Origin of the sequence: Pedobacter sp. 22163, from assembly GCF_052045595.1 — a bacterium.
Lineage (GTDB): Bacteria > Bacteroidota > Bacteroidia > Sphingobacteriales > Sphingobacteriaceae > Pedobacter.
This window is the reverse complement of sequence record NZ_JBQEPM010000001.1, coordinates 1-57,671: the sequence shown is the minus strand read 5'-3', so window position 1 is coordinate 57,671 and position 57,671 is coordinate 1. Positions and strand designations below refer to the sequence as shown.

The 57,671-nt window shown below is 40.7% G+C and carries 45 protein-coding genes (1 of these 45 running past the window's edge); 23 read left to right on the top strand and 22 right to left on the bottom strand.

What is annotated here, in order from left to right; genetic code table 11:
• The 3 genes in view from ACTJKN_RS00225 to ACTJKN_RS00215 are tightly spaced (at most 10 nt apart) and all read left to right on the top strand, a layout consistent with a single transcriptional unit that may run on beyond the window.
• Positions 1 to 171 carry the 3' portion of a YeeE/YedE family protein gene (locus ACTJKN_RS00225; protein ID WP_440821631.1) on the top strand. Its footprint begins 393 nt before the window's first position, so the window shows 171 of its 564 coding nt (coding positions 394-564); its start codon lies beyond the left edge, outside the window; its stop codon occupies positions 169 to 171.
• Positions 172 to 180: 9 nt separating this feature from the next.
• Positions 181 to 681, top strand: a complete 501-nt coding sequence (locus ACTJKN_RS00220) for a DUF6691 family protein (protein WP_440821629.1) — start codon at positions 181 to 183, stop codon at positions 679 to 681.
• Between the two features lie 10 nt (positions 682 to 691).
• Positions 692 to 1,444 (top strand): DUF2490 domain-containing protein, encoded by a 753-nt coding sequence (locus ACTJKN_RS00215; RefSeq protein WP_440821627.1) that lies wholly within the window; start codon positions 692 to 694, stop codon positions 1,442 to 1,444.
• Between the two features lie 308 nt (positions 1,445 to 1,752).
• Here the strand turns inward: ACTJKN_RS00215 and ACTJKN_RS00210 are convergent, their stop codons facing one another.
• The 6 genes from ACTJKN_RS00210 to ACTJKN_RS00185 form a co-directional block, all read right to left on the bottom strand.
• A complete protein-coding gene (locus ACTJKN_RS00210; protein ID WP_440821625.1) occupies positions 1,753 to 5,517 on the bottom strand; it encodes a glycoside hydrolase family 2 TIM barrel-domain containing protein in 3,765 nt (1,254 codons plus the stop codon).
• Between the two features lie 129 nt (positions 5,518 to 5,646).
• The gene (locus ACTJKN_RS00205) at positions 5,647 to 6,966 is read right to left on the bottom strand and encodes a gluconate:H+ symporter (protein WP_440821623.1); all 1,320 of its coding nucleotides are present in this window, start codon (positions 6,964 to 6,966) and stop codon (positions 5,647 to 5,649) included.
• A 9-nt stretch (positions 6,967 to 6,975) separates the two neighbouring features.
• Entirely contained in the window at positions 6,976 to 8,691 is a 1,716-nt protein-coding gene (locus ACTJKN_RS00200) for an IlvD/Edd family dehydratase (protein ID WP_440821621.1), read from the bottom strand.
• 24 nt (positions 8,692 to 8,715) lie between these two features.
• Positions 8,716 to 10,293, bottom strand: coding sequence for an aldehyde dehydrogenase (NADP(+)) (locus ACTJKN_RS00195; RefSeq protein WP_440821619.1), 1,578 nt, complete (start codon positions 10,291 to 10,293; stop codon positions 8,716 to 8,718).
• Positions 10,290 to 11,126, bottom strand: coding sequence for a fumarylacetoacetate hydrolase family protein (locus ACTJKN_RS00190; protein ID WP_440821617.1), 837 nt, complete (start codon positions 11,124 to 11,126; stop codon positions 10,290 to 10,292). Before ACTJKN_RS00190 ends, ACTJKN_RS00195 begins: the two co-directional genes overlap by 4 nt.
• 1,282 nt (positions 11,127 to 12,408) lie before the next feature.
• Positions 12,409 to 13,296 carry an AraC family transcriptional regulator gene (locus ACTJKN_RS00185; RefSeq protein WP_440821615.1) on the bottom strand — a complete coding sequence of 296 codons (888 nt, stop codon included), beginning with the start codon at positions 13,294 to 13,296 and terminating at the stop codon, positions 12,409 to 12,411.
• Positions 13,297 to 13,859: 563 nt separating this feature from the next.
• On the opposite strand from ACTJKN_RS00185, the gene ACTJKN_RS00180 reads away from it, so the two are divergent.
• From ACTJKN_RS00180 to ACTJKN_RS00170, 3 genes are all read left to right on the top strand, one after another.
• A complete protein-coding gene (locus ACTJKN_RS00180; RefSeq protein ID WP_440821613.1) occupies positions 13,860 to 17,030 on the top strand; it encodes a SusC/RagA family TonB-linked outer membrane protein in 3,171 nt (1,056 codons plus the stop codon).
• A 13-nt stretch (positions 17,031 to 17,043) separates the two neighbouring features.
• Positions 17,044 to 18,594, top strand: coding sequence for a SusD/RagB family nutrient-binding outer membrane lipoprotein (locus ACTJKN_RS00175; RefSeq protein ID WP_440821611.1), 1,551 nt, complete (start codon positions 17,044 to 17,046; stop codon positions 18,592 to 18,594).
• Between the two features lie 341 nt (positions 18,595 to 18,935).
• Complete coding sequence (locus ACTJKN_RS00170; RefSeq protein WP_440821609.1) at positions 18,936 to 19,556, top strand: dihydrofolate reductase family protein; 621 nt, start codon at positions 18,936 to 18,938, stop codon at positions 19,554 to 19,556.
• A 208-nt stretch (positions 19,557 to 19,764) separates the two neighbouring features.
• Here ACTJKN_RS00170 and ACTJKN_RS00165 read toward each other — a convergent pair whose 3' ends face one another.
• Positions 19,765 to 20,820, bottom strand: a complete 1,056-nt coding sequence (locus ACTJKN_RS00165) for a serine hydrolase domain-containing protein (protein ID WP_440821607.1) — start codon at positions 20,818 to 20,820, stop codon at positions 19,765 to 19,767.
• Positions 20,821 to 21,032: 212 nt separating this feature from the next.
• Here ACTJKN_RS00165 and ACTJKN_RS00160 point away from each other — a divergent pair, with 212 nt between their 5' ends.
• The 3 genes from ACTJKN_RS00160 (at position 21,033) to ACTJKN_RS00150 (ending at position 25,628) form a co-directional block, all read left to right on the top strand.
• Positions 21,033 to 21,821 carry a phytanoyl-CoA dioxygenase family protein gene (locus ACTJKN_RS00160; RefSeq protein WP_440821605.1) on the top strand — a complete coding sequence of 263 codons (789 nt, stop codon included), beginning with the start codon at positions 21,033 to 21,035 and terminating at the stop codon, positions 21,819 to 21,821.
• 515 nt (positions 21,822 to 22,336) lie between these two features.
• A complete protein-coding gene (locus ACTJKN_RS00155; protein WP_440821603.1) occupies positions 22,337 to 23,728 on the top strand; it encodes an IS110 family transposase in 1,392 nt (463 codons plus the stop codon).
• A gap of 568 nt (positions 23,729 to 24,296) precedes the next feature.
• Positions 24,297 to 25,628: a Gfo/Idh/MocA family protein gene (locus ACTJKN_RS00150; RefSeq protein WP_440821601.1), complete on the top strand. Its 1,332-nt coding sequence runs from the start codon at positions 24,297 to 24,299 to the stop codon at positions 25,626 to 25,628.
• 179 nt (positions 25,629 to 25,807) lie between these two features.
• On the opposite strand, the gene ACTJKN_RS00145 is transcribed toward ACTJKN_RS00150, so the two are convergent.
• From ACTJKN_RS00145 to ACTJKN_RS00125, 5 genes are all read right to left on the bottom strand, one after another.
• Positions 25,808 to 26,518 carry a leucine-rich repeat domain-containing protein gene (locus ACTJKN_RS00145; RefSeq protein ID WP_440821599.1) on the bottom strand — a complete coding sequence of 237 codons (711 nt, stop codon included), beginning with the start codon at positions 26,516 to 26,518 and terminating at the stop codon, positions 25,808 to 25,810.
• Positions 26,519 to 26,645: 127 nt separating this feature from the next.
• Positions 26,646 to 27,134, bottom strand: a complete 489-nt coding sequence (locus ACTJKN_RS00140; RefSeq protein ID WP_440821597.1) for a hypothetical protein — start codon at positions 27,132 to 27,134, stop codon at positions 26,646 to 26,648.
• Between the two features lie 22 nt (positions 27,135 to 27,156).
• Positions 27,157 to 27,492, bottom strand: coding sequence for a hypothetical protein (locus ACTJKN_RS00135; protein WP_440821595.1), 336 nt, complete (start codon positions 27,490 to 27,492; stop codon positions 27,157 to 27,159).
• 1 nt (position 27,493) lies between these two features.
• Positions 27,494 to 27,961, bottom strand: coding sequence for a hypothetical protein (locus ACTJKN_RS00130; protein WP_440821593.1), 468 nt, complete (start codon positions 27,959 to 27,961; stop codon positions 27,494 to 27,496).
• A gap of 21 nt (positions 27,962 to 27,982) precedes the next feature.
• Positions 27,983 to 28,303 (bottom strand): hypothetical protein, encoded by a 321-nt coding sequence (locus ACTJKN_RS00125; RefSeq protein WP_440821591.1) that lies wholly within the window; start codon positions 28,301 to 28,303, stop codon positions 27,983 to 27,985.
• A gap of 375 nt (positions 28,304 to 28,678) precedes the next feature.
• Here ACTJKN_RS00125 and ACTJKN_RS00120 point away from each other — a divergent pair, with 375 nt between their 5' ends.
• The 7 genes from ACTJKN_RS00120 (at position 28,679) to ACTJKN_RS00090 (ending at position 38,150) form a co-directional block, all read left to right on the top strand.
• Positions 28,679 to 29,590 (top strand): HEPN domain-containing protein, encoded by a 912-nt coding sequence (locus ACTJKN_RS00120; protein ID WP_440821589.1) that lies wholly within the window; start codon positions 28,679 to 28,681, stop codon positions 29,588 to 29,590.
• A 5-nt stretch (positions 29,591 to 29,595) separates the two neighbouring features.
• Positions 29,596 to 30,183, top strand: coding sequence for a hypothetical protein (locus tag ACTJKN_RS00115; RefSeq protein ID WP_440821587.1), 588 nt, complete (start codon positions 29,596 to 29,598; stop codon positions 30,181 to 30,183).
• A 447-nt stretch (positions 30,184 to 30,630) separates the two neighbouring features.
• On the top strand, positions 30,631 to 32,970 hold the full coding sequence (locus tag ACTJKN_RS00110; RefSeq protein WP_440821585.1) for an AAA family ATPase: 2,340 nt from the start codon (positions 30,631 to 30,633) through the stop codon (positions 32,968 to 32,970).
• 2 nt (positions 32,971 to 32,972) lie between these two features.
• Positions 32,973 to 34,910: a UvrD-helicase domain-containing protein gene (locus ACTJKN_RS00105; RefSeq protein ID WP_440821583.1), complete on the top strand. Its 1,938-nt coding sequence runs from the start codon at positions 32,973 to 32,975 to the stop codon at positions 34,908 to 34,910.
• A 172-nt stretch (positions 34,911 to 35,082) separates the two neighbouring features.
• On the top strand, positions 35,083 to 35,529 hold the full coding sequence (locus tag ACTJKN_RS00100; protein ID WP_440821581.1) for a hypothetical protein: 447 nt from the start codon (positions 35,083 to 35,085) through the stop codon (positions 35,527 to 35,529).
• Positions 35,530 to 36,296: 767 nt separating this feature from the next.
• A complete protein-coding gene (locus ACTJKN_RS00095) occupies positions 36,297 to 37,226 on the top strand; it encodes an alpha/beta hydrolase family protein (protein WP_440821579.1) in 930 nt (309 codons plus the stop codon).
• Positions 37,227 to 37,247: 21 nt separating this feature from the next.
• A complete protein-coding gene (locus ACTJKN_RS00090) occupies positions 37,248 to 38,150 on the top strand; it encodes a helix-turn-helix domain-containing protein (RefSeq protein WP_440821577.1) in 903 nt (300 codons plus the stop codon).
• Between the two features lie 1,276 nt (positions 38,151 to 39,426).
• Here the strand turns inward: ACTJKN_RS00090 and ACTJKN_RS00085 are convergent.
• The 5 genes from ACTJKN_RS00085 to ACTJKN_RS00065 are packed head-to-tail and all read right to left on the bottom strand — an operon-like array spanning position 39,427 to position 45,643.
• Positions 39,427 to 40,497: a dipeptidase gene (locus ACTJKN_RS00085; RefSeq protein ID WP_440821575.1), complete on the bottom strand. Its 1,071-nt coding sequence runs from the start codon at positions 40,495 to 40,497 to the stop codon at positions 39,427 to 39,429.
• An 8-nt stretch (positions 40,498 to 40,505) separates the two neighbouring features.
• Positions 40,506 to 41,612: a D-TA family PLP-dependent enzyme gene (locus ACTJKN_RS00080; protein ID WP_440821573.1), complete on the bottom strand. Its 1,107-nt coding sequence runs from the start codon at positions 41,610 to 41,612 to the stop codon at positions 40,506 to 40,508.
• A complete protein-coding gene (locus tag ACTJKN_RS00075; RefSeq protein WP_440821571.1) occupies positions 41,612 to 42,082 on the bottom strand; it encodes a RidA family protein in 471 nt (156 codons plus the stop codon). The genes ACTJKN_RS00080 and ACTJKN_RS00075 overlap by 1 nt, the downstream gene beginning before the upstream one ends.
• An 18-nt stretch (positions 42,083 to 42,100) precedes the next feature.
• On the bottom strand, positions 42,101 to 43,417 hold the full coding sequence (locus tag ACTJKN_RS00070) for a gluconate:H+ symporter (RefSeq protein WP_440821569.1): 1,317 nt from the start codon (positions 43,415 to 43,417) through the stop codon (positions 42,101 to 42,103).
• Complete coding sequence (locus ACTJKN_RS00065) at positions 43,418 to 45,643, bottom strand: glycoside hydrolase family 20 protein (RefSeq protein WP_440821567.1); 2,226 nt, start codon at positions 45,641 to 45,643, stop codon at positions 43,418 to 43,420.
• Between the two features lie 310 nt (positions 45,644 to 45,953).
• Here ACTJKN_RS00065 and ACTJKN_RS00060 point away from each other — a divergent pair, with 310 nt between their 5' ends.
• Positions 45,954 to 46,457, top strand: coding sequence for a DUF6922 domain-containing protein (locus ACTJKN_RS00060; RefSeq protein WP_440821565.1), 504 nt, complete (start codon positions 45,954 to 45,956; stop codon positions 46,455 to 46,457).
• Between the two features lie 131 nt (positions 46,458 to 46,588).
• Here the strand turns inward: ACTJKN_RS00060 and ACTJKN_RS00055 are convergent, their stop codons facing one another.
• The 3 genes from ACTJKN_RS00055 to ACTJKN_RS00045 all read right to left on the bottom strand — a co-directional run bounded on the left by ACTJKN_RS00055 (position 46,589) and on the right by ACTJKN_RS00045 (position 49,168).
• On the bottom strand, positions 46,589 to 47,167 hold the full coding sequence (locus tag ACTJKN_RS00055; protein ID WP_440821563.1) for a hypothetical protein: 579 nt from the start codon (positions 47,165 to 47,167) through the stop codon (positions 46,589 to 46,591).
• A gap of 590 nt (positions 47,168 to 47,757) precedes the next feature.
• A complete protein-coding gene (locus ACTJKN_RS00050; RefSeq protein WP_440821561.1) occupies positions 47,758 to 48,228 on the bottom strand; it encodes a hypothetical protein in 471 nt (156 codons plus the stop codon).
• A 1-nt stretch (position 48,229) separates the two neighbouring features.
• Positions 48,230 to 49,168 (bottom strand): cytochrome P460 family protein, encoded by a 939-nt coding sequence (locus ACTJKN_RS00045; protein ID WP_440821559.1) that lies wholly within the window; start codon positions 49,166 to 49,168, stop codon positions 48,230 to 48,232.
• A gap of 181 nt (positions 49,169 to 49,349) precedes the next feature.
• Here ACTJKN_RS00045 and ACTJKN_RS00040 point away from each other — a divergent pair, with 181 nt between their 5' ends.
• Entirely contained in the window at positions 49,350 to 50,447 is a 1,098-nt protein-coding gene (locus ACTJKN_RS00040; protein ID WP_440821557.1) for a LytTR family transcriptional regulator DNA-binding domain-containing protein, read from the top strand.
• A gap of 62 nt (positions 50,448 to 50,509) precedes the next feature.
• On the opposite strand, the gene ACTJKN_RS00035 is transcribed toward ACTJKN_RS00040, so the two are convergent.
• Positions 50,510 to 50,917 (bottom strand): VOC family protein, encoded by a 408-nt coding sequence (locus ACTJKN_RS00035; RefSeq protein WP_440821555.1) that lies wholly within the window; start codon positions 50,915 to 50,917, stop codon positions 50,510 to 50,512.
• A 238-nt stretch (positions 50,918 to 51,155) separates the two neighbouring features.
• On the opposite strand from ACTJKN_RS00035, the gene ACTJKN_RS00030 reads away from it, so the two are divergent.
• Complete coding sequence (locus tag ACTJKN_RS00030) at positions 51,156 to 51,566, top strand: VOC family protein (RefSeq protein ID WP_440821553.1); 411 nt, start codon at positions 51,156 to 51,158, stop codon at positions 51,564 to 51,566.
• Between the two features lie 52 nt (positions 51,567 to 51,618).
• On the opposite strand, the gene ACTJKN_RS00025 is transcribed toward ACTJKN_RS00030, so the two are convergent.
• A complete protein-coding gene (locus tag ACTJKN_RS00025) occupies positions 51,619 to 51,975 on the bottom strand; it encodes a VOC family protein (RefSeq protein ID WP_440821551.1) in 357 nt (118 codons plus the stop codon).
• Between the two features lie 193 nt (positions 51,976 to 52,168).
• Between ACTJKN_RS00025 and ACTJKN_RS00020 the strand changes: the two genes are divergently transcribed.
• The 4 genes from ACTJKN_RS00020 (at position 52,169) to araA (ending at position 57,452) form a co-directional block, all read left to right on the top strand.
• Positions 52,169 to 53,041, top strand: coding sequence for an alpha/beta hydrolase (locus tag ACTJKN_RS00020; RefSeq protein WP_440821549.1), 873 nt, complete (start codon positions 52,169 to 52,171; stop codon positions 53,039 to 53,041).
• 149 nt (positions 53,042 to 53,190) lie between these two features.
• Positions 53,191 to 54,891, top strand: coding sequence for a ribulokinase (locus tag ACTJKN_RS00015; RefSeq protein WP_440821547.1), 1,701 nt, complete (start codon positions 53,191 to 53,193; stop codon positions 54,889 to 54,891).
• Positions 54,888 to 55,589: an L-ribulose-5-phosphate 4-epimerase gene (locus tag ACTJKN_RS00010; RefSeq protein WP_440821545.1), complete on the top strand. Its 702-nt coding sequence runs from the start codon at positions 54,888 to 54,890 to the stop codon at positions 55,587 to 55,589. The genes ACTJKN_RS00015 and ACTJKN_RS00010 overlap by 4 nt, the downstream gene beginning before the upstream one ends.
• A gap of 372 nt (positions 55,590 to 55,961) precedes the next feature.
• Positions 55,962 to 57,452: an L-arabinose isomerase gene (gene araA / locus ACTJKN_RS00005; protein WP_440821543.1), complete on the top strand. Its 1,491-nt coding sequence runs from the start codon at positions 55,962 to 55,964 to the stop codon at positions 57,450 to 57,452.
• The last annotated feature ends 219 nt before the right edge of the window (positions 57,453 to 57,671 follow it).

Below are 57,671 nucleotides of genomic sequence, written 5' to 3'. Positions count from 1 at the left end.
GGTGGTTTCTTGGTTGGTTTTGGAACACGTTATGCAGGTGGCTGTACAAGCGGACACGCCATTATGGGGCTATCCAGCCTGCAATTGCCTTCATTGATTGCTACGACCTGTTTTATGGTTGGCGGTTTCATTATGGCTAATTTCATTTTACCTCTTATTCTTTCACTCTAAACACCGTAAATGCAACAGGATACAAATACAGAAAAGGATTTAAAATTTGGTGAATCAGATGCAATGTGTGTAAACGAAAGTAGTTTGGAACACAAGTGGCGTAACAATTTAAAATACCTGATTATAGGGATATTATTCGGCATCATATTCGTAAAATCAGAAGTCATCAGTTGGTTTCGTATACAGGAAATGTTTCGCTTACAGTCGTTTCATATGTACGGAATTATTGGTAGTGCCATTCTGGTGGGTATGGTTTCCGTCTGGCTGATTAAGAGGTTCGACATCAGAACCATTTATGGCGAACCAATTATTATTGCACCCAAAACATTCAATAAAGGTCAAATCTATGGCGGTTTAATTTTTGGTTTCGGTTGGGCAATTACAGGGGCCTGCCCAGGTCCGTTGTTTGCTCAAATCGGAACAGGTGCAACTGTTATTAGTGTTACACTTCTAAGTGCTATTGCAGGCACTTGGGTTTATGGATATTTTAGAGGGAAACTCCCTCATTAAACAAGATTGTATGTTACCCTTAAAAACATTGCTGGCAACAGCAATATGGATTTTTGTTGCCCAAACTTTGCTCGCACAACAACATTACAATGCTTGGTTTCGTGGTACTTGGAGTGTTCCTGTCGGTAAGAAAATCAAAATAGATAACGAGTTTCAGCACAGGCGTCAAAATGGAGCTGAAAATGAAAATATGTTTAACAGAAATTTAATGTTTGCATATAGAAATTGGGTGCATTATCAGTACAACGATGAGGTAAAGTTTTCACTTTCTCCATTCGCTTATTTTTCAAATTATAGAATTATACAAGAGCAGGCAGACGAAGCGGCACTACCCAATAGTGAAATCCGTTTTTCGGCAGCCGTAGAATTACAACGCCAACTTTTCAAAAAGTTCCATTTAATGGACAGAACAGCCGTTGAATATCGTTTGTTTCAGGGCAATCATACAGAGATTACACGACTAAGAAACCGCTTCGGGTTTCGTAACGACTTTACGGAAAAAATAAAATTGGGTATTTATGATGAACTGCTATTCAATGTAACAGGCACAACAGCCGAACATTTTTTTGACCACAACAGAATTGCGATTGACCTTGAATACCCCGTTTTACCTAACATGAAATTTGATACAGGCTATATCCACATTGTCCGACTGCCTTCGACAAGTACAACCAAACTGCACGAAAACAACATTTTTCTGAACCTGACTTATCAGCTAAAAAAGCATAGCGTTACTAAAACATATGTGCATTTCGGCGATTGAGGCCTAGTGTTTCCGTTTTATGTGACCTTCTAGCATAAATAATTAGAAAAAGTGCTTTTGCTTTTTCAAAAAAAAAGACGTATTTTTAAGTATAGCAATTGCAGCTAAAACGTATTAAAAAAATAGTGTGTAATTCAATGAGTCTAATTACAAAACAACCTTAAATACTATTTAAACGTTGATTTTTGCACTAGGCGCAAATCCCAGCAGGATCACAAGAAACCTCACAGAAATGTGAGGTTTTTTTGTTTAAAAGAGATTTGAACAGAAGCGCCGGCATGGGTTCGATTTGTAAAAGGCTCAGTGGCTTACTTATTGATTTTAAATGGTTTGATCGAACTTGTGAACTGTATGGTTTGGGGAATGGTTTGATATTTATTAAGTACCCCAATTGCCGTACACCCTACTCCGGTAGTTTGATAGTCGAAATTAAATGTTACACCATCCGATTTGATCAGCTGATAGGTGTATTTTGCCTTCGACAAATTTTCGGTGCTGTAATTGTAGCAATTGAAATTAAACGGTTTGTTTGCCGAAAACTCAATTCCGATCCCTTCAGCATTTGTCAGTCGCACATCATGGTTGTCGGTGCGCAAGCCACAATCCTGAGGTAGCAAATACGGTACAAACATCGCATCAACTGTCGACTGATAATGCCCGATCCGATAGCCGGTTTTGCGGTCTGGATAATTCTCCTGTGGCCCACGCCCAAACCATTGTACATTTTGCATTTGATCGTCGAATACCCATTTTGTTCCGATGCGTGGCAATGAACTGGGCATTTTTCCATTCGGATTGATTGTATGCTGCAAACTAATTTCACCGTCGGGCGAAATTGTATAAATCATCTCATTTTCGAAGCCTGCCCCGCTTGCATTTCCAAAAAGCGCAATTTGGCGTATACTGACAATTGCGTTTCCAGCCTTATTTTCAACCCGAAATGATTCAAGTTCTGACTTCATTTTATCCAGACCGATGGAATACCATGAAGTGGCAACCATCCTTCCGTAACCCTCAGTTCTGGGAAATACATTTACCGAAGGATAGGTCCAGTCGTCCTGTTCGTTCGCCAGAGGGGCACGCCAAACATTGAGTTGCGCTCCCTGTTTCAGCAATTCTTTACCCATGTATTTCATGGAGTACAATTGTCCATCGGCTTTATTAAAGGCATAATCGAAATTTACTCCGGATACAATCAAATGTTGCTCATTATCTGTCACTTTTAAAGGATTGACCGGACGCTGTACCAATTTTCTATCGGCAGGAACAATCCACGGCATTTCCAATTGATTCCAACACTGTTCAAAACCCTTTGGCGCCCATTGTGTCGCTTCTTTCGAATGAAAGCTAACTGTTGCCAAATAGGTTGCGCTGGCTTTTAGCTGAGGCTTTTGGATAGGGAGAACGTAGATTTTTTTTGCTTCCGGTTCAACATCCACCTCCAATTTTCCGGAAGCTATTGATATTCCGTTTTCCTCCAGATTCCAACGTGCTTCAAAGCCATTGGTATTAGTAAAAAAGTTTCGGTTCTGCACTTCAATTTCCATTTTTTCGGCATTGCTCCACTTTACAGAAATGGGTTGAGCAGACTTTTTCATTTGCCACATTTCCGGCTCCGGAACCCGATCGGGCCAAATACTTCCATAGGTACGTGCGCCAATTCCATAGCTGAAAAACTCGCCTTTTTTTTGCTCCTGCTCAAAATCGAGCCACAAAGCTGCACGATTTCTCAAGTTTGGGTTTGCTGCAAATAAATCATCGGTTTCAATCGCTTTGGGGAAAATACCCACCTGATCGATAATGGCATCGCACAAATAACCGGAGGTATGCTGGCCATGTGTTTCGGCATTCTTGCCCACATTAAGCGGAAAAGGGAAATTGGTAATGTTCCCTGTGGCAGGAGTTTCAGCCAGCTTTTTGTTATCGATAAATAGTGATATCGATTTCCCGTTATAAATACCTGCCACATGATGCCATTTTTGTATCCAGTCTTTGGGTAATTCACCACGGACAACTGTTTTTTTCGAAGTGTAGATATAGAAATCGAGCGAGTTGGCACCAATTTGCTGCAAACCAAATTGATTGTTTCCTTTGGTGAGCATTGTTCCGCCCATTTTCATTAAATCGCGCGGAAAAATCCAAAACGAAACCGTTAGTTCATTACCAGAGATTTCAATTTTTTTATCCTGAAAAACTTCCACCCACTGATCGTGACCATTCAGATCAATACCTTTTCCATTGTGTCCGGCGACCAGTTTGGCGCGTCCCATGATGTGAGTTGCGACCTTGTTTGGTGAAGAATCTGTCAATTTGCGAACTGGCTCGCGCAATCCCGGACTCACGAAATCCCAGATTGCTCCGCCCATGATGCGTGGATACTGGTAAATCACATCCCAGTATTCGTCCAGGCCGCCACCGGCATTTCCAGCCACCGAAAGGTATTCGTCCATAAACGATGGTCGCGGATCAACACTTTCAGGAACCATCCCCACCTGATTTTTGAGATCAAAAGGTGATGGGTAACGTGGGCCGATAATCTCTTCGCAAGAATGCGAAAAAGCATTTCCACCATACATCCAATATCGGGTAGTATCGTATTTCCGACCTTCATCAATCACAGCACAAATATTTTTCCCTTCGCCACTTTCGTTCCCCGCGCTCCAAAACAGAATGGAGGGATGATTTCGGTCGTGCAAAACCATTTTGCGCACCCGCTCGCGGTACATGGGTTCCCATTCGGTTTTGTCGCTCAAATATTCAGTGGCATGTGCTTCATCTCCAGTTTCATCGATAATGTAAAATCCATATTCGTCTGCCAATTCTAAATATCGTGTTACAGGTGGATAGTGTGATATGCGTATACAATTTATATTGAATTGCTTCAGTATTTCAAAGTCTTTCCTGATGGTCGCTTCGTCCATCGTATGCCCCAAATCGGGGTGTTGCATGTGCGTATTGATGCCGTTAAGTTTGATGGCTTTTCCATTCAGATAGAAAACCTGATGACGGATTTCAGTCTCTTTAAAGCCAATGCGACCAGCAATTATCTCTTCGGTTTTACCTTCCCTGTTGATTAATTCCAGCGTTAACCGGTAAAGATTGGGCGTTTCAGCAGTCCACTTTTTAGGGTTTATTACATCTGATGAAATATTAATAATTTGCTTATTGCCAGCAGTTATCTGAACTACATCAGAAGTAAAATTCTTAACCAACACATTGTCTGAATTAAACAGCGAGGCCCGAACCTTGTAGTGCTGTTTATCAGTTTTCGCCTGGTTATTTACCGTAATCTGCAAATTCAGTTTTGCGTTCTCATAGTTTTTGTCCAGATCGGTAGTGGCATGCCAGTCGAAGATATGTACATCCGATTTTGCATACAGCCAAACATCATCGAAAATACCAGCCAGGCGCCAATAGTCCTGGCTTTCGAGATACACACCATCTGAATATTTAATTACGTTTACAGCAATGGTATTTTTTCCAGGTTTCAAAAACCTGGTAACATCATATTCAGCAGGCTCTTGCGCACCTTCGTTGTAGCCAACTTCCTGTCCGTTGATCCAGACAAACGATGCCGAAGCGGTTTTCTCCATACGTAATAAAATGCGTTTGCTTTTCCAATTTGCTGGCAGGGTAAATGTTTTTCGATACGAGCCAGTCGGGTTGTATTCACGAGGGACAAAAAGCGGATTGGAGCGGAAGGGATGTGCAACGTTTCGGAAAAAAGGATCACCAAAACCCTGCATTTCCCAGTTGGACGGAACTGTAATTTCAGACCATTTCTGATCATTATAATTTGATATAAAAAAGTTCTTGGGTGTACCTTCCGGAGTATTGGCAAAATGGAATTTCCACCTTCCATTCAACGAAAGCACATTTTCTGACTTCCATTTCTGAAGATTTAATGATTCACTGACCGATTTTAAGGGGATACAAACTGTGTGACCTTCTGTCTGGTTGATTTCAAATACCTTTATATTTTCGATGAAAGGATAAACGTTTGCAAAATCAGATTGCTGTGCTGACACTGTAAAACTTGCCAGCGTGATAAATAAACCAACTATTTTTTTCATGCCCGGTTACGTTATTATCTTGATGGAAGACTAAAATTTGTTTTCGAATATAAACTATATAACATGCATTAAAGTACGATTTTACTAAAAGTCAATATTTAATCTTTGTGTGCTCAGTCTGTATATTATTTATTTAAACAGTACCTGGTTCATGATCAGTATTCCAATAAGTCCGATAACTGAAACCAGCGTTTCCATCAGCGACCAGGATAAAAATGTTTGTTTTATAGATAATCCTAAATACTCTTTGAATAGCCAGAAAGAGGAGTCATTTACGTGAGAACAAAACAGGCTCCCTGATCCAACTGCAAGCACCATTAAATTTGGATCGGCACCATGAGGCCCAACAAGTGGATAAACAATCCCAGCAGCGGTGAGGCCAGCTATGGTAGCCGAACCCAGGCAAAGCCTTAACACAGCCGTTATTAGCCAGGCCAATAATAAAGGTGGTAGGGTTAATCCTTTCAAAATTGCGGCAAGGCTGTTGCTCACCCCTGTTTCTACAAATACTTGTTTCAAAATACCTGCGCTACCGATTATTAAAAGGATCATCGCTATATCTTTTGTTGCATCAACAAAAATCACCATAATGTCAATCAGCTTTTTACCTGACCTGATCCCAAGTGTAAATGTTGCAATACAAATGGTTAATATCATGGCAATAGTTGGATCACCGATAAATCTGGCGAGATTTACGACAGCTATATTATCACTACATATCCTGGTTATCAGCGTGGTAATCAGAATTATAAGTACAGGCAACAAGGCAGAAACGACACTATTTGTTATCCCTGGCAATTCATTATCAGGCAGTTCATTGGCCTGCAAGGTAATTGTTGGGCCAGATTGCATATTTATTAATACTTTTGCGAAAATAGGCCCTGCAATAATGATAGCAGGTATGGCCACAATTAAACCATAAATAAAGGTCTTAACCAAATCTGCATTAAACTGAGTAACCAAAGCCATGGGCGATGGATGCGGTGGCAAAAAACCATGCATTACAGACAGCGATGCAAGCATAGGCAAGCCTACATACACCAGAGGCAACCTATAATTGTACGCTACCGAAAAAATAATTGGAATCAGCAATACAAACCCAACATTATAAAATAATGGAATGCCCACTATAAAGCCTGTTAAAGACATGGCCCAGGTAATGTATTTAGCGCCGAATGTCTTTTTTAATACTGTGGCTATTTTTTGAGCTGCACCACTGGAAGCGACGAGTTTTCCAAGCATGGCGCCCAAAACGATGATAATTGCCAGAGAGCCCAATGTATCTCCTAATCCTTTATTAATAGTTTGCGGAATACTAGCGACGGGCATACCTAACAATAAAGCTGCCCCTACAGATACGATTATAAATGCAAGAAAGGTATTAACCTTCGCCCAGGCAATTAATAATACAAGTATAACTATACAGCCAAAAAGAATCAGTACATCCATGTTTCTACTTTAATGAGAGTCTCTGGTTACTGTAGAACCTGAACCGCCTACTAAAAAGTCCAGATCAGCACCTTTATCTGCCTGCTGAACGTGGGTGATATATAAGTTTACATAACCACGTGTTGCAGCAGGAATTGACGGTACCCAATTGCTTCGCCTCAGGGCTAACACTTCATCACTCACTTCAAGGTGGATACGTTTATTGGCTACATCCAGCTCAATGATGTCTCCGTTTTCTACCAGCGCTAAATTTCCACCAATAGCAGACTCTGGCGATACGTGCAGTATAACTGTACCATATGCCGTACCACTCATCCTGCCATCCGATATCCTTACCATATCTGTTACGCCCTTGTCAAGTAGCTTTTTGGGTAATGTCATGTTACCCACCTCAGGCATACCCGGATAGCCGACCGGACCAACCGTTTTCAAGACCATTACACAAGTTTCATCGATATCCAGATCAGGGTCATCTACTCTCGCATGGTAATCCTCAATATTTTCAAACACTACTGCCCTACCCCTATGCTGCATCAAACCGGGTGTAGCTGCAGATGGCTTTATAACCGCTCCATTAATTGCAAGATTACCTTTTAGTACCGTAATGCCGGCCTCCTGAATGATGGGCTGCTCAAATTCATAAATAACTTCCTTATTATAATTTATTCCTGTAACAGCAATGTTCTCGGCATGCGTTTTCCCGCTTACCGTTAGGGTATCCATTTTTAAAACAGATTGCATTTGTTTTAAAACAGCAGGTACACCACCGGCATAGTAAAAATCCTCCATCAAAAATTTCCCTGAAGGCATAAGATTTACAAGAAGCGGCATTTTACTGCCAATATCATCAAAATCGTCTAAGTTTAGCGCTACCCCCATACGCCCTGCAATGGCGGTAAGGTGAATAATAAAGTTTGAGGAACCTCCTACTGCGGCATTTACCTTAATTGCATTTTCAAAAGCATCGCGAGTTAGTATTTTAGAAATTTTCAGGTCTTCTTTAACCATTTCAACTATTCTCCTTCCCGATAGCTGAGCAAGCCTTTTCCGCCGGGAATCTACGGCAGGTATAGCCGCACCACCGGAAAGGCTCATGCCCAACGCTTCTACCATGCAAGCCATAGTAGAAGCCGTTCCCATTGTCATACAGTGGCCCGGACTACGGGACATGCAACTTTCTACTTCTGCATATTCATCATAAGTAATTTCACCTTTCTTTAATTCCTCCGTCAGCTTCCATACACTTGTTCCTGAGCCGATGTCGTGTCCGTGATATTTTCCGTTTAACATGGGGCCGCCAGGAACCACAATGGTTGGCAGATCTACACTTGCCGCCCCCATTAGCGTAGAAGGCGTCGTTTTATCGCAGCCCGTAAGGAGTACTACACCATCAATAGGGTTGCCTCTTATTGATTCCTCTGCATCCATACTGGCGAGATTACGGAACAACATGGCGGTGGGTTTCATGAGCGTTTCTCCCAACGACATGATGGGGAATTCCAGTGGAAAGCCGCCAGCCTCCAATACCCCGCGACGAACACTTTCGGCAATATCACGCAAGTGGGCATTGCAGGGTGTAAGTTCAGACCATGTATTACAAATGCCTATCACCGGCCTGCCGTCAAACATGTCTTCGGGCATGCCCTGGTTTTTCATCCAGCTGCGATAGATAAGGCCCATTTTATCTTTTTTTCCAAACCAGGTCGAACTTCTATATGATTTCATATCTAGAATATGCTATGTTAATTATTAATCCTTATTTAGATTGCCGTTTACCAGTCGCCAGATTTTTAACGGGTTTGCATTTTTTAATTCATTTGGCAGTAGTTGATCAGGCATATTCTGGTAACATACCGGCCGCGTAAACCTGTCAATTGCAGCTGTGCCTACAGATGTGCTTTTTTGGTCTGTTGTAGCTGGGAATGGCCCTCCATGAAACATGGCGCTACAAACTTCAACACCCGTAGGGAACCCATTAATAAGTAACCTGCCCACTTTTTGCTCTAAAATATCGAGTAAATCTTTATACTCAACCAAGTCACTATCGGTTCCGTGTACTGTCGCGGTTAAATGCCCGCTAAGATTCTTTGCGATTTCAATGATATCCTTTTTAGTGTTTGCTTCTACAACCACGCTGGTTGGCCCAAAAAGTTCTTCAGCCAAGTCAGGATGGATTTTTAATAAATCACTTGTTATTTTGAATAAAACCGGGGATGCAATATTTAAATCTGCCGTGTAATTGCCTTTTGCAAGTGTTTTGACTCCAGACATTTCGCTGCGTTTTTCAACGCCGGCCGTGTATGATTTATGGATATCGCCGGTAAGCATTACGCCTCCCAAAGTTTGTCCAAATTCTTCTTCAAGCTTCCGGATAAAACCAGGTGCGGCATCAGTACTTTCATAAATAAGCATGCCCGGATTGGTGCAGAACTGGCCTACACTTAGTGTTACTGAGCTGGAAAACGCATTAGCTAAGGACTGTGATCTTTCTAATAAAGCCTGTGGAAGAATAAACACCGGGTTAGTGCTACCCATTTCAGCATAAACCGGAATAGGTGTTTCCCGGCGCACAGCCATATCGTATATGGCCTTACCTGCACCAAATGAACCTGTAAATGCCACAGCCTTTATGTCTGGGTGCTTAACTAACTGAGCGCCTAAAACAGGACCATCTCCAAAAAGAAGCGAAAAAACACCGTCAGGCATTTCAGTTGAAATAGCGGCATTATTGATGGCCTTACCTATTAACGAACTGGTTACAAGGTGTGCAGGATGTGCCTTTACTATTGTACAGCAACCCGCTGCCAGTGCAGATGCGGTGTCGCCCCCAGCTACAGAAAATGCAAGGGGAAAATTACTCGCTCCAAAAACGACTACAGGTCCCAGTGGTATCTGCATGGAGCGGATATCCGGTTTAGGGAGCGGTATGCGGTCTGGGTTCGCTGTCTCAATCCGGGCATCCAGCCAGGATCCTTCTTTTAGTAAATCGGCAAATAACCTTAACTGGCCCACAGTCCGCCCTCTTTCACCTTCTATACGGCCTTGTGGTAGTCCGGATTCGGCGCAGCAAATCGTTATCAACTCCTCTCCAAGGCCAATAATCTCATCGGCAATGGCTTCTAAAAATGCGGCTTTTTTTACACCGGATATTTTGCGGTAAACCTGAAATGCAGCTGTTGCCTTTTCAACTGCCCTGTCAACTTCGGCTACTGTAGCTACAGAAAAGCTCGCTATTTTTTCGCCGGTTAACCTGCTTATTGAACTAATCGTTTCACTTGCTTCGGCAGAGGTTTCGAAACCTATAATTTGTTCGCCAATATTTATCATGCTACGATATTGATAAGTGAACCAATTTCTGAAATGGTTATTTTTACAATATCTCCGCTGTGTAAAGTAAAATCATCAGTCGGGATTATTCCTGTACCTGTCATTAAATAGGTTCCATGAGGGAAATCCAATTCGCGAAACAAGTAGGCCACCAGATCCTTGTGCTTACGTTTCATTTGATTAATGGATATCTTCTCCTTAAAAAGGACGTCAGAATCTCTGGTTATTTCGATGCTGATATTGGTATCAGGATCTATCGGGCCGTCTGTTACTAAAAGGCAAGGACCTAAAGCGGTAGCCCCATCGTATGATTTTGCCTGCGGGAGATAAAGCGGATTTTCGCCCTCAATGTCCCTCGAAGATACATCATTACCTATTGTATAACCTTCTATAGTGCCTGCTGAGCAAATAAATAAGGTCAATTCCGGTTCAGGTACGTTCCATTTAGAATCTGCCCTGATCCGTATGTTTCCTCCGGAACCCACTGTACGGTAAGGTGGTGACTTAAAAAAAAGTTCTGGCCGGTCTGCGTCATATACCCTGGCATAAAAATCTCCACCTTTTGCTTCTTTTGATTCCTCTATTCTGGCTTCCCTGCTACGAAAATAAGTTACGCCAGATGCCCATACTTCCTGGCTGCCTATTGGCGTTAAAACAGCTGAATCGATAAGCGCTTGTAGATCTTCGTTGGGTTGGAGCTGTTGCAATTCACTACTTATCAATTTAAAGAGGTTGCTCCTGTTGACAAACCTATCCCAGCTTTTCTCTTCTGTTAAAAAATATTGGTTATTGTGGTGTATAATAATCCCGCTAGAGGTGTTATAAATTCTCATAATTATTTGGTTTAGGTTTTTGGATCGAAAATTAAGTTTGAACTTTATTTAAGTATCCAGGCGGTAAAATCTAAAGCCAAATAAGTCCTTTTAAAGCACATTTATAGCATAATGTTAATATAATACAATAAAATGCTTCAATACTGAAATTACGGGTTTACGTTGCCTAATTTGATCTGGATTTGATCATTATTAACTAAGATATCTTTTGGTAGCAGGCTAATAACAGATTTAAAAAATCGCCGTCATTTCGACTGGAACACAGTGGAATGGAGAAATCTTTGAACTATGTTAAAAGATCTCTCCTCCAAAGAAAATTCCTTTGGAACACTACGGTCGAGATGACGCCCCTTGTATATCTGTCTTCAACCTCATACCGAGGACAAGAAAAGACAATTATACATCACTCATATTGATTTTAACAATTAATTAACCCTATCAATGACAGAATCCAAATAGAAAAATCGTCATTGCGAGGAACGAAGCAATCTTAATGCGCACGCTAGTAGCGATCGTTGTAAGATTGCTTCGTCGGCTGAAAAAGCCTTCTCGCAATGACGATTCCTCACAGTCTACAGCTCGTTAAAAATTCTTCTGTCCATTCATGTTAATTTTAACAATTAATTAACCTCTACCATTGACAGACTCCAATAGAATAGTCGTCATCTCGACTGTAGCGCAGCGAAATGGAGAGATCTTTGAACTATGTTAAAAGATCTCTCCACTACGGTCGAGATGACGATACCACCCAACATGTAAACAAAAATCCTCCATTTCAGTTATCAATAAAATGTTTTGTAAATTATTAATAATAAGCGTCTTGTGTTATACTCAACAAAAGCATAAGGCTTAATAATTTACGAACCTGTCATCAACACTCCGATCTATTTGAAAAATTCTAACTTCTACCATTAATGTTATTTTACAAATAATTATTAATCAGCATTTTAACCACTTTCGTATTTCCACCCAGCTAGGCCATAGCATGGTATCTCCGTTCTACTTAAATCCGGCCTAACAAATTTTTCGGATTCCGCTGACCCAGCCACACCACTGACCTTTAAAGAAAAATTTTCAGCCGGTGTTTTTTGTTCCTTTTTGACACCAAAAAGGAAGAGCCCATCGGCGGCGGTGAGCCGAGGCATGAATGAGCCGCTGGGCAAAAAAAGGAGATGCGTCATTCATATTGTTTTATACAATAAATAACCCTCAGGATGACGGCTATAAACGAAAAATATCTGTAGTAGATTTTAAACGAATATTAATAATCGAACTGAAGTTACTAAGCAAATTTTTTCTCTTCAGTTTTAAGATAATTGTATCTGTAGTCCATTGGATTCTTTTTCGTAAGCGTTTTAAATTGATGATAGAAGTGAGAAATATTGTTGTAGCCACAGGCATAGCCTACCTCAGTCATATTAAATTCTTCTTCTAATAACAATCTGCATGCATTTCCAATTCTCACTTCCATTAAAAACTGGATATATGTTTTCTTTGTTTTGGATTTAAAGTACCTGCAAAAAGAGTGCTTTCCCATGTTAATTAATGCAGCCACATCTTCCAGCCCTACTTTTTTGTGGTAATTATTAAACGTGTATTCGAATATGGTGTTAATGCGGCTTTGATCGATGCTATTCACTTCCGGGTTAAAGCCGTTGGATGATATAATTTCATATTCTTTCGAAGCAGCTATTATTTCTAAAGCAGACAATAAATTGATCAATTTACGGGCAGGCGATTCGTTGAGCATTTCCTCCGCTATTTTGCCAACCTTTCGTCTGGTTGCTCCTTTTAAACGCAAACCAAGCTTACTTGTGTTCAGCAGTTTAACAATCGGACTAATTTCAGGAAGATTTAAAAATGCATCACCCCAGATGTTGTTCTGAAAAAGAATCACAATGGTTTCTCCAACTTTTTCGGTATCGCTTTCCAGATATTTTTGTTCACACCGGAAAGTATGGGGCAGGTTTGATCCAAATAAAAATACATCACCATTTTTAAAAGGACCAACATGATCGCCTATCAGACAGGTACCGTAGGTTCTTTTAACTACCAATAATTCGCACTCGGGATGATAGTGCCATGCACTTAATATCGCATGCCCTATATCCTTATGGATATTAAAGGAATGCTCCGGGTTCGGAGTAGCCTTTTTTAAAGTAGCCTTCATGTTTATAATTGGTTAACTATAGCATGAAATTATAAATTATGTACGATATAATGCATATCTATTACTTTATTAATGCTAATTATATTAACAACGCCAGGTTTTATGATTTGCGGATCAGATTGGTTTTATGTCGAGTAAATTCTGTAAACAATTGATAGACAGACATATTTTATATGTTTTATCATACAACGGCTCATACCACAAAGAAATAGCTATGTTAATATGTTACAATTTTTTGCTGTAATACTGAAATTGCTTTTCATTAAAGTTGTCTTTATTTGCTTGTGTAACATAACTGTTTCGAAACCAAATATAAAAGGAAAGTGATGCTGCTATTCTTCGCAGCTGCTTTCTTCAAATAAACTATTTAGCCTAAGCGTATTTGCCTTAGCTAAATAGAACAGTGATTGATTAACCAGCAAACCAATATAATCATTATGAGATAGATTTACTTCACATTCAACCACCATACTTAAGCGCTAAACGCCACGTATCTTCCGAACTGACAGCACCGCCCCTTCTGCGGTTTATTACAAAAAAACAATTCTAACCAAACAACAATTATGAAAAAAAAATTACTTCCACCAGTATTTATTTGTACTGTGTTAACGGTATTCATGCTTTTCGAGTCTGCAAGCGCATCAGCTGGTGGACTAACAACCGTAATTTTTAGCAAATCTTTAACAACCAAAAAGTTAAAATTAGCGCCGATAGGAATTACAGGTAAAGTTACCGATGAACAGGGTGTTGGTTTACCCGGCGTTAGCGTTGCTGAAAAGGGAACGCGGAATGCGACTATAACCAATTCATCCGGCAGTTATACGATAAATGTTGCCAATACCAATGCGGTGTTGGTGTTCACATCTATTGGCTATAAGCCCGTAGAGATAACCGTAAATACAAAAACCGTTGTTAATGTTACTATGCTTACGGTTACCAATGCTTTGAATGAGGTTATCGTAACTGCCCTCGGTATAAAAAGGGAGGCCAAAAGCCTCGGGTACTCGGCTCAAAAGGCCGACGTAGAGGCATTACAAACCAACCGCACAACCAACCTTGCCAATGCGCTTGAGGGCCAAATCTCCGGATTGGACGTTTCTCCACCTGCCGCAGGGCCAGGCGGGAGTACAAAGATCCGTTTGCGTGGACAATCTTCTTTCACCGCAGACAATTCGCCGTTGATCGTAATCAATGGCTTGCCAATGTCGCAGGGCGCAAGCAGTAGTAATGGTTATACACAAAATGTCGACCAGGGAGATAACCTGCAAGGGATCAATCAGGACGACATCGAATCGATGACTGTGCTAAAAGGATCTACCGCTGCAGCCTTATATGGTTCGCGTGCCGTTAACGGAGCAATTATTATTACGACAAAGTCGGGATCCAAAAATAGTGGATTAGGTATTGAGTTCAACTCTAATTTTACTGTAAACCAAGCGTTGGATTATACAGATTTTCAATATGAGTACGGGCAAGGTGAAAATAATATCCGTCCCTCATCACAAGGAACTGCGCAGAGTTCTGGTGCCTGGAGTTTTGGTGTGCCATTTGATAATGTACCCACGTTTCAATTCGACGGTGTTCAACGTCCTTATGCGCCTGTTAGAGACCGGATAAGTACGTTCTTTAGACTTGCACCATCTTGGAGCAATACCGTTGCACTTTCTGGCGGTAATGATAAAGGAAGTTTTCGGGTGTCGCTTTCCAATCAAGACGCTCAGGGCATCATACCAAACAACGATTATCATAAAAAGATTTTTAACGTTGGCATTAATTATAAACTTACCGATAAATTATCTGCACAATTTTACGTTAACTATGATCATCAATTTAATAACAATCCGCCACTTATAGGCGTACAGGGAAATGCAATTCCTACATCAATTTACAGGTTGGCTAACTCCATTTCTTTTGATGTACTTGAGGCAGCCGCAACAGATGCCAACGGAAATGAAACACCTACTTCGAGGTTTGCTACCGTTACCAACCCCTACTGGATATTGGCGCACCAGTTTCAAAGACAAACAAAAGATCATTTGTTAGGTACTGCCGTGGTACGTTATCAGTTTTTCGATTGGCTATATTTTCAGGGAAGGGCAAATATGGACCTTTTGCAATCTACCTATGAATCGAACACACCGACGGGTACATTGGCAGTATCTGCAGCACCAGCAGGACTGTATAACGGTAGCTTTGGGATAAATACAGCAAATACACGCCAAAATAATTTTGACTTCCTGCTGGGCGGTGGGCATAAGTGGAAAGATTTTTCATTTAATGCAACGGTAGGTGGTAATAACTTTCCCTTAATTACTTCTACATTCAGTGAAGCGGTAACCAACTTTTACATCAGAGGTTTATATACGATTGGAAACGGTGTTACGGCAAATTCGAGTTACAACCAGACTAAACAAACCGTAAATTCATTGTATGGTACTGCAGAATTGTCCTACAAAAATTTATTGTACCTCAATCTTACCGGCCGTACAGACTGGTATTCGGTACTGGCCAGAGATATCGATCATTATTTCTATCCTTCAATTAGCGGAAGTTTCGTTTTTTCGGAATTACTTCCAAAAACAAAATGGTTAAATTTTGGAAAGATCAGAGTTGCTATTGCAGAAACGGGAAGCGCCCAGGGGGTTGCCCCCTACAATGCATTAACATTTGCGCTTGCTCAAAATTCATTCAACGGGCTTCCCTTAGGAAGTATAAACGGGACAGCTTCACCAAACACCCAGATTAAGCCTTTTGGCGTAAATGAAAAAGAAATCGGTATCGAGTTACGCATGTTCAACAACAGAGTAAACCTGGACGTTGCTGCTTACGATAAAAAAACGACTAATCAAGCCGTTCCAATAAGCCTCTCTGCAGCAAGCGGATACAGCACCACACTGGTTAACTTAGGTGGTTTAAACAATAAAGGGTTAGAATTTAACCTGGAATTGATACCTATCCAAAACAAGAACTTTACCTGGAAAACAACTTTTAATTCTGCTTTCAACTCTTCAAAAGTATTGTCGTTGGCTAATAACCAATCGCAACTTGTAGTGGGCAGTCCTGAGTTTTTTGGGTCTATTGTTCACGTGGTCGGTTTACCCCTTAACCAAATTGTAGGTTCAACTTACAAGCGCGATGCTTCCGGAAATATCGTATTATCGGGAGGCAAACCCGTAGCCAGTGATAAACCGGTAAATTTTGGTAGTGGCCTTCCTAAAGCAACGGGGGGTTGGCTAAATACGTTCAATTACAAAGGCTTCACTTTTATTGCCCATATTGATTATAAAGCAGGTGGTAAAGTGCTTTCGAGCACAAGTTTAAACTTATTAAGAGAAGGTTTATCAAAAGAGTCTTTACCTGGCCGTGTGGGGGGCGTAATTTTTCCAGGCGTAAACGCTACTGACGGATTGCCAAACACCACCGCTGTAAATGCAGAAGATTTTTACGCAAATTATCGTTCAACGAATATCCTGGATCCATTTATTTACAGCTCGAGCTTTGTTAAATTAAGAAGCCTTTCTCTGGGATACGACCTGTCTAAATTTATCAATAAAAAATATGTGAAAGGCTTAGTGTTATCTGCGGTATGTCGTAATGTATTGATCATCAAAAAATATACACCCAACATTGATCCCGAAGCAATAGCCTCAAGTGGAGATAACCTAACCGGTTATGAGCAGGCATCACTGCCAACAACACGTACTTACGGATTTAACTTAAATGTAAAATTCTAACTCTATATACAATATGAAAAGTTTAATCAGAATTATAGCCATCGCAATCTGGATTCCAGTAATTTCCAGTTGCAATAAAGGGTTTGATAAATTGAATATTAATCCAAATAATCCAACAGAACTCGATGCGGCATTCTTGTTTACGAGTGCACAATTTGGCACACATGGAGCGACGATGGAAACTGAGCCAACAATTGTACAGCAATTTGTAAATCCGTTTTCGGGAATCACCTCGGCATTTAATTTTAATCAGCTGAATCAGACCTATACTTCGTCAAAATGGAATGCTGAGTATACGGGAACAAATACTGGCGCAACAAGCTCTTCAGGCCCTGTTCAACTACTGGTCCAGATCTTAAGCCAGCTCAAAGGCAATGCAGCAAGAACAAATTTATATAACGAAGCCAGAATCTGGAAAGCCTACCAATTTATGATGCTGGTAGACAGTTACGGAAACGTACCCTATAGTGAGGCCGGACAAGCCTATTTATCAAATGTGCTTACCCCTAAATACGATAATCAGGCAGCGATTTACACCGACCTGATTAAAGAAGTTACTGAGGCAACGGCAGCCTTAGATCCGGCAAAGGATATCGTAAAGGCTGATGTGTTTTACGGTGGCAATATCGCCCAATGGAAAAGATTGGGTTATTCCTTATTACTTCGATTGGGCATGAGGTATAGTAAACTAGATCCGGGAAAAGCGCAGGCTATTGTGCAGGCTGCAGTAGCGGGTGGTGTAATGACATCAAATGCCGACAACTGTTATCTGAAATACAATACCACTTACGTTAATCCTGTGAGCCAAACGATTACTGCGATAGCGAATACTTATTATTTAGCGGCTCCCTTTGTAAATCAACTCAAAAACAGTGGCGATCCGCGATTGAAGTTTATATCCGGTAAATACGCAAACCCTTTAGCGGCACCTACAAGCGTACCAGATACCATATCTGCAAACCAGTTCGGACTTCCTGTAGGCTATAGCAGTGCTACTTTATCAACTGCTCCTGGATTTAGAGGTGCTAACGGCTCGGGTTTTAATTATTCGCAGGTTAATTATAGTATTTTCGGTAGTTTAACCGCTCCGCAATTTTTTATCACTCACGCCCAAACGCAATTGCTGCTGGCAGAGGCCGCTTTTAGAGGCTGGATACCGGGTGGCAGTACACCTGATGTTTATTACGCTAATGGTATCCGCGCAGCAATGGACCAATGGACAACCTATAACGCGGCAGCCATTATTCCTTTAGCTACGCAAAATGCATTTATTAATCATCCTGTTAATGCTTATACAACGGCAAATGCGCTAAACCTGATTAATACGCAATATTGGGTGGCTTCCTGGGGCAATGGTACCGAGGCATTTGCTAACTTCAGGAGGAGCGGTTTTCCAGCCTTATCGCCCAATACCATCGCAGGACAAAATATAACCGGTGGTTTTGTTCGCCGCTTTGTTTATCCAACGCTTGAGCTTTCTGCAAATGCAACGAATTACCAGGCAGCGGTTGCAGACAATGGTGGGCCGGATAATATGGATACACGCATTTTCTGGGATAAATAGAAAATCCTCAATGGTTGTCGGTTATATCATAAAAAATGCCGGCGACTAAGCCGAGCCCACTCAAAGCGGGGCCTTTTTTAATAAGCTAATTTTCGAAACCGGTACTGTAAAACATTTTTACAGTACCGGTTTTTTTTAGCGGGTTATCACGATAATTTATTAGAGGCGAGAACTAATTCATAGGGGAATGTCATTCTTACCCCAGGATTTGTCTCAAACACCCCTCAATGTTAGTCACACTTTGAATAGCTTTGTAGTTGAAATCAGATGGGAAAGCTTAAATTGCAAATAAACACCTAATACATCGATAGCGTTTACCTAATGTATAACTATAAGAAAAAATGAGTAAAATATTTTTTGACAGCGGAATATCGCTTGATGGTATCTTCGCAGGTGACAACAGAGGTCCTCAAAATCCTATGGGAGGAGTTTCAGGACAAATTCATTCGTGGATGTTTAATCAAAAGGCTTTTTGGGAATACCTGGGGTTTGAAGGCGGAAAAGAAGACGGTCCTGAAGGGAAATACATCAGAGAAACAATCGCAAGAACGGGTGCATTCATTATGGGTAAACGAATGTTTGAGGAAGGCGAAGCCAGTTGGCCAAATGACCTATACAAAGCAGACGTTTACGTATTGACAAATGAAATCCGGGAACCTTGGATTCAAGAAGGTACGACAACCTTTTACTTTATAAATGATGGAATAGGAAGTGCTTTGGACAAGGCACGACAATCTGCAAAAGAAAAGGACATCAGAATACAGGGTGGTGCAAACACTATTCAACAGTTTCTAAACGCAGGACTAGTTGATGAATTTTTTATTCACATTGCTCCTGTTTTTTTAGGAAGCGGTATCAGACTATTTGATGGCATTGACAAAGATCGATATGACCTACAAATTGCTGAAGTTATACATTCAGATTTGACAACACATTTAAGGTATAAGTTGATAAAAAAATAGAACAAACCTTAAACAAGTATGCAAGCAGAACAATTTAATTCAATGCCGAAAAGTTTTAGCCGGTTAGCTTATTCACCACAACTGAGCTTTATCTTTTCGGTTCTACCTGCCTCATCCTATAGAAAATAAGCAGCACACAGCCGCTAAAAAAATAAAAGCAGAAGATACTGCTCCGCTATGAGCTGCCCGGAAAACGGGCAGCAAATACTCAATTCTTTTTAATCCTAAAATAGTAGTCCGCCAGCGCACGCGTGAGCTTCGCAGGAATTGCTTCATCTGTATTGGTCAGCACGATGATGGACAAGCCATTTTTTATGAAGCGGTCGTACTGTGACCGGAACCCTGTGTTTGCCCCTCCATGCATCACCAGCGGGTGGCCTTTATAGTCGTCTACAAACCATCCGAAGCCATAAAAAAGTTTGCTTTCAGCCTTATTTGCGACTTTGATGAATGGTTTCCACAATAAATCCCATTGCGCGCTTTTAAGGATGATCTTTTTCTCCCGCAATACCTGGTCCCAGCGGATCATATCGCTGCTTGTGGAAAGAAACCCACCGCTTGGTCTTACCGCGTACATGGCTTCGGCATTCAGCAGGGTATCTCCTCTATGCATGTAACCGCTTGCCCGGTTCGGAATGATTGGGTAGAAGTCGGTCATGCCGCTGTGCTTCATGCCTGCAGGAGCAAAAATGTTATCGCGTATGTAATCCTGCCAGGGTTGCTTGCCAACTTGTGTGATGATCTCTGCCAGCATATAATAAGCCAGATTGCAATACTCGTATTTTTCACCGGGCGCAAAATTGAGCGGCAAGGAATAAGCAGATTTAATAATCGCCAGGTCTGGCTGTATAATGTTGTTGTTATAGGCAGGGCCTTCCCGTTGCAGGCCGGAGCTGTGCGACATCAAATGTTTGATTTTTATCGGCCGCCATGTTTCGGGCGCATCAGGAAAGAATTTATGGACGGCATCTTCAATACTGAGTTTCCCCTCCTGCGCCATTTTAAGGATAGCGACGGGAAAGAATTGTTTGCTCACAGAACCCAACCGGATGACCGTTTCCGAGTTCATGGGCACCTTATGCTCTACATTGGCAAGGCCGTAGCCCTTGTTTACCAGGGTATGACCATCTTTTACCACCGCAAGCGTAAGGCCGGTGATGCGCTGTTCCTTGATGATCTGCTGTACAATTATATCCGTACTATCCGTTTGCGCATAGGCCGTTGCATGGATGAGCAAAAGCAGGAAGAGCAATTTATTCTTCATGATATCCTTTTTATTTTTAGCGGTTTGCTTATTGGAAATATAGGGTTTTAGTTGAACATTTTGTCAACGACAATTTCGAATCATTAAAAATAAATATATTTGTTGTATGAGAATGACCGTAATGTTATAATATAAATTTTCAAGTCTTTTAAGACAGGATGTCCCGAATGGGGCATTAACTCTTTTATTGTCTGAACTTTTATATAAATATTATGCATAATACCTTAAGTCAACAACAAATACAATCATTTATTACTGACGGCTTTGTTCGTATCAACAATGCTTTTTCTGCTGACCTGGCTAACGAAGCAAGAAATATTCTTTGGAAAGATATTCCGGCTGATCCAAGCGACAGCACCACCTGGACCAGGCCGGTAGTCTGGCTGGGCATGTATGCTCAAGAGCCCTTTGTTAAGGCTGCTAATACCAGTATTCTTCATAGCGCATTTGATCAATTAGTGGGTAAAGGGAAATGGGTACCCTGTATGAGCATGGGCGCGTTTCCTGTTCGTTTCCCATCCGAGACCGATAATGGTGATACTGGCTGGCACGTAGATGCTGGTTTTCCGGGCAGTGATCCAAATGATTTTTTTGCCTATCGTATTAATGTACATTCCAAAGGCCGAGGTCTTTTGATGTTGTTTCTGTTTTCGGATGTCAGGGAGCAGGATGCGCCGACAAGGATTCTTAAAGGTTCTCATCTTGATGTTGCCAGATTGCTGGAACCGGAAGGTGAACAGGGGCTTTCGTTTATGGAACTGGCCATGAAGTTACCTGAATTACCAGAAAGAGCGGAAACGTTGGCCACTGGAGAGGCCGGCACTGTATACCTTTGTCATCCATTTCTGGTTCATGCTGCACAGAGACATCGTGGCAAGGTGCCTAAGTTTATGGCACAACCGCCGCTGTTGCTCAGGAGCGGGTTTCATGTTACTGGTAAAGGATCATTTAGCCCGGTAGAGCAAGCGATAAGAAATGCAATAGGCTTGTCTGGCATTTAATTGATTAGATCTCTGGGGGCTATATTGCTTATCCAGAGATCTCTCACCAATATCTCCCCGTCATTTCTTGTCCCCTCTTTTAACTATAAAATATTGAAAAAAAGGTACACCAAGCGCCGGCCTGGGATCGATTTGTAAAAGGCTTAGGGCCGAGTTCGTGTTGTATCACAAACATAGATTTGTCATCCTGAGGGGTAATTTATTGTATAAAAATCAATATTAGTGACGTACAATTGTCTTCTCTTATCCTACGGCGCGGTCTTGCCTCGGCTCGCCGCCGCCGAAGGGCTCTTTCTTTTTGGTGTCAAATATTATTTAAGCTATGCTTCAGTTTGCGAGAATAATAACTTTGGGAAAAACATCCTGCACAAGGTCGTCTTTCTTATTGACCCCCAAGTCATTGTCAAATCTGACCAAGCCAGCAGTTGAAGTTGTCGATTGAACATCGCAGTTCGTATAGTAAACTAATCTTCAAGCCTGCCGGTTTTGCAGGATGTTTATTAAAAATGAATTTTATGGGCAAAGGTCAAAAAAACACAGAAAAAAAGCAAAAGATTAAAGATTTCGTTCAGCTACCTTTAGTTAATGCAAATGCGGCAGGTATCGATATCGGTGATACACTACATGTGGTAGCCGTACCTGAGGAATGCTGCAAAGGCTCCAATGTAAGAGACTTCGGTACATTTACCGATGATCTTCTGGCTATTGTAGAATGGCTTACCGAGTGCGGGGTTACAACTGTTGCAATGGAAAGTACCGGGATTTACTGGAAAAATCTTGGTGTATTATTGATTGAAAAAGGTTTTGAGGTATATTTGGTTAATGCCCGCCACACACGCAACATCAGTGGTAAAAAGAATGACCAGAGCGATGCGCAATGGATACAAAAGCTGCATAGCTGTGGCCTGTTGAAGAACTGTTTTCTGCCCGACGACCAGACAGACGTACTTCGTACCCTGGTCCGTCAAAGACGAAAGCTGATCCGCGATAGCAGTACATCTGTGCTTAGGATGCAAAAGGCACTGGAACTCATGAACCTGAAGATACATACGGTTATCAGTGACCTCATGGGTAAAACAGGGAAAGCTATGGTAGAGGCCATTCTTTCAGGGGAACGTTATGCAGAAAACTTCCTGACCTTGGTTGATTGCAGGATCAAGGCAGACCGTAACACTATTATAAGTTCACTTAAGGGTAACTGGCGTGAGGAACAACTGTTCCTTTTGGAACAGTATTATACACAGTACAAGTTTTTTCAGGAGCAGTTGGTACAGTGCGACCAAAAGATTGAATACCAGTTGCAGCGGATGCATGCAAAAACCAATGAGGGCATAGCTGAACCTGAAAAAGAGATCAGGCTAACTCCAACCGGTAGATTATCCAAACAGAAGAAGACAAAGAACCAGCCTTTCTTTGATACCCGGGCTTACCTGAAGGGGATCCATGGCATTGATGTGCTGGATATCTACGGAGTAAGTGAGGTAGGCGCCCTGGAAATACTTTCGGAAACCGGAACAGATCTGTATAAATGGCCTTCGGCAGCACATTTCGCCTCGTGGCTCAACCTTTGCCCCAACAACAAGATATCCGGAGGGAAACTTATCTCTAGTAAACTGCAAAGAAAAAAGCCCAATGCAGCATCCCAGGCTTTCCGGATGGCTGCCGGCGGAATCCAGAACAGCAACCATCTGATGGGGCATTTTTTCAGAAAGATGAAAAGTAAGGGCGGTTATAAATATGCTATTGTAGCCACAGCTCGAAAACTGGCATGTATCTATTATAAAATGGTTACCGAGAAACAATCATTCAATCCTTTAAACAATGAAGAGCACCTTAATAAACAGAAAAAAGCGCGAATTGCAGCACTCGAAAAAACACTTAATGCACTCAAGCTACAAGTAGCTTAATCTTTTTTGTTATATAGTAAAAGAAACAAAAAACACCGGCTGAAAATTTTTCTTTTGAAGCCAGTAGGTTGGCTTGGACAGTGCAGCCCGAAAAATTTGTTAGGCCGGATTTAAGTAGAACGAAGATATGGTGCTATGGCCTAGTTGGATGGAATGCATAAACAACAAACCCTGATTATCGCTACTAGCTTGCGCATTAAGATTATTTATTTGTGCCGCTGTTTTTAAAGGCATTCATGAGCTCAATTATTCGGTTATCTTCGTTCCTCTCAATGACGACCTTTCTTAAGAGATCTGTCAGTGATAGCCTTTTGAAGGACCTATTTCAGTATGCTTTAAGGTGTTTCGATCTTTAAAGTGACGGAAAATTTCGGCTTTCCGAATATTGAGGTAATCAAGTTTGCCAGACTATCTATTCTTGCCTATTCCGCTATGGAATAACAGGATCGGATCAATCCGCCGTGAAGGACACAGTTATGGGTAACATTCTTATTAATTTTATCCATATCCTGTATGCTCTACTAATTATTTTGTAATTTACTTTCAGTATAAATCTAACCTAAATTAAATGTTAAACCGTAGAAATTTCCTCAACTACGCTGCAACAGCAGTAGGAACCACTGCCCTGCTTTCTGCCCTAGACAATCCGGCCTATGCCCTTTTCAGTAAGGCTATTGGCGCAAACGACCAAATCAATATTGGTGTAATCGGAATCAAAGGCATGGGATGGTCCGACCTCAAAGCGGCCCTAAAGGTACCGGGTGTAAACCTGATCGCCCTGTGCGACAGTGATGCCAATGTGCTTGATGAAAGGATGGCCGAATTAAAGTCGATGAATGTTGACGCCGCAAAAGTAACAAGATATAAAGATTATCGTGCGCTGCTCGATAATAAAGATGTCGACGCCGTAATTATCGGCACACCCGATCACTGGCATGCCCTGATGATGATTCATGCAGTACAGGCAGGTAAAGATGTATATGTAGAAAAGCCGGTCGGCAACTCTATTGTCGAATGCAGTACCATGGTAAAAGCGCAGGAAAAATACAATAAGGTGGTGCAGGCAGGCCAATGGCAGCGCAGTCAGCAACATTTTAAAGATGCTGTTGATTTTGTAAAGAGCGGCCAGCTTGGAAATATCAGAACGGTAAAAGTATGGTGTTACCAGGGCTGGATGAAACCTGCTCCCATAGTACCCGATACCTTACCCCCTGCAGGCGTTGATTATGCCATGTGGCTTGGGCCGGCGAATAAAAGAGCATTCAATGCCAGCAGATATCACTTCAATTTCCGCTGGTTCTGGGATTATGCCGGTGGCTTAATGACCGACTGGGGCGTGCATTTACTGGATTATGGCTTGCTGGGTATGAATTCACCAGTACCAAAAACCATATCTGCATTGGGTGGCCGCTTCGCCTATCCCGATCTGTACGAAGAAACGCCTGATACGCTGACTACCTTATATGAGTTTGACACGTTCAACATGGTATGGGATTCTGCCATGGGCATCGATAACGGCTCTTACAACCGCAACCATGGCATTGCCTATATCGGCAACAACGGCACGCTGATCCTCAACAGGCAAGGCTGGGAAGTTATTGAAGAAAAGGTAAGCGGCAATAAAGTGAGCAAGCCCTTTGTTAAATCCTCAGATAATGGGCTGGACAATCATATGGTCAATTTCTTTAGTGTGGTGAGATCCAGAAAAAAAGAAGAACTGAATTGTTCTATACAAGATGCTGCGCATGTAGCTACCGTTGCCCAAATGGGAAATCTTGCCTTCAGAAGCGGACAAAAATTATCATGGGACAATGCCAAACATCAGTTTACAGACCAGAAGGTCAATGATAAATACCTGTTGGCCCAATATCACAACGGTTATAGCTTACCCAAAGTTTAACGCTACAGTTTAAACAGATGAGGAGGTATACATTTCCCGGGATCACACCAAAGACTATCAAAATGTGTAAAACCCTGCAATCGCGCGATTAGCAGGGTTTTTGCTTTTAGGGAATTGCCAGGAGTTACATCTAGATTTCTTCCTGAATAATCTGATAAAGTTAAGGCGGGTTAAGTAATTTACTGACTTTGAATAATTGTCGGAACTTTCTTATAATTCTTCATTTGGCTTTCGGTACCAACAATGTTTACACCTTCGTCAACATAAATTATATTCATTTTAAGGTTTTGGTTTTTTGTAATATCAATTACTTTAAAACCATTTCCATTCACTGTTATTTGAATTAATTCGGGGTTATTCGATAATTCAAGAGTCTTCAATTTATTGTTGTCTAATACCAAGTACTTAAGTCTATAAAATTGACTTAGGTCGATTTTATTAAGTTGGTTGTCCATCATATTCAATGACTCTAAATTTGGACAATTTTTTATATTCACGTGAGTTAGTTGATTTAAGCCACAACTAATTTGTTTTAGAGCTGGCATATTTGAAATTTCAAATACTTTTAAAGCATTTTTAGCACAATAGATGTCTGTCAAAAACTTTAAAGTATCAAGTTTCAATCTACTAATTTTATTATTTGTTATTAATAGTCGTTCTAAGTTCTTGAAATATTTTACGTCATTAACATTTACAAGATTTTGTCCCATTAGGTCAAGCGTTTTTATTTGATCAGCTTCATTTGCCTCAATCCTTCCGTTACTGTTTAAGTCAATTTCTGGATATTTAGTTAATACTATTCTTTCGAAATTTGGATTCTCAAATTTAATCTGGTCCTTATGTCCTAAAATGTTAAACGTAAAAAGTATTATCAAAATTTCTATTCTCATTTTTTTCTGTTTACGGTTATGGTCGGAATAATTAACTTCATTAATTCACAAATAAAAGGCATGTTACTTTGTTTCGCATTAGTGTGAAAATAAGGATATTTAATTCGGCGAAACATAATATAATCCATTATAAACTTAACAACCGATTTACTCGCTGCCATTTTGGATCGTAATTAATTTCGTAAGTGAAAGATACCAATCTGTTTTCTGCCGAACTAACCTTTCTTAAAAATTGCTCGATAGGTTCATTCTCTTCCGAATAACATTGGATTTCCATTCCTTTATCTGATACGAGCCTGGAAACAAAGTGGCAAATGCATATCTTCTTCAATTCATCTGAAAAGAAATCCTCAATTGTGCCCATATCCAAGTCGGGATTATTCTCGGCAACTTTATCAGTGAGATCAATGCTTATCCCGATATGATAAGGGCAAAATTCTTTGAACTCGTACTTTCTATATGATTTATCAACCCAGCCAGTGCCTAGCTTGCCATTTTGCATGGTTAGCTTTAAGAGGGTAAAAGAATGTTTCGGATATATCTGATCCGAATATTTTACCATCTCCCAGTCGACCACAGGAGGTTTGTTTCCAAAAAAATTGTTTAAAAAACTCAACGTATTAGGTTTTTATTGTTAGTTACGGGGTCTTTTGCTTTTCCTCCTTAATCCTCTTGTAAAGCAATTTAACCATGCAATCAAGTTCGCTCTGCTCACACCAATATTCACTAATATGTCCATAGGTCTGGTATGTTGAGACGTTAAAGCCTTCCTCAATGTCGTTGTAATAAACTACTGCATTACCAAAGATCGCCACCACCCAAAATCCTCCGCCCTCCTTTCCATATTCTTTTTCCTGCCATTTCTGGGGCACAATTTTAATCAGGTTCCAAAGGTTCAATAGCTCACCCTCGAGTTTTGATTCTCCCCTTGCGATCCATTCTTCTAATTCGGTTAATGAAATTGGTGTCCACATGCTAAAAGTCGTAAACTCTCACTTCAATATTTTTTTCAGCCAAAGCTGATTTGATCAATGGCTCGATTTTATCCCATGTGCCACCAGCCAGACCACATCCAATCCTAGGCATATGCACCGTTGCATCATTTTCAGCTGCAAATTGGGCAACTTTTTCCAGACCCTTTGATATTGCCTCATACCGAATTGGTGCATTTCCCATTTCGTCTTTGTTTATTTTATGCTGGCCAATCAGGTTCGCAATCCATAGATCATTTTCAACTTTCACGAACTGGACCTCGCCAAGGGAGAAACCAGTCTTTGATTTGAACCACTCCCGATATCTCCGCTCTGGTTCTTTCCAGCGTTTTGAGATTGCCATCACAAAACCTTTTCCCCACGCGCCGATATCATTGCAGACGTGTACAATTATCTTGTTACCACTAGATGTGGGATTAGTAGCGTCGCCGGTTAGATAGTTAATATCCATTTCAGTCTTAAAGAAAAGTTTCTATTTCGTGTGCTTGGCCTTATTCATCCCAATCTTGCTGATTATCTTCTTCTCTGTTTCTGCCTGTATCACATTGATGATCAGATTTGGGTCAATATTTAGTATGTAGGCTAAACGTAGTATTTCAGAAACTGTAAACTTTTCAGGATCTGCCAGTTTTACGGAATACCTTTCTGAATTGATACCTAAAAGTTTGATGATCTTAGTTGGATATAATTCCGAAATATCATACATCTTTTTGATCTTGTTGGTTTCAAACATTGCGCCTATTGACGAAAGGTCTTTTTCGGGATTATTATTGTTGTTCTTCCAATTAGCCATATTACTACGTTTATAACTAAAGTCGTCAATAGATTACTATTCATTTATAAAAAAGAACTATTAGTAATTTTAAAAATACTAATAGTTTGTTTTTGTCTGGACTTTTCACTAGGTTTGGGTATGAAAGAATAAAGAATTATTTTTAGCGATTACTTCACAAAATATTGAAGCATTCGCACTTCGAGTCTCGTCTTAGAAACCTGAGAAATTTCAAACGGATACGAGAGGTAAGTGTAGTGCTCACGTCATAGGCGTGGGCCTGCTTTTCCGTATCCAAGGCTTCTCAGGGCCACTAAGACGGGAAGTGGGTTCCACGCCTTATTTTGTGCCTTCCACTTCCAAGACTCATTTGACAGAAAATTAAATGAGATCAATATGGAACCAAAATTATCAACAGAAGCCGAACACGCTGTCCATTTCAGGGCGTTTACCCAACGGCTCGCCCAGAAGTTCGAACCGCTACAGATCTTCAACTTTTCGCAGAACAGCTACACTCATAATTCCCAAGGCTGCTTTAATAACAATCAAGGCTATTTTAAATGCGACCATTGCCTATTGGTAATTACCGAAACTGCAACCCGAATAGATTATGAAATGCAGGATTTCGCCAACAGCTATTATCAGCATGGAACGATTACCGTGATCTCCCATGGCAGGCTATCGGTTATCGACGCCGTACAGCAAAACAGCCGCTTTTTTATCAGCGTGCTTACCTATGGAAAACTGCTCTACAGTAAGGATGGACTGTTAGACAGTGATCCAATACCTGCGTTTATCCCCACAAAGGGTGCAATCAAGGCGCTTAAACATTATGAACGTCGCATACCGCTGGCTGACGGATTTCTGATGTGCGCATCCGAATGTCTGGAAAAGGAGCAGTTCGGGATTTGTGCCTTTATGCTCCATCAGGCCGTCGAACAGACTTGTATCTGTCTGGTGAGGGTTCATATCGCCTACCGTTCGGAGTTCCATAACCTTTACCGCCTGCTCCGTCTGTGTCAATGCTTTTCTGAAAAGCCTTTTCAACTTTTCCTGTCCACTCCCGAAGATGAGCGCTTATTTGATGTAATGGCAAAGAGTTATTCTGGTTCACGTTATAAAGATGATTTTACGGTTTCCCGGCAGGATGCGGAGCGTCTTTATCAACGGGTCGCATCTTTTCTTTTGTTGGCAAAGGAGATGTGCAACGAAAAAATAGAACTGCTTGCCAAATCGGCATCAGATTATGCAGTCTTAAAAAACGCAGATCACGTACAGATCGAAAAAATATTACAGACCAATATTTGAAACAGATGAAAAAGCAAACAAAAAAAACATCTGATAACAGGATTGTTTATCTTGACAATGATGAAATAACAGATCCGATAAAAGCGGTACACGATTTTTTCAGTCACTCCTGGTTGCCCAATCATTTGAAGATGCTGAAACGCTGGCGAAACGATGCAGCGCTTGAATCTGAAGAATCAAAAAAGTGTAGCCCAGACTACCTTGTCTATCATTACGAACTGTCCATAAAGCTGATAGAGGCCGCCTGGCTCTTAAAGAACCAGAAGCTCGGCAGACTTGACTTCGATGACAAACAGGAAAATGATATCGCAAAATGGTACATCAAAACAGAAAGGAAGAAGCTACGGGACTATCCTGGAAATCTGACCATTCGGGAGATCGTAAAACCTTCATCTGTATTAAAGAAAATGTTCAGGATCTATAAACTGGACGGGTACAAAAAAATCCTGCACACATGGCTTCACAATGCACTGAGCAGCACCTTCATGGAAGAAAGCCTTTCCAAATCTGAAGTAATCACCGTTTACGAACAATTGGTCAAACTGTTCGAGGCTATGTGGCTGATCAGTGAGCGTTTAAAAGATGGGAATTAGAACTTTATTTTCCGTCCCGACTGAACGAACGGCCTAACGGAAAAACAGGCAAACCGCCAAACCTTTTCCCCCGTCGACACCAGAACAAAAACAGCGGGGTTGTGTGAGCTGGTCGCAAATGAGCGAGGGAAAATCATTCATGGCCGAAAATCTTTTGCCATACCTAAGCTAGTATTTCCATCTATCATTTACAAGCTATGGGCAGCAGCGAGCGTATCTGTTCGGTCATCAGACATACAATTTACAACCGTTCATCGGGTGCTGCCAGCTCTGTCTCATATCGTTTGCAACCAACTTTCTTATATACACTTGCTTTTTTATGGTTTACCGTATTCTATTTGAAAATCTTTTTAGTCTATTTGAGAAAATAAATGTCCTAACTTTTATCGTTCAGCCCATCAGCATTTGATATATTAGATTATTACTTCACAATTAACACAGCTCATTATGTACATTGAATTTGTTGAAATCCAAAATTTCAGAAAATTAAAAGCCATAAGAATTGATTTTTCACCCGAAACATCAGTTTTCGTTGGTTCTAATAATAGCGGTAAAACTTCCGCAATGAATGCATTAGGGCACTTTTTAATCGATTCAAACAGATTTCATACGAATGATGTCACCCTTTCGAACTGGAAAGGTATAAACAAAATTGGTCGCGAATGGGAAAAACTGCCGCAAAACGAACAGCCTGTCGTTGATGATTGGATCCCATTTTTACCAACAATGGATGTTTGGCTCAACGTTGATGTAAGCGAAATTCATCATGTAAGAAACATTATTCCTTCTCTTGATTGGGAAGGAGGCAAATTAGGTGTTAGGTTAAGATTTGAGCCTAAAAAAGTTGATGAATTTTTCAGGGAGTACATACAAGCAAGAAAAAGCTCAAACGAAACTGTAGCGGCTGCGAAATCAAAAAAAGCTGAAACAAATTATACACTTTCCTTGTGGCCGGGTCACATGGGGGAATTTCTTAGTAGAAGGTTTAAGTCCCTTTTTACAATTAGAACATACCTTTTAGATCCTGATAAAATTGCCCAGCCAAAAAACGGAAATGCGATGCCTCAAATAATTGACCCTGAGCAAGATTTTATTGAGGGCAATCCGCTTAATGGTCTTATTAGAATAGATGAGATAAACGCTCAAAGAGGCTTTTCAAATACAAACTCAGGTGATGATTCCGATACTGGTGGAAAACGAAGACTATCTGATCAGCTGCGTGGATATTTTTCCAAACATATAGACCCATCAGAAGTACCCGAGCCATCTGACGTAGATGCGTTGCAGGCGATACATGAAGCCCAATCGATATTTGATGAAAAACTCAAGTCAAGCTTTGAAGTGGCTTTTACTGAAATCGCAGGGCTTGGCTATCCTGGATTAAATGATTTAGAATTGATTTTATCAACTAAAATCCACCCTATGGACGGTCTTAATCATGATTCAGCACTTCAATATAGAGTAAGTACGGATAGTTCTGACAGTCATACCCCCTTCCTTCCAGAACACTATAATGGATTAGGATATCAGAATTTGATATCTATGGTTTTTAGGCTAATGAGTTTTAGAGACCAATGGATGAGGGTAGGAAAAGCCAACAAAAAATTATCCGAAAATGATGAAGATCCGGGTCACATACCGCCGTTACACATTGTTTTAGTTGAAGAACCAGAGGCTCATCTACATGTCCAAGTTCAGCAAGTCTTTATCCGAAAAGCTTATGAGATTCTACGGAGACACAACGATTTAGAAGACAAAAAAGATTTAACCACTCAACTGATTGTAACAACTCATTCGAGCCATATTGCTCATGAATGCGAGTTTTCTTGGCTGAGGTATTTTCGCCGTCGTCCCGCATTAATTAAAGGAGATGTACCGACAACTACAGTAGTAAATTTGTCTGAAGTATTTGGACAGGGAACCGAAACGCAGAAATTTGTTGCAAGGTATCTTAAAACCACACATTGTGACCTTTTCTTTGCTGATGCTGCTATTCTTGTAGAAGGACCAGCAGAAAGAATTTTAGTTCCACACTTTATTAGACATCACTTTAAAGAATTGCATCAAAGTTATGTTTCAATATTAGAAATAAGTGGTAGCCACGCTCATACTTTGAGACCTTTAGTTGAACATTTAGGACTTATAACCTTGGTAATAACTGATATTGATGCAGCTGATCTAAATGCACAGAAAAAATTAGTTTCTACTGTCCCTAAAAGAGCTAGCAACCAAGTGTCTGGGAATTTTACCGTTCGCAAATGGTGTCCTTCTAAAAAGGCAATAGATGATCTTCTTGACTTGAGCTTTGATGAAAAGGTTATAGAACTTGATAAATTTAGTTCAGTTAGAGTTTGTTATCAAACTCCAATTAGATTTAATGCCGAAGGCGGTACAGAAGTCGAATTAGTACCTAATACATTTGAAGATGCTTTTTTTTACGAAAACCATCAGAATTTTTCTCAATTACAAGGAAAAACCGGTTTCCTGAAAAAGCTGAAAGCAATTAAAACTGATAATATTCCTTATGCAGATTATGGCGAAAATCTTTTTGAATTATTGAAGACGGCAGATAAAGCCCAGTTTGCTTTAGACATACTCTATCAGGATGTCAATAAGCTTAAAATTCCAAAATATATAAGTGAGGGACTAAATTGGATACAAAGTTCATTAAAAACAAAACTTTTGGATAGCCTTATTGAAGAAGTGGCAGTTATTGAAGCTGCAGAAACAGAGTTGATAACTACCCCAGAAGTTGATGTAGAAGAATTAAAGTCCAAAGAAGAATAGATATGCCTGAGTTATTAGAAAATATCAACGATGACCATATTGATGACCATGTTGATGATGAGATTTCGAACTGCTTAAATTTAAAGCAACCTAGAAGCTTTTTTCTTTTTGCTGGTGCTGGTTCAGGGAAAACCAGATCTTTAGTTAAAGCCTTAGACAAATTTTGCAAAGAGCAAGGAAATGAACTTAGAATTAAGGGTAAAAAAGTTGCTGTAATTACTTATACAAATGCTGCTTGCGAAGAAATTATTAGGCGCCTCAATTTCAATCCCTTACTAGATGTAAGTACCATACATAGTTTTGTTTGGAACTTAATTCAAGGGTATAATCTAGATATCAAGGTTTGGATGAAAAAGCAACTTGAACTAGAGATTGCTGAACTTGAGATTGCACAGGCAAAGGGCAGAGCAGGCAAGGCTTCTACTGATAGAGCAAGAAGCATTATTTCCAAAACCAAGAAATTAGAAATCTTACCAACTATTAAACAGTTTGTTTACAACCCCAATGGAGATAATAAAGGAAAAGCGTCTTTAAATCATGCAGATGTAATAAAGATTGCTGCGGAATTTATTACAACCAAGCCGTTAATGCGTTCGTTACTTATTTCTAAATATCCAATACTGCTTATTGATGAAAGCCAGGACACGAATAAATTATTGATGGAAGCATTTTTGAGTGTTCAGCGGATAAACAGCGAAAACTTCGCAATCGGTTTATTAGGGGATACTATGCAAAGAATTTACGCTGATGGCAAGGTTGATTTGGGGAAAGATTTACCCGCAGATTGGGCCATGCCTGTGAAAGTCATGAACCACAGATGCCCGAAAAGAGTAATAACTCTTATTAACAAAATTAGTTTCGCTGCTGGAGGCCAACAGCAAAAATCTCGAAGTGATAAAAGCGATGGGTTTGTCAGGCTATTTGTAGTTAATAATAACGTCGTAGATAAACTCATAACAGAGAGAGCCGTTTCACAAAAGATGTCAGAAGTAACCGGTGACCCTTTATGGATTGAGGATAACGCCGTAAATAAAACATTAATCTTAGAGCATCATATGGCTGCTAAAAGAATGGGGTTCGAACTTATGTTCGATCCGCTTTACAAATTGGGTGATGTCATAAGAACCAATCTTTTAGATGGTACACTGCCGACTCTGAAATTATTTTGGGATCAAGTACTACCTGTTGTTAAGGCCCATTCTAAAAATAATAAGTTCGCTATAGCTACACTAATTAGGAAATACTCACCTCTTTTGAATAAAGAAAGCTTTAGTGCGATTAAAGAGGATCAAACAGTAATATTGAAGACCGCAAATGAAGCAGTAATTAATTTGCTAAAATTATGGAATAATAATAATGATCCAACATTTTTAGAGGTACTTCTTGAGATTGAAAAGACTAGTTTATTTGAAATTCCAGACACCTTAAAAATAATTGCATCCAGAAATAAAGAAGAACAGTTAGAGGCAGAAGAAGAAGATAAAGCGATTCAAGCAATAGCTATTGAAGATGAGGAAGAGAGACCTTCGAATGACGAAGATTTAATAAATGCCTTTGATAGTTTCCTTAGAACACCATTTTCACAAATTGAAAAATACAGATCATACATACTAGGAGAGGCAGATTTTGATACCCACCAAGGTGTCAAGGGACTAGAGTTCCCAAGGGTCAAAGTTATAATTGATGATACGGATGCCAGAGGGTTTATGTTTAGCTATGATAAACTATTTGGTATCAAAGCTAAAACTGATGCCGATATTAAGAATGAAGAAGAAAAAAAAGATACTTCTAATGATCGAACTAGAAGATTACTCTATGTGACTTGTAGTAGAGCAGAGGAAAGTTTAGCGATCGTTACTTACTCATCAAATCCACAACTTTTGGCGAAAAATCTATTAGATGAAGGTTGGTTTGAAGAAAAAGAAATTGTATTTCTATAACTGTTAATAACAGGTAAAGCGCTGAATATTGAATCGGACTTGAAGACACTAGGAAGCCAATAAACTTCCTCAACTGGCAGCAAAACCTAGGTATTTTGCAATAATCAATTGAGTAGAGATATAAGGTGATTGCCAAGTATAAATATTCGATTGTTACCTTAATTTTTAAGATATGAACAAAAATAGACCGTTGTGGTCCAAATTGATAATTTATTGGTGTAAAAAGCTTGGAAGGTATGGATTGACAATACCATTTATTGTTGAAGCGGAGCGCAGATTTGGTGGCAGAATTGATTTTGACATCAACTGCCTTATGGATGAAATTACTAATAGTGATCAAGCATATACAATTAGTGACTGCGTAGATCTAGAGGAATTGGTGCTTGGCCTCTCCAAGAAAGAATATCCGCCGATAGAAATGCTCAAAAAATTTAGGTCGCTAGCAGTCAATGTTCCAGCACTCGACGAAGTCGACTCACTTAATGAGCTTAAAGAAATTTTAGTCGACAAGTATCACAATAGGGTTCTCCATAAAGAAGTATCAAAAAACTATACAACAAAATTATGGTCTGATTTCGATAGTGAAGATATAGCTGATATCACTGAAGCGTTAAACTAACCGTTAAACAATGCATTAAATTGCAATTCATCATTTTTAGATCTAAAGCAAAATTCGGTTAAATGCACATTACAGTTGAGATGCAGGAGTCGGATTCAAAATACAGACTTCCAACATTTGCCTTCTATATAATTGCGGAAATAAATGTTAAATATGGCAAAAACGACGAAGGACAAATTTGCTTTGAAATCAGAGATAGTGTGATATAGGTGAGTCGCTTTTCAAAACCTTTCAGATAGTCTTTAAAGGTTGAAAGTTGAACGAAATCCACATCTCATTGAGATCTCAAAATCCTCCAACTTTCCTTAAAGGTTTTTTAGTTTAAAAGCATTCCGCTATGCTAAATTCCGAACAGCCGTTTATTGCCCCTTTAGCCGGGCTGCTCCGACACAGCTATACACCAACAATACTTTAAGATAACTTTCTCTTTACCTCTTATTTAGCTAGTGTTAACCTGCCAATCTAAAGCGAGGCAAATCTTTGACCTACCTGATCTACAACAGGGCTACAACTCAACCAAGTAAATGTGAAGCAGTGTGCAAGCAAATACCACGCAAGCCTGGCCGGAAGGTGGCCTAAACACGATACAATTCTTCAAAAAGAATGTGTCACATTTTTTTAAGCCTTGTCACGCGCTTTACTATCCGCTAACATCCTTAATCAAGCAATAGATACCTTTTCTTGAGTTTGGCTATGCAATGCCCCGTTTTGACTACGCCGGGGAGCTCAAGACTGATGAACTTTGCCTATATCAAAATAAAAATAAAATGAAACAGTCAAAAACACCTATTATCAGCTTTAGTCCGGTTGTGTTACCAGTTGCGGGCCGTCACGTAGACCTCGAAATGAAAGTTTCTGCTCCCGCGAGCGGAAACAACCTGCCGGTTATTCTTCTTTCGCATGGACATGGCCCCTCTAACTTTCTTTCTTCGTACAAAGGATACGGACCCATGGCAGATTTTTTTGCCGCAGAAGGCTTTGTTGTCATTCAACCTACCCATCAAAATTCTAAAGCACTCGGCCTTTCCCCATCCCTTCCGGAAGCACCCTTGTTTTGGAGCTCGCGGCCAGCGGATATGAAATTTATCATAGATCATCTGGACGAAATTATTGCCACAGTACCTGGTTTAACCGGACGAGTTGATAAAGCAAAAGTTGCTGCCATCGGCCATTCGATGGGCGGCCAGACTTTAGCCATGCTGGCTGGCATGGAAGTAACCGACCCGGCTACAGGTAAAATAGTAAATGCCGCAGAGCCAAGATTAAAGGCCCGGGTGCTAATTGGTGCTTCTGGTGGACCCGAAGGATTTAACGGAGCCGCCAGACAGCACTATCCTGTATTGGCGGCCGGCAATTTCAGTACCATGACTTTGCCAGCACTTATTGTAAATGGAGACCAGGACAAAAACCTCATGTTCTCTGATGTTGACGATTGGCGTGCGGATGCTTATTATCAAAGTCCCGGCCCAAAGGACCTGCTGACCGTGTTTGGCGCTGAACACATCTTTGGTGGCATATCAGGATACGATGCCCGCGAAACAAGTGATGAAAATCCAGAGCGTGTTGCTTTTGTATGTGAAAGTATTCTTGCGTACATTCGGAGTACATTCGACCCAACCGATCCAAGTTGGGAACAAGCAAAGAAAAGCCTCAACGGCGTACAGGGTGCGTTAGGCAGCATTGAAAGCAAATCGTAAACAGGCAATATGAAGGAAGAAATGTCTAACCACAGATTCAATTCTTTATCGAGGTTGCATAAGGCGCTGGACATGCCGGCGCCTATGCACCCATTGGTAAGTTTAATAAATAATGCCGATGGGACCATTCCCCTGGAAAAACTTCCCAGTCCGCACATCTTAAGTTTTTACAAGATCTCTTACAAGATGAACTTTCAGGGAAAGTTCAGATATGGACAGCATTACTACGATTTTGACGAAGGAGGAATGTTTTTTGTTTCACCGAATCAAATCACAGGAGGCCATGCACCGCTAAGCGATCAATCTGGTTATACTTTACTTTTCCACCCCGATTTTTTACAGGGTTACGAAATCGCTAAAAAAATTAAAACGTATGGATTTTTTTCCTATTCGATCAATGAAGCGTTGCACCTATCGGAGAAGGAAAAAACCACGATTATTGCTGTGTTCGAAAGTATCGAAGAAGAGTTAAAAAGCAGAATTGATAATTTCAGCCAGGATGTTGTGATTTCCCAGATCGAATTGCTGCTGAATTATGCAAATCGGTTCTACAGCCGGCAATTTATCACCCGCAAGGCGGTAAGCAACGATTTGCTTCAAAGGGTAGAAGACACTTTACTCGCCTATTTCCAGCCACCACAGGCACAAAAGCAGGGGCTTCCAACTGTCCAGTTTCTTTCTGAGCAATTAAACGTCAGTGCCAGTTATTTAAGTGATATGCTGCGATCACTTACCGGGCAAAATGCACAACAGCACATTCATAATCACCTGATCGAAAAAGCAAAGGAACAGTTATCAACAAGTCAGGCTTCGATCAGCGAGATTGCCTATGAATTGGGATTTGAACATCCCCCATCCTTTAGTAAACTATTTAAGCTCAAAACCAGTATGTCGCCCTTGGATTTCAGACGTTCTTTCAATTAAGCATATTCAGGTAAAGTGCAGCCTTATCCTTAAGGCTGATAAGGACCCATCGTATTTATTCAATTAAATCCCATACTCGATTGGGATGGAAAGGTTTATTGATGATGAGTATTAGTGACAGATGGATAAAGTATGTGAATGGTTTTGAAGTATCATCATTTCGACCGCAGTGTTCCAAAGGAACTACTTCGGATGATAAACTTTTAAATTTGATTTCAATAATTTGGTACAAAGATCTCTCCATTTCGCTACGCTACAGTCGAGATGACGACCATTTTATTGGAACCTGTCAATGGTAGCCTGTCGAAGGACATGTTTAAATACGCTTTAAGGTATTTCGACAGGCTCTCCCCAGGAGTCCTTTGGACAACATGAAGCATCTGGGCTAAATCGGCTTATAATACATCGTCTTTTTTCATTTAGAAGAGTTTCACTATGCTAAAATTCCGAGCAGCCGTTTATTACCCCTTTTACCCGGGCCCTCCGACACAGCTATACACCAACAATACCTTAGGCTAACTTTCTCCTTACCTATTATTGAGCTATTGTTACCCCATTGATCTAAAGTGACGCAAATCTTTGACCTACCTAACCTATACCACGGCTACAACTCAACCGAAGCAAGTGTGAAGCAGTATGCAAGTAAGTACCACGCAAGCCTGGCCGGAAGGTGGCCTAAACGTGGGGTAAATGGGCGTGAAGGCGGACTTTAGATATTTTTTTTGAGGATTTTTAATCAGATGGATTGATTGGGGCTATCATCCATCTTTGATTATCCTAATATACTAAAATTATGATTGTCTGGAATGTAATGATCAAAGTTAATAGGCAAACAGGAACTCGTTTTTTACAAATGCGAAATTAAGGTCCCTTCGATTACGCTATCAATGACATTATTTTACAAATTATTATTAATCAGTATTTCAACTACTTTAGCATTTTCATCCAGCTAGGCCCTAGCACGGTATCCCCGTTCTACTTAAATCCGGCCTAACAAATTTTTCGGGCTGCACTGCCCAAGCCTACCTGCTGGCTTCGAAAGAAAAATTTTCAGCCGGCAGTTTTTGTTTCTTTTTGATGCCAAAAAGAAAGAAGCCTGTCCGGCTAGGACAAATAAAACACCCCGTCCTGCGGACACCCCTCTAAAAGAGGGGAATTATATACCGCCTGAAATTTAAACGTCATTTATATTGATTTTTATACAATAAATTAACCCTCAGGGTGACATCTTTTGCAATTTATCCCTTATTTTACTTATTTTTTTATGCGCTTGAATTTATGCCCAGGCTTTTCTTAAAAAACGTAACCAGTTGCCATGCATCAGGTTCTCTACATCGGTATCGGTATAGCCCCTTTTCTTAAATAAAGCAGGTATTTTTTGTAAGTCTGCAATAGTTTCCAGGTCGTAAGGGCATTGTTCTTTTCCAAAAGCGCCATCCAGATCAGAACCGATTCCGACATGATTGGTATTTCCGGCCAGCTGGCAAATATGGTCGATATGGTCGATCATCACCTCCAGGTTACAGTTCATTGCTTCTGGTTTGGAGATCCCCCTCTCCCAGCCCGGAACCATCATCCAGGCATCCAGCGCGCCACCAATTACGGCATCTCTTTTGATCAGTTCTTTTATCTGCTCATCACTGTACTGGCGGTTATGGTTCACCAGGCTACGGCAGTTATTATGCGATGCCCAGACAGGACCACCGAAGCGGCTCAATGCATCCCAAAAACTGTCATCGCAAAGGTGTGTGGCATCGAGAATCACATTTAGCCGCTCCATTTCTTTCAATAATTCGCGACCAATCGCCGTCATTTTACCTGTTGCATTGGTACCCTGCGCATAACGTCCGGGTCCGTAATGCGCCGGACCAACGGCCCTCAGGCCATTTTGCCAGGCTTTTTCTAAATGGCCAACCGTTACAAGAGAATCAGCCCCTTCCAAACTCAAAATATAACCCACAGGCTTTTTATCGTTAACACCTCCGTCATTCCATAATTCGAGGTGTTGCTCAAGGCTTTCCAGATTGTTCACCTGGAACATTTCGCCCGCATCTTCCATCGCTTTATACCAGGCCAGCTGACCCTGTGTTTGCGCCCAGGCTTGTTCAGGCGAATGCCAGCCCGGTAAGTGATTATCAGGCGCGACATAACGGGCAATCTGCGTGGCCACAACCAAACCGATATTACCCTTACGCAGTTCGGGGAGTGAAACTGTTCCATTACTGCGATCGGGCTTATCCGTTAATCCGGCTTCCCTTTTATTGATATCGGCGATATTTTTGGTCAGATCGCGATTCCACTCCAGGGCATTCATACTTAAATCTAAATGGGCATCTATGATAAACATGGCTATGATTAAATGGTTATTTTTCTTTTCCTGGAGATGATATCCCAGTATTTTAGTGATTGGTCAGCGCCCAAACAAAGTGCTTTTTCATGCAGGGCAACTGTCGGGCAAATGTGATAAGGCAAGCCATAAAGCATGTCGCCCACCTTATAGTTCTCGGGATCTTCGGCTTTTAAAACCAAATGTTCTTCGCTCTGACTTTGAACGTCGAGCTGCGGCGCATTCAGGAAGAATACCCGGTTTTTCAACTCTTTTTCGGCAGCAACGGCTTTATGCCCTAAATCTGTGCAGATTAAATCTTCTGTAGGTTTAGATACGATGCGGCTGATCACAAGTGCTGCGGTATTAAATTGCTGTTCGGCAAAAGCATCCTGATAACCTTTGTCCCATAGGATAAAAGTGCCGGGGCTACAATCAAAATCTGTATGTTTGGCATATACCGGAAAAGTTGGAGTTCCACCGGCGATAACCGTTAAATGCTCAATTCCTAAAGTTTCTTTTAAATGATGAAGCTGCGCAATAATAGGTTCTGCCTTTTGGGAGCGAACATCAATAGATGAATCATGAATGTGGCCATCATAAGCATGTAAGCCTTTTACATTGATATTAGGAAGGTTAAGTAATGCTGTTACCAAACCAAAAGCAAGTTCAGGCAGAATTCCTGTTCTGTTCATGCCAACGTTTAAATCGATATATACGTCAACCAATTTATTTTCCGAAACCGCCATATCAGAGATTGATCTGGCGGTTTCCATATTATCAAGCAAACAGCTGAAACTGGTGCCTGAATATTGATCTATGAGTTTAAAGAAACGGTTAATGTTTTCGCCAACGGGCTGGTAGGCCAATAAAACATCCTTTGCTTTAGCTAAGCCAAGCATTTCAGCTTCGGCGATGGTGGCGCATTTGAATTTTTGAATACCGGCATCGATTAACATATGGGTAATTTCCAAACATTTATGCGTTTTAACATGAGGCCGAAGTCTGCCAACATCATTAATCATGCCTTTCAGTATGTTAATGTTTTCACGGATTCTTGTTTCGTAAAAAACAAGCGCAGGTGTTTCCAGCGCCTCCTCATTCGGGATTATGTACCAGTCTTGCCGCTGCATCATTAGAAAAGTTCGAACAATGCTTCAATTTCTACCGGAATATTATCGGGCAAAGAGCCAAAACCAACAGCGCTTCTTACACCAATACCATTTTCCTCACCCCAAACTTTCGCAAAAAGCTCACTGCAACCGTTAATAATATAGGGATGCTTTTCAAACTCCGGTGTACAATTCACCATGCCTAAAACCTTAATTACCCGTTTAACTTTATTTAAACTACCGATATTTGTTTTTATGGTTGATAGCATGGTTAAGCCCACCTGCAAAGCAGCAGTCTTACCTTCTTCCTGAGATAAATCAGATCCGATCCGTCCGATGATTAATGATTTATCATCCTGAACCGGGCCATGGCCGCTTAGGTAAAGGTATTTTCCATCAACTAAACAAGGTTTGTAAACGCCAAGTGGTGCGGGTGCGGGCGGTAAATTAAGATTCAGTTGTTCGAAGCGTTCGTCGGGAGTTAAATTTTCCATATGATGTATTATTATTTTTTAAGCGATGATTATTTTAAGCAAAAGTACACCCAAAAGGCCTGCAATGCCAACAATAGATTCCATTAATGCCCAGGATCTAAAGGTATCTTTCAAAGTTAAGCCGAAATATTCTTTAAACATCCAGAATCCGGCATCGTTAACATGAGAAAACATTAAACTCCCGGCACCAACCGCTAAAACCATCAGGTTGGGATTGGTATGCGTATGCTGCATTAAAGGGACAATAATGCCGGCTGTGGTTAAACCGGCAACTGTTGCCGAACCCACACAAAACCGGATGATTGCGGCAATCATCCAGGCAAGAAACAATGGCTCTGCTTTAACGTGCTGCAAATAAGCGGCAATTTGATTGCTTACACCACTCTCTGTTAAAACCTGCTTTAAAGCACCTGAACCCGCAATGATCAAAAGAATTAAGGCGATATCTTTAATGGCATCAGCATAAATATGCATGATCTCTGTGATTTTTTTTCTCTGTGTGATGCCCAGTAACCATGTGGCAACAATCAATACAATAAGCATCACAACAGAAGGATTTCCGGCAAATAAAATATAAGGCAGGATAACAGCATCGGGCCTTAAAAGCATGGGAACGAAGGAAGCAACTGCTAGTAACAATACAGGAAGTAAAGCCGTAAAAAAGCTTTTAAACCCACCCGGGAGTTGTTCTTCAGTCAACTCTTTTGGACTGAAAGATGCCAACGGGTTTGCCGGGATTGCTTTGAGCGTACGGGCGAAAATGGGCCCACCTAGTATGATTGCAGGAATGGCTACAGCTAAACCATAAAATAATGTCAAACCCATATCGGCCTGAAATTGAATTACTAATGCCGCTGGAGAAGGGTGTGGTGGCAAGAATCCATGTGTTACAGATAAGGCGGCCAACATGGGTAAACCGATGTATAACGCAGGCAATTTATAACGGTAAACTACGGAGAATATTAAGGGAACCATCAGCACGAAGCCTATACCGTAATACAAGGGAATGCCAATTAAAAAGCCGGTTAAAACCATCGCCCATTGAATATATTTTTCGCCGAAAATAGTCATGCTCACCTGGGCGATCTTTTGCGCTGCGCCACTTTCGGCCACCAGTTTACCAAGCATTGCCCCTGCCGTGATGATAATGGCCAAGGAGCCTAAAACGTCGCCCATGCCTTTTTCGATACTCGATGGGATTTTTGAAGGTGGCAAGCCTAAAGCCAGTCCTGCAAGAAAAGATACCGCTAAAAAGGCTAAAAAAGCATTGATCTTAAATACAGAAATCAGTACAATTAATAAGGCAATGCAAATAAAAACAATGAGTATAGTCATTTAATTTACAATAATTTCATCAACCATTAACCAGGCTTTTGTGCCTGCACCATAAAAACCCTCAGGGATAGTACCAATATTGGCGGCCTTAATCCGGATGTATCTTCCGCTTACCGGATTAATTTGATGCAACACTTTGTTAATTCCTTCTAACGGAAATTTTGTTTGTTTCGCCACTTCTTTGAAATTAATATTATCCGCCGAAATCTCGATCATAATTTCTTTTGGCGGATGCATTTTTTGCCATTGATAGTTAAGCACATTTAAACCGATTTCACTAATCGTGGTTTCGCTGCCCAAATCTACAACCGCTTCAAGATCGCCTCCACTCAGGCCTAACCACTCGCCATTATTGTATAGTTGAGCACCTAAAATTCCATTCACTAATACTTGTTTATCAATGTTATAGTTTCCACTTCCTGAATTTTTTAATGATATGTTTTTATGGTAAGCTTTGCTCATAACCAGTCGCTGTTCATACAGCTTTCCTACCGTATTTGCGCCTTTAAAAAGCCGGGCTTTAAGCGTTGCCGATTTTGTAACTTGTATCGGCATGGTATACAGCTTACTGCTCCTGGTTGGTTCATTTCCATCTAAAGTATAACGGATTTCAGCAGCTGGCATATCGGTTTCTAAGCTAAAACCGGACGAGTCTGGACTACCTGTAATCTCAAAAAATGAAGTACTATAATTAATGCCTTTTAAAAAAGGCAGGTTTCGATTTAACCGGGCTAAAAAGTCAGGATAGTTTTTGTAGGCTTTTGCAGACCAGCCTATTTCTGCCAAAGCGATAACGCGGGGAAAAATCATATATTCTGCTTTTTTAACATCAGGCATGTATTCAGTCCAAACATTTGCCTGTACGCCCTTTATATAAGTTTGTTCGGTGGTGTCTAATTCCGCAGGCATGGGCTCATACGCATAAATTTTACGAAGTGGCAGATTGCCTCCGGCAGCTATTGGCTCGCTTTTATTTAAGGACTGATAATAATCCAGGTAAACGAATTTTTCAGGCGTCATGATCACATTGTGCTTCAGTTTTGCTGCTGCAATCCCACCTTCTAAACCTCTCCAGCTCATCACAGTTGCATCGGGTGCCAAACCACCTTCCAAAATCTCATCCCAGCCAATTATCTTTTTCCCTTTTGCGTTCAGGTATTTTTCCATTCTGGAGATAAAATACGACTGAAGCTCATGTTCGTCTTTAAGCCCTTCCTGTGCAATCCGTTTCTGGCATTTCGGACAATTGTGCCACCTTGTTTTCGGGCATTCATCACCACCGATATGAATAAATTTTGATGGAAACAAAGGGATTACTTCATCCATTACATCTTGTAAAAAAGAAAAGGTGTCTTCGTTACCAGCGCAAAAAACATCTTCAAAAACGCCCCAGAATGTGGCCGTTTCATAAGGCCCGCCGGTACAGCCAAGATTTGGATATGCGGCAAGAACGGCTTTTGCATGTCCTGGCATCTCAATTTCGGGAATGGTGGTGATCTGCCTTTCAGCAGCGTATTTAACCACATCCATTATCTCTTCCTGCGTGTAATATCCACCATAAGACTTTCCATCAAAAATATGAGGACTTTTTCGCTTATGCCCGATTAATGTTTCCTTGCGGTAAGCAGACTGCGTTTGCAGTTTTGGGTATTTTTTGATTTCGATTCTCCACCCCTGGTCATCCGTTAAATGCCAGTGAAAGGTATTAATCTTATAAAAAGCCAATAGATCCAGCCACTTTTTAATGGTCGCCACGCTAAACATGTTCCTGGCAACATCTAAATGCATGCCCCTGTAAGCAAACCGTGGCTCGTCTTTTATCTGATATGCTGGAACAGTGAGCAATTTCCCATCTTTTTTAATCAGCTGAATTAAGGATTGTAAACCATAAAACAAACCCTGCTGATCCGATGCTTTAACATCTATTCTTTTAGTCGAAACCGTTAGAATATATCCTTCCGGTTTAATTTTTAAGGTGCTATCGATTAGAAAATTGATTCCGTTAGCCTCAATTTTATTGCTTTGTAAGATTGAAAATCCAGCAGATTCTTTCACGTATTTATTTAGAAAGGCGTAAATAACTTTCTGTTTATCAGCGATAAATATTTTAGAATGTGCTGCAATTACGAAAGCGCCCTTTCCCCTCACTTCAGAAAGTGGTTTCGGAATAATGCCTGTTCCCACCACCTGACTAAACCCATTAATTACCATAAATTGTAAAGCCATCAGGCAAAACAACTTCGCTGATTTAATCAAGGTAAATAAGGAGGAGTAATTTATCATCAGTGCAATCGAAATAAAACTAAGGTAAGTTTAAAATTTTATTTTTGGCATTGATAAAACACTTTACTGTTCTGCAACGGCTTTATATTGATAAGCACATTAACAATTTTACCACGCCGAGGTTTACAACCACAGGATTTTGACCAGCGGTGATTTAAATGAGGGTTCACCGTAGCTGGAAATCGTGCAACCGCAATCAACTGACAAATATTTAAAAATATTAGGCATTAATTCCAGTTTTAATTAGATTTGTATGATGTTAAAGGAACTGAACAAAAGAGTAATCGTTGTGCACTGGAAAAGATTTGCCAGTACGGATGTCGATGTGTTTTCGAGTCTAAAAGGATTTTGTGACAGCTACCCAACCTATAACTATCATACATTGAACAACTATCTTTCCAAAAAGAAGATTCCGTTCGAAAATGATGAAATTAAAATTGAAAGACAGCCACTCATACAGAAAGTAAGAAGACCAGACTTACCAAAAGTACTGTTCTGGGACTTTGATTTTGATAAACTGGATTGGAACAGGAGTTATAAAACCATTATAGAAAGAGTGCTTGATAAAGGGAGTCAAAGGGATTGGGAAGAGATGATCAGATTTTATGGCAGGGAAAACGTAATCCGAGCCCTTAAAGAAGATATTACTTATCTTTCTGATATGACCATGGAGGCTGTTTGCGAATATTTTCAGTTTGGCAAAGAAAAACTTAGATGTTACACAAAGAAACAGTTACACCAGGGACACTGGATCTGATCCTGCAGCTGATGAAAGACCATCAGCTCAATTCCTTTTACCTTGTAGGTGGTACCGCATTATCACTAAGGATTGGTCACAGGGGATCTAGAAATCGACCTACTTAGTTCTTTTACATGGTTATAGACCATCTATTTTTTCAATATGGTCTTAACAAATTGTCTGGCGTCCTGTTCTTCGGGACTAAAAAAACTAATCCCGCTTGTATGGGCATCATCTGAAATCATAAAGGTATAACCGATGCGCCGCCTGTTTCCAGACTTCCTCGTATGTTTGCATTCTATAAACCTAAAACTTCCAATGCTGTCCAACTTCGAACCGACAAAATAAGTGGAGTCATTTACGTCAGCTCGTGAGCTTGATTTTTTTCGTTCATCATCAATTTGAATGTACATCGAAATAGTATCGATCTTTACATACGGAACCATTTCTGTGATGAGAATAAACTTATATGGATTTATGGTATCAATTAGCATTTTAACATTTTTCTTTCTCTGGATTAGACCTAATAATTCATCTTTAAACCCTTGATCTTCTTTATGATTTAATATTCTATCCACTCTTTCTTTATTCACTGGACTGTATGTACCAGGAAGTTTGATGATTGCTCCTAGCGTCTCCAAATTATATTCCTGAAAATTATCTTTTTCTAAACAACTCTGAAAAAACAAGAACAGTACTGAAATGAGTAGGTATTGGTAATGTCTCATCTTAAAAATTTCAGTTACCCAAAAAACGAAGTCCCGCAAAAAGCCCGTATATGAGCAACACGATAGTCAGCGGAACCCATACATTTCTAGCCTTAAAGTTCAGATTTTCAAAATGATGTTTCCAGAAAAAAATTGAGAGTACGAGACCACCCATTATGTTCGGGAGAAGAAATGTGAGAACAAAATTGTCAGTATATCTATGTGCTAATTTAAAAAGAACAATATTCCAGACTACACAGAACCCTATCACAGGTGCTATCTGCTTTCGATTATCTATTTCCGAAAGATTTTGGGAATAAATGATGCCGCCAAAGATAGTTGAAAGTAAAATTGAAAAAATTAAGATTGTTGCCTGATTATAAAGTTTCGGTCTTTGTTCGTAGGTGTCTTCAGTCATAATGAGAGCATTAATAGTTGAGATTGAATGTCTGTGCAACTTACAAAATTCTCCGACTTTCCAAAAATATTATCTTAGGCAGTTTCTAATAGCTTGAATTGATACCCATCATAATCGTCATTAAAAATTGATCAAACTCCTACCGAGACGATTTAAATGTACAATGAAACGTAAAACACCGAATTACTAATGATTAAGGCGATTTGGCAATTGGTATGGAAAGAATGATGGCCAGCCTTTCCTCCTTTTTCAGGTCTAAAGCAGAGTCCCAGGCTGGTCCTTTAAAAAAAGTATAGCTTTTTTGTCCGTTCTGACCGAATGAAATACGCTCTATGGCCGTTACCCGATCTGGAATACGGGCACCAAACCAATCCGGATCAGCCTTTCCTTTCCAGGTGACCAGGTAAAGTACCGATCCGGGAGCATAATCTGCGCCATCCCTTAAACGTTTTGCGGCAATGCCGTTGCCGTAAAGTGTCGACATTGTTTTTGCTTCCGGCTGCAGGCTAACAGCCATTGGCGTCATTTCCAAGGGATTTTCAGGAAGTCTGGAAATACTTCCTATCGATGCTGCGTTATTGATCCGATCAGTTGCGTTTGGCTTACAGCCCAACATCAACAATATAATAAGGGGAAATACCCCTGCGGTGAATGATAATCTCATCTTATTTCTTGTTTAAACCTTTAATATCAAGCGGCCTGGTAAATACATAATCGTTATTACGTTCCGGCCTATGGCAGCTAATGCATTCGGAATCAAATTTCACCGTTTTACCATAGGGCAAAAGGTTTTCCCCTTTCCAGCGTGCCCAGCCCCAGCCTTTTGTGCCGGCATAACGCTTAACATCTTTGATCATAAACTCCACCTGAACAAATTGGCCTGCATAAACACTCCCGTCTTTGCCTTGCTGCTGTTTCCACGCGGTTTTGGCAAAAATGGTTCCATCCGGCCAGGGGTTCGTTTTTCCTTCGTGTATGGCTTCAACCGCTATCGGATTGCCAAAAATGATGCGGATGGTACCATTATCGAAACGTTCAGTCGTACTTATTGCTTTCCAGTTGCGGTAATTGGGCAGGTAAGCGATTCCGTTTGGCGATTTCTTCACTTCCATAATAGATGGCTTCTCTGCTCCCTTCGAATTGCTTTCTATACTGGCGGGTTTACTTACAGCATTATTTAACAAGTAATTTCTAAGCAGATCTAGATCTTTCTGATCCAACTTTGCCGCAGGGTGCAAAGCGGTATAACTGCTTAAAGGCATTTCTTTTGAAAGCATATCGTTTAAAGCGAAATACAACATGGCATTACGTTGTAGGGTAGCGAGCGAGTCCCACTGCGAAAAATCAAGCGCTTTCCTGCCATCACGGATGTGCGAGGCCACCAAAAAATTCACCGGGGTAAGCCGGTCGAACCAGCGCCAACTGGTTTGGGAAGAGTGGCAATCGAAACAGGACGTTTCCAGTATCTTTGCCACTTCTTTAGGTACACCTGCCAGCCCTTTAACCGGCTGTGTTTTTACTGAACTTAGTTCTTCGGGCCTGATCAGTTGGGCCAGCAACACCAGGCTGAGGATGCCGAGTATGATTTTGAATTTGAGTTTCATGGATTATTTTTTTAATCTGCTCAAAATTAGGCTTCAAAGCACCCAATATGCTATTACAATCCTGTGAAACGGATAAATTTAGCATTGAAGGCGAATAAACCGCTTTGAATAGTCCGATCTTTTTAAGACCTTGACCCCTAAAATCCAGCTAAATTAGTCTGGCGATTTTTAACCAACACCTATGTTAAAAGGAAGATTGCACCTGCTACTTTTTGTTACTGTAAGTATTACGGTAATGCTGATCAGTTACTTTTCTTTCCGTTACCTTTATAACAGTGCTGCCGAAAAGTTATGGGCCAGCAAAATGGAATCGGGTGCAAGGGAGAGCAGGGAAATCGGCCGCTTGCTCGAACAACAGCTGCAAAGCGGACTTGCGCCGCAAAAGGTGATCCGCAACCTGCAGCAAAGCATAGAGAATACCGATACCCAGGGCGAGTTTATCTGTATGTATGATAAAAACGGTATCGAACTTTGTCACCCCAATCCGGCACTCATCGGCCAGAAAATAGCGCAGGGCAATTCTATACTTCAGTCGCGAAATGGATCAATACCTTTTAATGAAGCCATTGCGCAACAGAAAAGCCTGGGCGGTACACGAAGTTTCCCGGAAGCGAAAAACAGGCGTTCAGAGATCGTAAATATTTATCCGGTTAAGGGCAGCGACTGGATCGTGGCGGCACATGCCAATATCGAAGTACTACAGGCTGAACTATCGGGTCTTTACACACAGTTTGTGATTTGTTTTTTTACCACTGCTCTCATTATCATCGGGAGCTGTTTAATGCTCATCAGGCAGATTTATGGCCGCTATGAAAAATCGGTTTCCTTAGAGATCAGTACCTTAAATGAAAGAGTGAACACTTTGGGCAGCTTAAACGAACAATTGGCCAAACTGCAGCAAGAAAATGCTGCAGTTCCATTAAATCCAGATAAGGAAACTGCCCGGAAACGGATGATCACGTATCTAAAAGACGAACTGATCCACCTTGACATCACTGAAATAGCCTTTTTCTTTTTCGATGGTGCTGCTGTCAACATCATCACGCACAATGGCAAAAGGTACGCTACCACATTAAGCCTTGATGAGCTGATGAAACAGCTTGATGGAGCGCTCTTTTACCGTGCAAACAGGCAGTTTATCATCAGTCTTAAGGCGATCAGAACCATTTATATCTATGGCAAAAACCAATTGAAAATTGTGGTCTCGCCAGCGCCCGATGAGGTGATATTGATCAGTAAAAACAAGGTGTCGGAATTTAAAAAATGGCTTGACAGGTAATTTCCCGGTAAAAAAAAAACAAGCTATACATTTAAGTTACTTATAATGATGGAGTTATAAGTTTAATTGCCCTTAAACTTTTGTATAGCTTCAGGCGTTACCGGAGTAAAAAGATTCACCAGGTTTCCATCAGGGTCTCTTAATAATAAAGACTGATTGCCCCAGGGCATGGTGGTAGGTTCTTGTACGATTGCGCTTTTTAAGGAATCCGCTAATTGTTCGAAACGCTGCTGCACATCATCAACCCTGAATTCGATAATCATGCTACGGTTCTGTGCAGGTTGGGCAACACTGTCGCCACCAAAAAATTGTAAAGTGCGTATGCTCCCAATGGCAAGGGTTGCGCTTGGGGTTTTTATCTCGGCAAAATCAGGCGTATAACTGATGGCTTTTAAACCTGTTAACTGTTCGTAAAAATTGATGAGTGTTTCTACCTGGGCCGTAATAATGCGGGTGGATATTAAATTCATTGCTAATTATTTTAATTGTGCAACGAAGGTATCAGGTGCTCATGACAACAGTTTGTCAGTGCTGGTATTTTTTTTATTTTTCCTGTACCTTAATGAATTTAACTTAATTAGGAATGCGTTAGGTTATTGATCACACATTCATATATCATACTTTCTGTTCCGATTTATACAATTTATTCCATAAAGCATCGGTTAGCTTTGAGAAATTCCTTAATTTTAAATTATAAGCTAAATTCTTATGGAACAAAACCAATTGATCAGAATGGATAATATGGGCATTGTTGTGGCTTCGCTTGACAATGCAATTTCTTTTTTCACCGAAATCGGACTGAAACTTGAAGGCCGTGCGACAATCGAGGGAGAATGGGCAGGTAAGGTTACCCCTGACGGCCATAGCCGGCTTGAAATTTCACAGTTTCTTAGTCCGGTTACCATTTCAGACCACCGCGAAGCACCGGTTAATTCCCTCGGCTACCTGCGTGTCATGTTTACGGTTTCGGATATCGACGAGTTGTTGCCAAGGCTGGAAAAACACGGCGCCACACTTGTTGGTGAAGTTGTTGAATATGAAAACGTTTACAAACTCTGCTACATCAGGGGATCAGAAGGTCTTCTAATCGGGCTTGCGCAGGAGCTTCACAAAAAATGACGAAATTGATAACCCATGGCCTCTTTAAAAGGAAAACGCATCGGGTCGATCCTTACAGCGACCATACGGCAAGCTCATATCCATCCGGATCAAGGAACTGGAACCTACGCCCGCCCGGGAAAGCGAAGATTTCTTTTGAAATCACACCACCTGCATTAATCACATTTGTTCTTGTCCCTTCTAAATCCTGCGAATAAAGTACAACCAGAATGCTCCCTTTCAATGGCGCTCCGATGGTAAAACCTCCATCTACAAAATCACCTTCAAAAGCGGTATATTCAGGCCCGTAATCTGTAAATACCCATCCAAAGGCCGCTGTATAAAATGTTTTGACCTTTTCAAGGTCGCGGGAAAGAAATTCAAGGTACTGTACCTGCTGGTGCTTTAACTTCTGCGGCGTATTGCTCATAAATATTTTTTTACTACGAGCAAAAATACTTATAAATGTCATTATCCTTTTTAAATAATGCACATCATCGATATTATTTTAATAGCAATGCAGCGTCAATTTTATCAGGCCAATTGAAAATTGTATTTTTCCAAAAAAAACGGCAGATAAATTAAGCACCAGCTTAATGTACCAAACACCCTATAAATAACATATGAATAAAGCATTTCTAATTCTTCTCTTAACTTTTTTTACGGCAATAGTTTTTGGACAGAAAAACAGGCCAAATGAAAACGATAAAAGTAAACCATTTGTTTTAGGGCGAATAGACGAAATCCAATCAAAAGAACTGGCTGAGAAAAGAATCCTGAACATTTACCTTCCTGATGGCTATAACCAAAACGATACCACAAAATATCCGGTAATTTATCTGCTTGATGGTTCTGCCGATGAAGATTTCATCCATATTGTAGGGCTGGTGCAGTTTAACAGTTTCGAATGGGTAAATCAGGTGCCTAAATCAATTGTGGTGGGCATTGCTACTGTAGATCGGAAACGGGATTTTAGTTTCCCCACCGCTATCGAGGGCGACAAGAAAAAATATCCTACAACAGGCCATTCAGATAAATTTATTTCGTTCATTGAAAAAGAGCTTCAACCCTATATTCAGGCAAAATATAAAACGGATGCGAACAAAACCCTTATTGGTCAATCGCTAGGTGGTTTGCTGGCTACTGAAATTCTGATTAAAAAACCTACGCTTTTTAATAAATACATTATTATTAGTCCGAGTTTATGGTGGGATAATGGCTCGTTGTTAAATCAGGATTCCGAAATAAAGGAAAATACGTTTAAGCAACAAACTGATGTTTACATTGGTGTAGGTAAAGAAGGCCTTACGCCAACCGAAATACCCAGGGTGATGGAAGTGGACGCAAATTTATTGACCGAAAAAATAAAAGGGTTCAAAAACAAAAATGTAAAAGTATATTTTGATTTTTTGCCACAGGAGAACCATGCAACGATAATGCACCAGGCGGTGTCCAATTCTTTTAAATTTCTATACCCGGCAGCGAAAAAAGAATAGGGTTTAAAAAATATCCAACACTAGTGGATACAAATAATGATATACAAATTCATGCTACTAAAACGTTAAAATGAAGGTTTTTGATTAAAAAATCAATAAAATTTTTTAATTCAAATAAATAAACGTTAATTAGACATTTATTTATTGTTATGAGCACAGCAAACTATGTAATTGGAGTGGATTACGGGACAGATTCTGTCCGGTCAGTTCTAGTCGATACCGCAAACGGAAAGGAAATAGCATCGTCTGTTTTTCTTTACCCAAGATGGCAGAAAGGTTTATATTGTAAACCGGCTGTTAATCAGTTCCGCCAGCATCCGTTAGATTATATTGAAGGTTTAACACACACTATAAAAGATTGTTTAACAAAAGCAGGTGGTGCCGATATTGCACATCTGGTTAAGGGAATTTCGGTTGATACAACGGGATCAAGTCCGGTGGCTGTTGATGCAACGGGCACTCCCCTTGCCCTGACCAAAGGTTTTGAAGAAAATCCAAATGCCATGTTTGTGCTTTGGAAAGACCATACATCTGTTAAAGAAGCCGCAGAAATTAATGAACATGCGACTAAATTTAGCACCAATTACCTTAAATATGTAGGTGGCATTTATTCATCAGAATGGTTCTGGTCTAAATTATTACACATATTAAGGGTCGATTCGACTATTAAAAAAGGTGCGGCATCGTGGGTAGAACATTGCGACTGGGTTCCGTTTTTACTTTGTGGTGGAAACGACATTACAACAATGAAACGCAGCCGTTGTGCCGCCGGGCATAAAGCACTTTGGGCAGAAGAGTTTAACGGCTTGCCTCCTGAAGATTTCTTTAGCAGTCTTGATCCGCTTTTAGCAGGTTTTAGAGATAAATTATTCACCGACACCTATACTTCTGATATTTCTGCGGGAACATTGAGCGAAGAATGGGCGACTAAACTGGGCTTAAGTACAGATGTGGTAGTTGGTGTTGGTGCATTTGATGCACACATGGGTGCGGTTGGCGGACAGATTGAACCTTACTACCTGAGCAAAGTAATGGGTACAAGCACCTGCGATATTTTGGTTGCACCCAATCAGGATTTACACGGAAAATTGATTAATGGAATCTGTGGACAGGTTAATGGCTCGGTAATTCCGGGTATGGCAGGTTTAGAGGCCGGTCAATCTGCTTTTGGTGATGTTTATGCCTGGTTTAAGAATTTAATCAGCTGGCCATTAAACCATTTACTTACTGAATCTGATGTAATTGATGAAGCAACAGCTACAGCATTAAAGGCAGAGCTCGAAGGAAAAATAATCGCCAATTTAAGCAAGCAGGCTGATGCTTTACCGGATGGCGACTACGCCGAACTGGCTATTGATTGGTTGAACGGCCGTAGAACACCAGATGCAAATCAGGAACTTAAAGGTGCCATAACCGGTTTAGGTTTAGGAACCGATGCCCCACGGTTTTTCCGTGCCTTAGCTGCTGCCACCTGTTTTGGTGCGAAAGCTATTGTAGACCGTTTTAAAGAACAGGGTGTTCCCGTAAAAGGAATTATCGGCATTGGTGGTGTAGCAAAAAAATCGGCTTATATTATGCAAATGATGGCGGATGTATTGGAAATGCCCATTAGAATCCATCGTTTTGAGCATACCTGTGCATTAGGTGCAGCAATGTTCGCTGCTGTAGCAGCTGGTATTTATCCAAATATCGAAGCCGCAATGGCGGCCATGGGAACAGGCTTTGAGAAAGAATATAAGCCAAATCTAAAAAAACAAAAACTTTACCGCCAGCATTACCAACAATATCTGGGATTAGGTAGGTACCTGGAAAAATACAATAAAAAAGATGTAAAACCTTACTTATCATGAGCAACTATCAAGATATAAAAGAGCAGGCTTACCTGGCCAACATGCAGTTGCCCAAATTGGGACTGGTACTTTTTACCTTCGGCAATGTGAGTGCTGCAGATCGGTCGAAAGGTGTTTTTGCCATTAAACCAAGCGGTGTACCTTACGAAGATTTGTCGCCGGAGAAAATGGTGATTGTAGACTTTGACGGAAATACTATTGAAGGAAGTTTACGTCCCTCATCGGATACTAAAACCCATGCGGTTTTATATAAACACTGGGCGGAAATTGGCGGGATTGTACATACACATTCTACTTATGGCACAGCCTGGGCACAGGCACAAAGGGCAATTCCAATTTTCGGAACTACCCATGCCGACCATTTAACGGTAGATATTCCATGTGCCCCACCAATGGCTGATGAAATGATCAAAGGGAATTATGAGTACGAAACGGGGTTTCAGATCATGAACCATTTTGAAAGTTTGGGTTTAAGTTATAAAGAAGTTGAGATGATTTTGGTGGGCAACCACGCTCCTTTTACCTGGGGAAAAACAGCCGAGAAAGCCGTTTATAATAGTGCGGTTTTAGAAACTGTGGCACAAATGGCTTTGTTAACTGAGCAGATCAATCCACAGGCGCCGAAGCTGAAAGATTCGTTAATAGAGAAACATTACGAGCGTAAACATGGTGATGGTGCTTATTATGGACAGAAGTGAGTTTAGAGGTTTTGTCATGCTGAGGTACGAAGCATCTGCTACCGATGAAACAGATGCTTCGTACCTCAGCATGACAGCAGAATGCATAGGCGCAAAATTTCGGGTTTAACATTGTAAGGTTTACCTAAGTAACTTAAACCTGATTGGAGTGAGCATGAACCCATTCCGTAGGATGGGTGAATAAAACGGAAAGCAGGACTACCCTAACCGATGAAATACGGGACCTTGCTTTTCAAAAAAAAAGAATAGGGATAATGGTCTGTGAGGACATAGCCCACGAAAGAAGAGTGGTAGGCTTTAAAAAGATATACATAATGGTCTGTGAGGACACAGACCATGGCATTGAATAAATTAAAAATAACATAAATAGTAATGATTGATTTAAAAAAATTACAAGTTTGGTTTATTACGGGTACGCAACATTTGTACGGTGAAGAAACCTTAAAACAAGTAGCGGAGCACGCTCAACAAGTGGCCGATTCGTTAAACCAGAACGGAAGTATTTCTGTTTCGGTAGTGTACAAGCCGATTGTAAAAACTACAGAAGAGATTTTCGAAACCTTGCAACAAGCCAATATTGATGAGAACTGTATCGGCGTAATTACCTGGATGCACACCTTCTCTCCTGCTAAAATGTGGATCAGGGGTTTAAATGTTTTACAGAAACCATTATTGCACTTACATACGCAGTTTAACCGCGATATCCCTTGGAATACCATTGATATGGATTTCATGAACCTGAATCAAAGTGCGCATGGCGACCGTGAATTTGGTTTTATGGTTTCGCGTATGCGTAAAGACCGTAAAGTAGTTGTTGGGCACTGGCAGGATGAAGAAGTAGCTAAACAGATTGATACCTGGTGCAGGGCTGCTGCCGGATGGCACGATTGGCAAGGTGCTAAATTTGCCCGTTTTGGCGATAATATGCGTTATGTTGCGGTTACCGATGGCGATAAGGTTGAAGCTGAAATGAAATTTGGTTTCGCGGTAAACACTTATGGTATAGGTGATTTAGTAGCGGTAATTAATGGAATAAGTGAGGAGTCTATTCAAGCGTTATTAAAAGAATACGAAGCTACTTACGAGATGGCTGCTGATTTAAAATTTGGCGGTGCCAGACATTCATCTGTTTACGAAGCGGCTAAAATTGAACTGGGTTTAAGAAAATTCCTGGAAGACGGAGGTTTTAAAGGTTTCTCTGATACGTTTGAAGATTTACATGGTATGATCCAGTTACCAGGAATTGCTGCACAACGTTTAATGGCCGATGGTTATGGCTTTGCTGGTGAAGGCGATTGGAAAACGGCTGCTTTGGTACGTGCCTGTAAAGTAATGGGTGCTGGTTTAGTAGGTGGAAATGCATTTATGGAAGATTATACGTATCATTTCGATCCGGCAAACTCGATGGTTTTAGGCTCGCACATGCTTGAGGTTGATGCTTCATTGGCAAGTGGTAAAGCGAGTTTAGAGGTTCACCCATTAGGTATTGGCGGCAAAGCAGATCCTGCGCGTTTGGTTTTTAACGTTGCTGGTGGCGATGCTTTAAATGCATCTTTAATCGATATGGGCAACCGTTTCCGTTTATTGGTGAACGAAGTAAAAGCTGTTGAAGCTGAACATGATTTACCAAACTTACCGGTAGCCCGTGTATTGTGGAAACCATTGCCTGATATGAAAACAGGTTGTGCAGCATGGATTTATGCTGGCGGTGCCCACCACACCGCTTATAGCCAGAATTTAACTACCGAGCATTTATTGGATTTTGCGAATATTGCCGGCTTAGAATATGTAAATATCGGTGCTGATACCAAAATCAATCAATTCAGGAATGAATTGCATTGGAACGAGGTTTTTTATAAATAATTTCAATAAATTAATGCTCAAAAAAAAGCCGATAATCTTAGGGTTATCGGCTTTTTTATGTCATTATCATTCTGAACGAGTACCATTGAAAGGTTCCAACAAAAAAATCGTCATTGCGAGGAGGAACGACGAAGCAATCTTTTATACACAGCCATTTTTGCTAAAAAGATTGCTTCGTCGGCTGAAAAAGCCTTCTCGCAATGACGATAATTGAGTAGA

What these genes read in the sequence shown, in the direction of transcription:
- ACTJKN_RS00220 (WP_440821629.1), top strand. Translation starts at nt 181, where the DNA reads ATGCAACAGGATACAAATACAGAAAAGGATTTAAAATTTGGTGAATCA.
- ACTJKN_RS00215 (WP_440821627.1), top strand. Translation starts at nt 692, where the DNA reads ATGTTACCCTTAAAAACATTGCTGGCAACAGCAATATGGATTTTTGTT.
- ACTJKN_RS00210 (WP_440821625.1), bottom strand. Translation starts at nt 5,517, where the DNA reads ATGAAAAAAATAGTTGGTTTATTTATCACGCTGGCAAGTTTTACAGTG.
- ACTJKN_RS00205 (WP_440821623.1), bottom strand. Translation starts at nt 6,966, where the DNA reads ATGGATGTACTGATTCTTTTTGGCTGTATAGTTATACTTGTATTATTA.
- ACTJKN_RS00200 (WP_440821621.1), bottom strand. Translation starts at nt 8,691, where the DNA reads ATGAAATCATATAGAAGTTCGACCTGGTTTGGAAAAAAAGATAAAATG.
- ACTJKN_RS00195 (WP_440821619.1), bottom strand. Translation starts at nt 10,293, where the DNA reads ATGATAAATATTGGCGAACAAATTATAGGTTTCGAAACCTCTGCCGAA.
- ACTJKN_RS00190 (WP_440821617.1), bottom strand. Translation starts at nt 11,126, where the DNA reads ATGAGAATTTATAACACCTCTAGCGGGATTATTATACACCACAATAAC.
- ACTJKN_RS00185 (WP_440821615.1), bottom strand. Translation starts at nt 13,296, where the DNA reads ATGAAGGCTACTTTAAAAAAGGCTACTCCGAACCCGGAGCATTCCTTT.
- ACTJKN_RS00180 (WP_440821613.1), top strand. Translation starts at nt 13,860, where the DNA reads ATGAAAAAAAAATTACTTCCACCAGTATTTATTTGTACTGTGTTAACG.
- ACTJKN_RS00175 (WP_440821611.1), top strand. Translation starts at nt 17,044, where the DNA reads ATGAAAAGTTTAATCAGAATTATAGCCATCGCAATCTGGATTCCAGTA.
- ACTJKN_RS00170 (WP_440821609.1), top strand. Translation starts at nt 18,936, where the DNA reads ATGAGTAAAATATTTTTTGACAGCGGAATATCGCTTGATGGTATCTTC.
- ACTJKN_RS00165 (WP_440821607.1), bottom strand. Translation starts at nt 20,820, where the DNA reads ATGAAGAATAAATTGCTCTTCCTGCTTTTGCTCATCCATGCAACGGCC.
- ACTJKN_RS00160 (WP_440821605.1), top strand. Translation starts at nt 21,033, where the DNA reads ATGCATAATACCTTAAGTCAACAACAAATACAATCATTTATTACTGAC.
- ACTJKN_RS00155 (WP_440821603.1), top strand. Translation starts at nt 22,337, where the DNA reads ATGGGCAAAGGTCAAAAAAACACAGAAAAAAAGCAAAAGATTAAAGAT.
- ACTJKN_RS00150 (WP_440821601.1), top strand. Translation starts at nt 24,297, where the DNA reads ATGTTAAACCGTAGAAATTTCCTCAACTACGCTGCAACAGCAGTAGGA.
- ACTJKN_RS00145 (WP_440821599.1), bottom strand. Translation starts at nt 26,518, where the DNA reads ATGAGAATAGAAATTTTGATAATACTTTTTACGTTTAACATTTTAGGA.
- ACTJKN_RS00135 (WP_440821595.1), bottom strand. Translation starts at nt 27,492, where the DNA reads ATGTGGACACCAATTTCATTAACCGAATTAGAAGAATGGATCGCAAGG.
- ACTJKN_RS00130 (WP_440821593.1), bottom strand. Translation starts at nt 27,961, where the DNA reads ATGGATATTAACTATCTAACCGGCGACGCTACTAATCCCACATCTAGT.
- ACTJKN_RS00125 (WP_440821591.1), bottom strand. Translation starts at nt 28,303, where the DNA reads ATGGCTAATTGGAAGAACAACAATAATAATCCCGAAAAAGACCTTTCG.
- ACTJKN_RS00120 (WP_440821589.1), top strand. Translation starts at nt 28,679, where the DNA reads ATGGAACCAAAATTATCAACAGAAGCCGAACACGCTGTCCATTTCAGG.
- ACTJKN_RS00115 (WP_440821587.1), top strand. Translation starts at nt 29,596, where the DNA reads ATGAAAAAGCAAACAAAAAAAACATCTGATAACAGGATTGTTTATCTT.
- ACTJKN_RS00110 (WP_440821585.1), top strand. Translation starts at nt 30,631, where the DNA reads ATGTACATTGAATTTGTTGAAATCCAAAATTTCAGAAAATTAAAAGCC.
- ACTJKN_RS00105 (WP_440821583.1), top strand. Translation starts at nt 32,973, where the DNA reads ATGCCTGAGTTATTAGAAAATATCAACGATGACCATATTGATGACCAT.
- ACTJKN_RS00100 (WP_440821581.1), top strand. Translation starts at nt 35,083, where the DNA reads ATGAACAAAAATAGACCGTTGTGGTCCAAATTGATAATTTATTGGTGT.
- ACTJKN_RS00095 (WP_440821579.1), top strand. Translation starts at nt 36,297, where the DNA reads ATGAAACAGTCAAAAACACCTATTATCAGCTTTAGTCCGGTTGTGTTA.
- ACTJKN_RS00090 (WP_440821577.1), top strand. Translation starts at nt 37,248, where the DNA reads ATGTCTAACCACAGATTCAATTCTTTATCGAGGTTGCATAAGGCGCTG.
- ACTJKN_RS00085 (WP_440821575.1), bottom strand. Translation starts at nt 40,497, where the DNA reads ATGTTTATCATAGATGCCCATTTAGATTTAAGTATGAATGCCCTGGAG.
- ACTJKN_RS00080 (WP_440821573.1), bottom strand. Translation starts at nt 41,612, where the DNA reads ATGATGCAGCGGCAAGACTGGTACATAATCCCGAATGAGGAGGCGCTG.
- ACTJKN_RS00075 (WP_440821571.1), bottom strand. Translation starts at nt 42,082, where the DNA reads ATGGAAAATTTAACTCCCGACGAACGCTTCGAACAACTGAATCTTAAT.
- ACTJKN_RS00070 (WP_440821569.1), bottom strand. Translation starts at nt 43,417, where the DNA reads ATGACTATACTCATTGTTTTTATTTGCATTGCCTTATTAATTGTACTG.
- ACTJKN_RS00065 (WP_440821567.1), bottom strand. Translation starts at nt 45,643, where the DNA reads ATGGCTTTACAATTTATGGTAATTAATGGGTTTAGTCAGGTGGTGGGA.
- ACTJKN_RS00060 (WP_440821565.1), top strand. Translation starts at nt 45,954, where the DNA reads ATGATGTTAAAGGAACTGAACAAAAGAGTAATCGTTGTGCACTGGAAA.
- ACTJKN_RS00055 (WP_440821563.1), bottom strand. Translation starts at nt 47,167, where the DNA reads ATGAGACATTACCAATACCTACTCATTTCAGTACTGTTCTTGTTTTTT.
- ACTJKN_RS00050 (WP_440821561.1), bottom strand. Translation starts at nt 48,228, where the DNA reads ATGAGATTATCATTCACCGCAGGGGTATTTCCCCTTATTATATTGTTG.
- ACTJKN_RS00045 (WP_440821559.1), bottom strand. Translation starts at nt 49,168, where the DNA reads ATGAAACTCAAATTCAAAATCATACTCGGCATCCTCAGCCTGGTGTTG.
- ACTJKN_RS00040 (WP_440821557.1), top strand. Translation starts at nt 49,350, where the DNA reads ATGTTAAAAGGAAGATTGCACCTGCTACTTTTTGTTACTGTAAGTATT.
- ACTJKN_RS00035 (WP_440821555.1), bottom strand. Translation starts at nt 50,917, where the DNA reads ATGAATTTAATATCCACCCGCATTATTACGGCCCAGGTAGAAACACTC.
- ACTJKN_RS00030 (WP_440821553.1), top strand. Translation starts at nt 51,156, where the DNA reads ATGGAACAAAACCAATTGATCAGAATGGATAATATGGGCATTGTTGTG.
- ACTJKN_RS00025 (WP_440821551.1), bottom strand. Translation starts at nt 51,975, where the DNA reads ATGAGCAATACGCCGCAGAAGTTAAAGCACCAGCAGGTACAGTACCTT.
- ACTJKN_RS00020 (WP_440821549.1), top strand. Translation starts at nt 52,169, where the DNA reads ATGAATAAAGCATTTCTAATTCTTCTCTTAACTTTTTTTACGGCAATA.
- ACTJKN_RS00015 (WP_440821547.1), top strand. Translation starts at nt 53,191, where the DNA reads ATGAGCACAGCAAACTATGTAATTGGAGTGGATTACGGGACAGATTCT.
- ACTJKN_RS00010 (WP_440821545.1), top strand. Translation starts at nt 54,888, where the DNA reads ATGAGCAACTATCAAGATATAAAAGAGCAGGCTTACCTGGCCAACATG.
- araA (WP_440821543.1), top strand. Translation starts at nt 55,962, where the DNA reads ATGATTGATTTAAAAAAATTACAAGTTTGGTTTATTACGGGTACGCAA.